Source organism: Maribacter sp. UH1, assembly GCF_056839145.1.
This window is the reverse complement of record NZ_CM166387.1, coordinates 3,141,003-3,198,673: the sequence shown is the minus strand read 5'-3', so window position 1 is coordinate 3,198,673 and position 57,671 is coordinate 3,141,003. Positions and strand designations below refer to the sequence as shown.

35 protein-coding genes and 1 tRNA gene (2 of these 36 cut by a window edge) are annotated in these 57,671 nt (G+C 35.2%); 15 read left to right on the top strand and 21 right to left on the bottom strand.

What is annotated here, in order from left to right; all coding sequences use genetic code 11:
• Positions 1 to 778 carry the 3' portion of a formyltetrahydrofolate deformylase gene (purU, locus tag UH1x_RS13875; RefSeq protein WP_482622352.1) on the top strand. 74 nt of this gene lie to the left of the window's left edge, so only the last 778 of its 852 coding nucleotides appear in the window; the start codon falls outside the window, past its left edge; it ends in the stop codon at positions 776 to 778.
• 31 nt (positions 779 to 809) lie between these two features.
• Positions 810 to 1,526 carry a DUF4197 domain-containing protein gene (locus UH1x_RS13870; RefSeq protein WP_396635197.1) on the top strand — a complete coding sequence of 239 codons (717 nt, stop codon included), beginning with the start codon at positions 810 to 812 and terminating at the stop codon, positions 1,524 to 1,526.
• A gap of 187 nt (positions 1,527 to 1,713) precedes the next feature.
• Here the strand turns inward: UH1x_RS13870 and UH1x_RS13865 are convergent, their stop codons facing one another.
• The gene (locus tag UH1x_RS13865; protein WP_482622350.1) at positions 1,714 to 2,496 is read right to left on the bottom strand and encodes an alpha/beta fold hydrolase; all 783 of its coding nucleotides are present in this window, start codon (positions 2,494 to 2,496) and stop codon (positions 1,714 to 1,716) included.
• A gap of 225 nt (positions 2,497 to 2,721) precedes the next feature.
• Between UH1x_RS13865 and UH1x_RS13860 the strand changes: the two genes are divergently transcribed.
• Positions 2,722 to 2,913, top strand: coding sequence for a hypothetical protein (locus UH1x_RS13860; protein ID WP_036152749.1), 192 nt, complete (start codon positions 2,722 to 2,724; stop codon positions 2,911 to 2,913).
• On the opposite strand, the gene pyrF is transcribed toward UH1x_RS13860, so the two are convergent.
• The 6 genes from pyrF to UH1x_RS13830 all read right to left on the bottom strand — a co-directional run bounded on the left by pyrF (position 2,905) and on the right by UH1x_RS13830 (position 9,917).
• Positions 2,905 to 3,726 (bottom strand): orotidine-5'-phosphate decarboxylase, encoded by an 822-nt coding sequence (gene pyrF / locus UH1x_RS13855; RefSeq protein WP_482622348.1) that lies wholly within the window; start codon positions 3,724 to 3,726, stop codon positions 2,905 to 2,907. The genes UH1x_RS13860 and pyrF overlap by 9 nt on opposite strands.
• A gap of 3 nt (positions 3,727 to 3,729) precedes the next feature.
• Positions 3,730 to 4,806, bottom strand: a complete 1,077-nt coding sequence (gene prfA, locus UH1x_RS13850) for a peptide chain release factor 1 (protein WP_036152745.1) — start codon at positions 4,804 to 4,806, stop codon at positions 3,730 to 3,732.
• An 86-nt stretch (positions 4,807 to 4,892) separates the two neighbouring features.
• A complete protein-coding gene (locus UH1x_RS13845) occupies positions 4,893 to 5,846 on the bottom strand; it encodes an FAD:protein FMN transferase (protein ID WP_482622347.1) in 954 nt (317 codons plus the stop codon).
• A gap of 115 nt (positions 5,847 to 5,961) precedes the next feature.
• Positions 5,962 to 6,405 (bottom strand): QcrA and Rieske domain-containing protein, encoded by a 444-nt coding sequence (locus UH1x_RS13840; RefSeq protein ID WP_482622345.1) that lies wholly within the window; start codon positions 6,403 to 6,405, stop codon positions 5,962 to 5,964.
• Between the two features lie 53 nt (positions 6,406 to 6,458).
• Positions 6,459 to 7,637 carry an AIR synthase related protein gene (locus tag UH1x_RS13835; protein ID WP_482622344.1) on the bottom strand — a complete coding sequence of 393 codons (1,179 nt, stop codon included), beginning with the start codon at positions 7,635 to 7,637 and terminating at the stop codon, positions 6,459 to 6,461.
• A gap of 93 nt (positions 7,638 to 7,730) precedes the next feature.
• On the bottom strand, positions 7,731 to 9,917 hold the full coding sequence (locus tag UH1x_RS13830; protein ID WP_482622343.1) for a glutamine synthetase III family protein: 2,187 nt from the start codon (positions 9,915 to 9,917) through the stop codon (positions 7,731 to 7,733).
• Between the two features lie 186 nt (positions 9,918 to 10,103).
• On the opposite strand from UH1x_RS13830, the gene UH1x_RS13825 reads away from it, so the two are divergent.
• The gene (locus UH1x_RS13825) at positions 10,104 to 11,126 is read left to right on the top strand and encodes a glutamine synthetase beta-grasp domain-containing protein (protein WP_036152737.1); all 1,023 of its coding nucleotides are present in this window, start codon (positions 10,104 to 10,106) and stop codon (positions 11,124 to 11,126) included.
• A gap of 64 nt (positions 11,127 to 11,190) precedes the next feature.
• Here the strand turns inward: UH1x_RS13825 and UH1x_RS13820 are convergent, their stop codons facing one another.
• Positions 11,191 to 12,837 (bottom strand): carboxypeptidase-like regulatory domain-containing protein, encoded by a 1,647-nt coding sequence (locus UH1x_RS13820; RefSeq protein ID WP_482622341.1) that lies wholly within the window; start codon positions 12,835 to 12,837, stop codon positions 11,191 to 11,193.
• The gene (locus UH1x_RS13815; RefSeq protein WP_482622339.1) at positions 12,838 to 13,776 is read right to left on the bottom strand and encodes a calcium/sodium antiporter; all 939 of its coding nucleotides are present in this window, start codon (positions 13,774 to 13,776) and stop codon (positions 12,838 to 12,840) included.
• 578 nt (positions 13,777 to 14,354) lie between these two features.
• On the opposite strand from UH1x_RS13815, the gene UH1x_RS13810 reads away from it, so the two are divergent.
• A complete protein-coding gene (locus UH1x_RS13810; RefSeq protein WP_482622337.1) occupies positions 14,355 to 14,507 on the top strand; it encodes an SsrA-binding protein in 153 nt (50 codons plus the stop codon).
• On the opposite strand, the gene UH1x_RS13805 is transcribed toward UH1x_RS13810, so the two are convergent.
• Positions 14,504 to 15,016: an adenine phosphoribosyltransferase gene (locus UH1x_RS13805; protein ID WP_482622335.1), complete on the bottom strand. Its 513-nt coding sequence runs from the start codon at positions 15,014 to 15,016 to the stop codon at positions 14,504 to 14,506. The genes UH1x_RS13810 and UH1x_RS13805 overlap by 4 nt on opposite strands.
• A 76-nt stretch (positions 15,017 to 15,092) precedes the next feature.
• Between UH1x_RS13805 and UH1x_RS13800 the strand changes: the two genes are divergently transcribed.
• The 10 genes from UH1x_RS13800 to UH1x_RS13755 all read left to right on the top strand — a co-directional run bounded on the left by UH1x_RS13800 (position 15,093) and on the right by UH1x_RS13755 (position 32,479).
• Positions 15,093 to 15,166 (top strand) — tRNA-Arg (locus UH1x_RS13800).
• A gap of 290 nt (positions 15,167 to 15,456) precedes the next feature.
• Entirely contained in the window at positions 15,457 to 18,213 is a 2,757-nt protein-coding gene (locus tag UH1x_RS13795; RefSeq protein ID WP_482622333.1) for a helix-turn-helix and ligand-binding sensor domain-containing protein, read from the top strand.
• A 263-nt stretch (positions 18,214 to 18,476) separates the two neighbouring features.
• Positions 18,477 to 21,515 carry a SusC/RagA family TonB-linked outer membrane protein gene (locus UH1x_RS13790; RefSeq protein ID WP_482622332.1) on the top strand — a complete coding sequence of 1,013 codons (3,039 nt, stop codon included), beginning with the start codon at positions 18,477 to 18,479 and terminating at the stop codon, positions 21,513 to 21,515.
• 10 nt (positions 21,516 to 21,525) lie between these two features.
• Positions 21,526 to 23,073, top strand: a complete 1,548-nt coding sequence (locus UH1x_RS13785) for a RagB/SusD family nutrient uptake outer membrane protein (protein ID WP_482622331.1) — start codon at positions 21,526 to 21,528, stop codon at positions 23,071 to 23,073.
• 12 nt (positions 23,074 to 23,085) lie between these two features.
• Positions 23,086 to 24,885 (top strand): LamG-like jellyroll fold domain-containing protein, encoded by a 1,800-nt coding sequence (locus tag UH1x_RS13780; RefSeq protein WP_482622330.1) that lies wholly within the window; start codon positions 23,086 to 23,088, stop codon positions 24,883 to 24,885.
• A 45-nt stretch (positions 24,886 to 24,930) separates the two neighbouring features.
• Positions 24,931 to 26,289 (top strand): glucoamylase family protein, encoded by a 1,359-nt coding sequence (locus tag UH1x_RS13775; RefSeq protein ID WP_482622329.1) that lies wholly within the window; start codon positions 24,931 to 24,933, stop codon positions 26,287 to 26,289.
• A complete protein-coding gene (locus tag UH1x_RS13770; protein WP_482622328.1) occupies positions 26,286 to 27,722 on the top strand; it encodes a glucoamylase family protein in 1,437 nt (478 codons plus the stop codon). Before UH1x_RS13775 ends, UH1x_RS13770 begins: the two co-directional genes overlap by 4 nt.
• On the top strand, positions 27,712 to 28,506 hold the full coding sequence (locus UH1x_RS13765) for a carboxylesterase family protein (protein ID WP_482622326.1): 795 nt from the start codon (positions 27,712 to 27,714) through the stop codon (positions 28,504 to 28,506). Before UH1x_RS13770 ends, UH1x_RS13765 begins: the two co-directional genes overlap by 11 nt.
• Before the next feature lie 21 nt (positions 28,507 to 28,527).
• On the top strand, positions 28,528 to 30,798 hold the full coding sequence (bglX, locus tag UH1x_RS13760; protein ID WP_482622325.1) for a beta-glucosidase BglX: 2,271 nt from the start codon (positions 28,528 to 28,530) through the stop codon (positions 30,796 to 30,798).
• 43 nt (positions 30,799 to 30,841) lie between these two features.
• Positions 30,842 to 32,479 (top strand): sulfatase family protein, encoded by a 1,638-nt coding sequence (locus UH1x_RS13755; protein WP_482622324.1) that lies wholly within the window; start codon positions 30,842 to 30,844, stop codon positions 32,477 to 32,479.
• Positions 32,480 to 33,465: 986 nt separating this feature from the next.
• On the opposite strand, the gene UH1x_RS13750 is transcribed toward UH1x_RS13755, so the two are convergent.
• The 11 genes from UH1x_RS13750 to UH1x_RS13700 all read right to left on the bottom strand — a co-directional run.
• Positions 33,466 to 35,043: a solute:sodium symporter family transporter gene (locus tag UH1x_RS13750; RefSeq protein ID WP_482622323.1), complete on the bottom strand. Its 1,578-nt coding sequence runs from the start codon at positions 35,041 to 35,043 to the stop codon at positions 33,466 to 33,468.
• A gap of 92 nt (positions 35,044 to 35,135) precedes the next feature.
• Positions 35,136 to 36,011 (bottom strand): inositol oxygenase family protein, encoded by an 876-nt coding sequence (locus UH1x_RS13745; protein ID WP_482622322.1) that lies wholly within the window; start codon positions 36,009 to 36,011, stop codon positions 35,136 to 35,138.
• A 142-nt stretch (positions 36,012 to 36,153) separates the two neighbouring features.
• Positions 36,154 to 40,185, bottom strand: a complete 4,032-nt coding sequence (locus UH1x_RS13740; protein ID WP_482622320.1) for a hybrid sensor histidine kinase/response regulator transcription factor — start codon at positions 40,183 to 40,185, stop codon at positions 36,154 to 36,156.
• Positions 40,186 to 40,246: 61 nt separating this feature from the next.
• Positions 40,247 to 42,142 carry a metallophosphoesterase gene (locus tag UH1x_RS13735; RefSeq protein WP_482622318.1) on the bottom strand — a complete coding sequence of 632 codons (1,896 nt, stop codon included), beginning with the start codon at positions 42,140 to 42,142 and terminating at the stop codon, positions 40,247 to 40,249.
• Positions 42,097 to 45,087, bottom strand: coding sequence for a glycosyl hydrolase 115 family protein (locus UH1x_RS13730; RefSeq protein ID WP_482622317.1), 2,991 nt, complete (start codon positions 45,085 to 45,087; stop codon positions 42,097 to 42,099). The genes UH1x_RS13735 and UH1x_RS13730 overlap by 46 nt, the downstream gene beginning before the upstream one ends.
• Positions 45,065 to 46,129 carry a phosphatidylinositol-specific phospholipase C1-like protein gene (locus UH1x_RS13725; RefSeq protein ID WP_482622316.1) on the bottom strand — a complete coding sequence of 355 codons (1,065 nt, stop codon included), beginning with the start codon at positions 46,127 to 46,129 and terminating at the stop codon, positions 45,065 to 45,067. The genes UH1x_RS13730 and UH1x_RS13725 overlap by 23 nt, the downstream gene beginning before the upstream one ends.
• 2 nt (positions 46,130 to 46,131) lie before the next feature.
• Complete coding sequence (locus tag UH1x_RS13720; RefSeq protein WP_482622314.1) at positions 46,132 to 48,687, bottom strand: glycoside hydrolase family 3 protein; 2,556 nt, start codon at positions 48,685 to 48,687, stop codon at positions 46,132 to 46,134.
• A 36-nt stretch (positions 48,688 to 48,723) separates the two neighbouring features.
• Positions 48,724 to 51,051, bottom strand: a complete 2,328-nt coding sequence (locus tag UH1x_RS13715) for a GH92 family glycosyl hydrolase (RefSeq protein ID WP_482622312.1) — start codon at positions 51,049 to 51,051, stop codon at positions 48,724 to 48,726.
• Between the two features lie 10 nt (positions 51,052 to 51,061).
• The gene (locus UH1x_RS13710) at positions 51,062 to 53,059 is read right to left on the bottom strand and encodes a glycosyl hydrolase 115 family protein (protein ID WP_482622310.1); all 1,998 of its coding nucleotides are present in this window, start codon (positions 53,057 to 53,059) and stop codon (positions 51,062 to 51,064) included.
• Positions 53,060 to 53,484: 425 nt separating this feature from the next.
• Complete coding sequence (locus UH1x_RS13705; RefSeq protein ID WP_482622308.1) at positions 53,485 to 55,131, bottom strand: RagB/SusD family nutrient uptake outer membrane protein; 1,647 nt, start codon at positions 55,129 to 55,131, stop codon at positions 53,485 to 53,487.
• A gap of 18 nt (positions 55,132 to 55,149) precedes the next feature.
• On the bottom strand, positions 55,150 to 57,671 hold the 3' portion of the coding sequence (locus UH1x_RS13700; RefSeq protein ID WP_482622306.1) for a SusC/RagA family TonB-linked outer membrane protein. 556 nt of this gene lie beyond the right edge of the window; 2,522 of the gene's 3,078 nt are visible here — the last part of the coding sequence; its start codon lies off the right edge, out of view; its stop codon occupies positions 55,150 to 55,152.

Sequence of the window (57,671 nt, the reverse complement as noted above, 5' to 3'; positions counted from 1 at the left end):
AAACAAAGGGAACATTGTTTATCTTGACCAGCATGTAGATAAACCCGCCAACGTATTTTTTATGCGTACAGTAGTAGAATTCGAACAAGACTTCCCTGATTTAGAACATTTCAAAACTCTTTTTGAAAAAGAGCTAGCTTCTACTTATAATATGGAGTGGAGTTTACATACAGATGACAAATTGCCAAAAATGGCCATTTTCGTTTCTAAATATAAACACTGTCTTTATGACCTATTAAGTAGGTATCGTTCTGGCGAACTAGCAGTTGAGATACCTTTTATATTAAGCAACCACAATGACCTTAAAGAAATAGCTGATCAATTCAATATTCCTTTCTTCCACATACCCTTTACTAAAGAGAATAGAATTGAAGCGGAAAAAGAACAATTGGCACTATTAGAAAAATATAATATTGACTTCATTGTTTTAGCTAGATATATGCAAATAGTTAGCGGAACTCTAATAAATAAATTCCCTAATAAGATTATTAATATTCATCATTCATTCTTACCTGCGTTTGCCGGAGCAAAACCTTATCATGCAGCTTTTAAGAGAGGTGTTAAAATTATAGGTGCTACTAGCCATTACGTAACAGAAGAATTAGATGCAGGACCTATTATTGAGCAAGATGTAACGACAGTAACCCACTCCCACTCCATTAAAGATTTTATTGCAAAAGGTAAAGATTTGGAAAAAATAGTGCTTGCCAGGGGCGTAAAGCTTCATATTGCACGTAAAACAATGGTGTACAACAATAAAACTGTAATATTCTCGTAAGTACAGTAGACCCTAAATAAATTTTAAAAAGATGATTAAAAAAATAAGCTTAGCCATCTGCGTGCTATTTATAGTTTCATGTGCAGAATTACAACAAGTAGTAAATCAATTACCAACATCTACAGAAGGTGTTTTAAGTAACGAAACAATTGCGAACGGACTAAAAGAGGCTCTTGACCTAGGTATTGAAAAACAAGTAAGTAAATTAACCGCAACCGATGGTTTCTATAAAAATGAATTGGTGAAAATTCTTTTACCAGAAGATTTACAAAAGGTAGATAAGACCTTACGTGATATAGGCTTGGGTAGCTTAGCAGATGAAGGACTAAAAGTTTTAAATCGTGCGGCCGAAGATGCGGTTGCCGAAGCAACACCTATTTTCGTTAATGCCGTCAAAGAAATGTCTTTTGCAGACGCTAAGAACATATTATTAGGTAGTAATGATGCCGCTACTACTTATTTGGAAACTAAAACCAATACAGAGTTGTACTCAAAGTTTAACCCTGTAATAAGCGAGTCATTTAAAAAAGTTGGAGCCGATAAAATATGGAGCTCTATTATTACAAAGTACAATTCTATACCACTTACAAATAATGTTAATCCTGATTTAACAGACTATGTTACAGAAGAAGCTTTATCAGGAGTATATAAAATGATAGCTGTAGAAGAAGAAGAAATTAGAACAAAATATTCATCTAGAACAACAGATGTACTGAAAAAAGTATTTGCTCTTCAAGATAAAAAGTAGATTTTCTAGAGCTCTTACAATAACTTAAAAAGTTATGCGTTAAAATTAAACAGAACAATATTAAAGCATTCATTTTCAATTTTTTGAGTTAGTTAGTTAGTTAAAAACCGGTGGGAGCACCGGTTTTTTTTGTTTTAATACTAAACCAAAAGCAATTTGCAGGCACTTACTATAAATTAATTTATCATTAATTCTTACCTAACAAATAAGCCACCACCTTCTCGTTAAAAAAATTAGGTTGTTCAACATTTACCACGTGACCACAGTCTTCAACTACTATCAATTGCGAATGTTGGTGAGATTTTGCTATTTTACGTATGCTTGGCAGAAACAAATAATCTTCCTCTCCCATAACATAAAGTGTAGGTATTTTAATATCTGCAGATCTAAAAAACTGCAGTAATGGATTTATCTCTGATGTAAGCTTAAACCATCTAATAAATTCTTTTTGATACAATTTCTTTGCTTCACGAACAAAGAGCAACCTAGACTCTCTATGGTTCTTATTAGGCATTATAATAAACGCAAAGAATTTATAGAGCCATAAATATGGTATTACGCTTTTAAAGATGATACCAAGCTTTATCAATATTTGAGAACGCAGGTTCAATTTCATGATAGCACCACCCATTACCATACTTTCTACCCGTTCAGGATGGTTTTCCGCTAAATTTCTAATGAGTATTGTTCCTAAGGAAATACCAACAAAATGCGATTTCTCAATCTTTTCATGATCAATCACCTCAACAATATCATTTGTAATGACATCAAACGTGTATTTCTCATCAAAAACATTCTTAAGACTAGGTTTTGAATTACCATGACCTCTTAGATCTAAAAGTAGTACATTAAAGTGTTTTTTAAACTCTCGTATCTGTTTATACCAAATAGAAGAACTACCACCTGCACCATGTACAAATGTAACCCACGTAATAGCAGTTTTATGTCGATACGTTATATAATGTAGCAAATGAAATTTTTATTTAAGACACGGTTGATTTACAATGTATTAATTCTTTTTGATATAACATTTAGGATAATGAAATTTCGCTCAAAATCAACGTCCTTTTAAGTTTTCATCCACATATATGTTAAAAAAAAGACATATTACCTATTAATTAGATGTACAGCCCAACATACCCACGTCCAAAACTTGATTCTGAACGTATATTTGTAAGAACATAAATATAGTATAATGAACAAGCAGTATTGCAAGGTAGGATCGGTAACACCAATGGAAGCAAATAATGATATTATTAGCTTATTAGAGTATCAATATCAGACATTTATAGAAAAAGCTTCACACATTCAGTCAAACACTCAATTGGGAGAATTTTTTGAATTAAAAGCACAAAGAATTAAAAAAACTTTAGAAGATTTAGTTTAATTTCTCTAGTTCCGTTTTCATTGCCTGCTGTAACTCTTTTGCCTTGGCTTTAGCAGCATCCGCAAAGTTCTCTTGATCAGATGCATAAATTATTCCACGGGAAGAATTTATAAGTAGTCCCACATTTTTAGACATACCGTACTTACAAACCTCTTCAAGACTTCCACCTTGTGCCCCTACTCCAGGCACTAGTAAGAAGCTATTTGGTACAATTTCACGTATTTCGGTAAGATATTCAGCTTTAGTAGCACCAACCACATACATAAGGTTCTCAGCTCCTTCATATGTTGTAGATACCGACAATACTTCTTTATACAGTTCTTTACCCTCTATCTTTTTAGTTTGCAAATCAAAAGCACCTTGATTAGAAGTTAACGCAAGTAAAATGGTGTGCTTATCCTTAAACGCTAAAAAAGGTTCAACGGAGTCTCTCCCCATATAAGGAGCTATAGTAATAGAATCAAAATTTAAATCTTCAAAAAATGCCTTGGCATATCTGGTAGAAGTGTTCCCTATATCTCCTCTTTTTGCATCTGCAATGGTAAATATTTCAGGATAGTTTTCATTTAAGTATTTGATAGTCTTACGTAATGCCGACCAGCCTTGAACTCCGTATGCTTCATAAAAAGCAATATTAGGCTTATAAGCTACGCACAAATCATGGGTTGCATCTATTATGGCTTTGTTGAACGCAAAAATAGGATCTTCATCTTCCAACAAATATGAAGGAATCTTTTCTAGATCCGTATCTAAACCAATACATAAAAAAGATTGTTTTTTATGTATTTGGGCAACTAACTCTTGAGTGGTCATAACTTAAAATATCTCAGAGGCTTCCCTCAATTTCTCTGTATTCTCTACAAAACTTAATTCGTCTATTATTCTTTGAATATCTCCATCTATAATATTAGACAAATCATATAACGTAAGACCAATACGGTGATCGGTAACCCTACCTTGAGGGTAGTTATACGTTCTAATCTTTGCAGAACGGTCACCACTACTAACTTGAGAGTTTCGTTTAGCGGCATCTTCTTCTTGCTTCTTAGCCAATTCTAAATCATACAATCTAGAACGAAGTACCCTAAATGCCTTATCCTTATTTTTATGTTGTGATTTTTGATCTTGACACTGCGCAATCAATCCGGTTGGTATGTGCGTTAAACGAACAGCAGAATATGTTGTGTTTACAGACTGACCACCAGGACCAGAAGAACAGAAGAAATCTATTCTCACATCTTTTGGATCTATTTGTACATCAAAATCTTCCGCTTCTGGCAGAACCATCACTGTAGCTGCACTAGTATGTACTCTACCTTGGGTTTCTGTTTGTGGCACACGTTGCACACGGTGAACACCAGCTTCAAACTTTAAAGTACCATAAACGTTAGCTCCAGAAACTTCAAATTGTATTTCTTTATAACCACCACTAGTGCCTTCACTAAGGTCAATCACGTTGGTTTTCCAGCCCTTGCCTTCACAATACTTGGTATACATTCTAAAGAGATCGCCCGCAAATATACTTGCTTCATCACCACCCGTTCCCGCTCTAATTTCAACAACTACATCTTTTGCATCTTCAGGATCTTTAGGGATCAACATCAACTTTATATCCTCTTCTAGCTTTGGCAAACCTGCTTTAGCTTCATCCATTTGCATTTTTGCCATTTCCAGCATTTCCGCATCACTTCCGTCAGCAATAATTTCCTCCGCTTCGGCAATATTATTGGTAAGCTCAAGATATTCCTCTCGCTTATCCATTAAATCTTTAAGATCCTTGTATTCTTTTGTGAGCTTTACATATTTACTCTGATCGGATATGATATCCGGCTGAATTATAAGGTCTGAAACCTCATCAAAACGTTGTTTTACTATGTTTAACTTGTCTATCATATGCTTACTTCACTTGTATGGCAAATTTACAATAAAATAATAGACACCCTAAGGGGATTATTACGGTAAGAATTAAAAATTGAAATCTAATTAAGTAAGACCCCGTTACTTTTGTGCATTTTATTGGCACTATCAACTATGATCACCTCGGTATCGCCCAATTGATTAATCAAAGCAAGCCCTGCATCAAGCCCCATGACAAATATAGAAGTAGCTAGGGCATCTGATGTTTCTGCACTTTTTGCAAAAACTGACACACTATTGATACCCGTAGCAGGATACCCCGTTCTAGGGTCTATAATGTGAGTGTATTTATTATTGCCTGACATTATAAAATTACCATCACCACCAGTGGTTGCTACAGAAGACTCTAAAATGGGAATCCATGAAGATATACCACCCTTTTGATCTGGGTTTACTACACCAATGAGCCATTTGTCTCCGGTTACTTTTGTACCCCAGGTAGTAATATCACCATCTATATTTATGATACCCGCTTTAACATCGTTAGAAACCAACAACGCCTTTGCCTTGTCAGCAGCAAAACCTTTACCGATGCCACCAAAGGAAATTTGCATTCCTCTTTTGTTCAAGAATACAGTTTGATCTTTACTATTTAATACGATGTTTTTATAACCGACTTTATTCTTTACCTCTCTAACTTCTGTTGAGGAAGGCACGGTTTCCATGGTACCGTCAAGGTTCCAAATCTTATTTAACGGTGTATAAGTGATATCAAAAGCACCATTGGTTATTTCTGACAATAAAATAGACCGTTCTATTAGCTTGTATAACTCCCAACTAACAGGAACAGGTTTTATGCCAGCGTTCTTATTGATTAAACTTGTTTCAGAGTCGGCATCCCAAGAAGAAATAAGCTTTTCTATTCTTTGCACCTCTGCCAATGCCTCTTGTATATAAATATACCCTAATTCTTCATCTTCAGAAATAACGGTAATATCAAATTCACCGCCCATTACCTCATAAGATTTTTTGACCGTTACATACCGTTTCTCTTGACCGTACATATAGCAGGTCATAAGGCATAATATTAAGGCAAAAATCTTTTTCACTTATTTCTCTAGTTGGGGGTAATTATGGTCATAAAGAATAATAAGTTAGGTTGGTGTAGTTTTATTGGTCTGTTCGCATTAATTATTCAAATACTCGCAATATAGAACCCTCTAAAGATGTATTGTAAATTTTTAATGCTTTTGATGTGCTGTTGGGAATCTCATTTAAAGGTGTACCGGTCTGTGAAAATTTAGACCCGTGTACATCACAATAAAATATACCTCCATCTTGATTTACGAAACGTACTTGATCATATTGCTCATGGCTACAAATTTGTGTAGCAGCAACAAATTCGCCCTCTAAATTTTTAACGACGACAACAAGGTTTTTAAGAATGAATCCGCCATTTTCCGAGAGATTGGAAGCTTCGTCAGAAGTAAGGTCTATTGTAAAATCAATATCTGTTGGCTGAGCAACGATATCACCTTCTACCTCGCTATCTTTTGAGCAACTTCCAAGACAAGGAAATGTTATTGCAAAGGCTGCACCTGCACCTAGTGTTCGTAAAAATTTTTTTCTTTCCATAGCAAGATAGGTTTATACAAAAAAGAACGATTTTTTTACGCTATTCGTATGTGCTAATACACAAAGGTGCCGTAGTTACTTGAAATTGTAAGTTTTTTTGAATTTGAAGCCTCTACTCTACCTATAATCTGAGCATTTACACCAAAACTTTTAGAAATTTCAATAATATCATTTGCTACATCTTCAGGAAGATAAAACTCTAATCGATGTCCACAATTAAAGACCTTATACATCTCTTTCCAATCGGTACCCGACTGCTCTTGAATCAGTTGAAAGAGCGGCGGAACATCAAATAAATTATCTTTTACCACATGCAATTCATCAATAAAATGAAGAATTTTAGTTTGTGCCCCTCCACTACAATGAATCATTCCGTGGATGTCTTCTGAACTATATTTAGAAAGTATTTTTTTAACTATAGGCGCATATGTACGTGTTGGTGACAACACCAATTTACCAGCATCTACAGGAGAATTCTCAACGGAATCCGTCAATTTTACATTACCCGAATAAACAAGGTCCTTAGGCACTTCAGCATCAAAACTCTCAGGAAATTTTTCTGCTAAATAATTTGAAAAAACATCATGTCTAGCAGAAGTTAATCCGTTACTCCCCATTCCGCCATTATATTCTTTCTCATAATTGGCCTGACCAAATGATTCTAGACCAACAATGACATCACCAGCCTTAATATTGGCATTGTCGATAACATCACTTCGTTTTAGCCTAGCCGTTACTGTAGAATCTACAATAATAGTCCTAACCAAATCTCCCACATCTGCTGTTTCACCACCAGTGGAATGAATGGTAATACCAAACTCACCCAAGTCATTTATTAATTCTTCGGTGCCGTTGATAATAGCCGAGAGTACTTCACCCGGAATCTTATTTTTATTTCTACCAATAGTGGAAGAAAGCATAATATTATCCGTTGCCCCAACACAAATTAAATCATCTATGTTCATAATCAATGCATCTTGCGCAATACCTTTCCAAACAGAAATATCTCCCGTTTCTTTCCAGTACATATAAGCTAAAGAAGATTTTGTACCTGCACCATCTGCATGCATTACCAAACAATACTCCTCATCTCCCGTCAAGTAATCAGGAACTATTTTACAAAACGCCTTTGGAAAAAGACCCTTGTCAATATTTTTAATAGCATTGTGTACATCTTCCTTTGATGCAGACACACCGCGTTGCTGATATCTTTCACTGCTTGATGTGGACATAATTTAAATTTGTGGCAAAAATAAGGGAATCATTAAAACTGTAACCGCTGAACAGCTTAATATTCCCTCAATTTCTTTAATTATTAAAAAAGACTACTCAATAAATAGCAATTCTCTGTACTTGGTCAATGGCCATAACTTGTTGTCCATTAGTTTTTCTAACTTATCGCTATGAGTTCTAATTTCCAAAAAATATGGTTTTACATTATGGCAATATGCATCTGCCTTCTTTTTGGTATCCTTTAAGGCATTAGCTTTTTTACGAGCATCTGCCATAGCGTCTACCATCTTTTTAATACTGACTACATGCTCGGCAATATCTTCAATCATAGTCAACTGCCCCTCTGAGAATTTTTTATGAGCTGCACCATAAATCTCTTTTAGCCCAGATACATTTTTAATCAGTTTGTTTTGATATTCTAAAGCTGCCGGCATAATATAACCATAGACCAATTCATTATATACCCTACCTTCAATTTGTAGGTGCATGATATAATTCTCTAAATCTACTTCTTGGCGTGCACTAACCTCTACTTGGCTCATCACATTCATTGACTCGAACAACGCAATGCTATCTTTAGACGTTAAGACTTCTAATGCCTCTGGTGTATTTTTATTATTACTTAATTTTCTTCTTTTGGCTTCATTTTCCCATTCCGTACTGTAACCGTCTCCATCAAAACGAATTCGTTTAGAAGTTTTTATATACTCGCGCAAGACATTAAAAATGGCTTCATCTTTCTTTAAGCTTTTCTTATCGATTAGAACATCAACTTCCTTTTTAAAATCCTTTAATTGTTTAGCAACAATAGTATTTAACACGGTCATTGGCTTGGCGCAATTCATTTTTGCACCAACGCCCCGCATTTCAAATTTATTACCGGTAAAAGCAAAAGGTGATGTTCTATTACGATCGGTATTGTCCATCAAAATCTCAGGAATCTTACCTACCACGTTCAGTTTTAGCTCCGTTTTTTCTTCAGGAGATAATTTTCCTTTGGAAACACCTTCCAGTTCATCTAACACATTACTTAATTGCGAACCAACAAAAATTGAAAAAATGGCTGGCGGAGCTTCATTTGCCCCTAAACGATGATCATTACCTGCAGATGCTATTGAAGAACGCAAAAGCTCTTCGTACGTATCTACCGCTTTAATAGTATTGATAAAGAAGGTTAAAAACTGAAGATTTTTCATTGGCGTAGAACCCGGACTCAATAAATTAACTCCTGTATCAGTTGCCAATGACCAATTGTTATGTTTACCAGAACCGTTTATACCTGCAAATGGTTTTTCGTGAAAAAGCACTTTAAAATGATGCTTGTCCGCAATCTTATCCATCACATCCATCAATAATAGATTATGATCAATAGCAAGATTAGCCTCCTCGAAAACAGGAGCTAATTCAAACTGATTAGGAGCTACTTCATTATGTCTCGTTTTAACAGGAATTCCTAATTTGGTACATTCCTTTTCTAAATCGCTCATAAAACTTAATACACGACTAGGAATAACGCCAAAATAATGATCGTCTAACTGTTGTCCTTTAGCTGGAGTTTCGCCCACCAAAGTACGACCTGTCATCATAATATCTGGTCTAGAATGAGCCAATGCTTTATCGATTAAAAAATATTCTTGTTCCCAACCCAAAGTAGCATTAACCTTCGTTACCGTTTTATCAAAATATTTGGCAACGGCAGTAGCAGCTTCATCAACAGCGCCTAAAGCTCTTAACAAAGGAGCTTTATTATCTAAGGCTTCACCAGTATATGAAACAAAAATTGTAGGAATACATAAAGTAGTACCATAAATAAAAGCTGGTGAAGAAGGATCCCATGCAGTATATCCCCTAGCTTCAAACGTATTTCTAATTCCACCACTAGGAAAACTGGAAGCATCAGGTTCTTGTTGCACCAATTGTCCGCCACCAAATTTTTCTAAAGCCGTACCATCAGGCAAAAGATCAAAAAATGCATCATGTTTCTCTGCAGTTGAACCTGTTAAAGGTTGAAACCAGTGGGTGTAATGTGTAGCACCCATGGTAATTGCCCATGCTTTGATAGCCTCTGCAACCTGATCAGCAATTTTCCTATCAATTTTAGAACCTGAATCCATTGCGCCTTTTAAACCTTCAAAAGCATCTTTGGTCAAGTATTGCAACATTTTTTTTTCATTGAACACGTTGACACCGAACAAATCAGAACGTCTTCCCTTCTCCTCAATAGCAATACTATTTCTTTTCTGACTTTCTGTTATAGCATTAAATCTTGATGACTTCATATGTAAATACATTGTTAATTTGACAAAATTACGTTCAATAAATATAAATATGATAAAATACCCGATAAAAAATAGGGGTAGACAACAATAAATTTAATTTTTACACATTAACACCCTCAAAAATTCATACAGATTGATAAAAAACATATTTTTGTTTGTCTTTTATTAAAAAATAACGAACATATTATGGCCAAAATTAAATTAGAATACATCTGGTTAGATGGATACTTTCCAACTCAAAACTTAAGGAGTAAAACTAAAGTAGAAGAACACGAAGATTTTAAAGGTACAATAGAAGAATTAGGCAACTGGTCTTTTGATGGATCTTCAACAAAACAAGCTGAAGGCGGGTCATCTGACTGTTTATTAGTTCCTGTAGCTATATACCCAGATCCTGCTAGAATTAACGGTTATTTAGTAATGACCGAAGTTATGAACGCTGACGGAACTCCGCATGTATCTAACGGTAGAGCTACCATTGAAGATGAGGATAATGATTTCTGGTTCGGTTTTGAGCAAGAGTATTTCATTATGGATACGAAAACACAATTACCATTAGGCTTCCCTATTGGTGGTTATCCTGCTCCACAAGGTATGTACTACTGTTCTGTAGGTGGTAAAAACACTCATGGTAGAGGTTTAGTTGAAGAACATGCAGATCTTTGTATAGATGCAGGTTTAAACTTTGAAGGGATCAACCAAGAGGTTGCTTCTGGACAATGGGAATTTCAACTGTTCGCTAAAGGCGCTAAAAAAGCAGGTGATGAAATCTGGATTGCAAGATATCTTCTTGATAGATTAACTGAAAAATACGGATACTATATAGACTACCACCCAAAACCATTAGGTAAGGACATGGACTGGAATGGATCTGGTATGCATGCAAACTTCTCTAACACAACATTAAGAACTTGTGGATCTAAAGAAACTTACGCAGCTATCTGTGAATCTTTCCGTCCGTTTGTTAAAGAACATATTGCTGTTTACGGTGAGTTTAACGATCAACGTTTAACAGGATTACACGAAACTGCAGCTATTACGGATTTCTCTTGGGGAGTTTCAGATAGAGGTGCATCAATACGTATTCCATTAATTGCTGTTGAAAAAGGATATAAAGGTTGGTTAGAAGATAGAAGACCAGCTTCTAACGGTGATCCATACAAAATTGCAGCTAGAATTATTAAGACAGTTAAAACTGCAAAAATCTAATACCAAATTAATTGTTGATTATACTAAAAACGCCTTGAACTTGTTCAGGGCGTTTTTTATTTATTTAATATTTAATGCTGTTTTGCAAAGGTGTGTTCATCCAGTAATCCTTACCATCATATGGACTACTTATAGATTGATTTTCAAAAATGGGTTTCTTTTTATCCATTAATAATTTTGAATCAATAAAACGAGGATTCAAATTATGGTCTTGAATAAAAAACTCTCTAAATTGGCTATAATATTTAGTTGTCCACAAACCAACTTTATTATCATCAATATCCCTCAATTCAGGTAAATTGAATTCAACCAAATCACGCATAAAATTTTCTTTTTCCGCATCAAATTCTTCAAAGAATTTTTTGAATTTAATTTTATTTAAAGCAGGATATAGAATCATTTGATTGCCAATAATGACGGCACTATTTATTTTTATTGATTGACCTTTAAACAGAATATCCTTTTTCCAAAAATTATAAGTTTTAATTCCATTGAGATCTTTATTAAATGTCAAAACAAAACTATTTCCATTAAATTCCACTTTTTCCTTTTCTACTCTTTCTGCATTGAAAATAAAATCCACAAATTCTACTTTAAATTTTGGTGGCACCATCACTCTAAATTGATTATTTAAGGATATAAAGCTCAAATACATTTTATCGCCACTTTTTCGGTACTCTGTAATGACTTCAAAAATTGGCTGCTTTTTTACCCCGTTTTTATCAGAAGAATTTAAGGCATTTTTAGTACTATTATCGTACAAAATATACTCTAATTTATAAATTGAAAAACTATTTTTATCAATATACAATTTACCAATAGCTGTATAATTTGATATTTTTTTTGAGAATTCAATAGTGTATAAATAAATACCATCTAAAAAAGTATCATCTATTTTTTTAAAAGAATGTTCACTTAATAAATCTGTCTCTAATGTGTAAATAAATGAATAGCTACTGATCTTATAATTTCTTATGGCATTATGTACACTTAGAATAACAAATTCATTACCGCCATAACTGTCCAAGTAAGCTTTATCAATTACTTTACCACCTTCCCTTAAATCATAGTCATATGGTTTTAAAGCAAAAGTATCTCTTCTAAAATCATCATTTTTTAAATAGTCATAAATAACAACCTTCGAAGTAGTTGAATCTACAGCCTTAAAACCTTGATCAATTACTTCTATTATTGCCTCATTTAGATTTATATATTCATTATTATCTTTTTGATAATCTCGATAATAACCAATTTGAAAATAAGGTTGAATAGGATAATTAGAGGTAATTAATGATATGGACTTTGACACGATTTCTTTTGGGGACAACTCAGCCTTCGAATTTCTAGATACAGAAACATCGACTTCTGTTAATTGAAATGTCGCGGGATGTAATTTAACAAGAACAATACTATCCTTTAAAAATTCGTCGATAATGCGTTCTTCACTTTCATAACCCATCGAAGAAAAAACTAAAATATCACCCAATTGCTTATAGTTTAATGGAATTCTAAAACCTCCATCAAAATTAGAGATGACACCCATCTCTCTATTTTTTAAGTGAATATTTGCAAAAATAATCGGCTCACCAGTTTCAACATCAACCACTTTGCCATATAAATATTCTAAGTCTTGAGAACTAACACCTTGAATGCTTACAAACAGCAACAATATTATACTAAGAACCTTTCTTTTTATTTGGCTTACATTCATTTAAGAGATGGTTACATAGACAAAAGTCAAGTAAATTCCTACAAGAATTATGCCATCTCTCCACCCTAATCTCAAACCTTTAGGTATAAATACTAGAGGAAGAATAAGGAAAGAGATACCTAGCATCCAAAAGATATCATTTGTCAAAAGACCTTCATCCATAACCGATATTGGTGTAATTATAGATGTAATTCCCAAAACGGCAAGAAGATTAAAAATATTTGACCCAATTAAGTTCCCTAAGGAGATTGCTTTTTCTTTTTTAATTACTGCTATAATAGATGCTGCCAATTCTGGAATACTTGTACCTACAGAAACAATAGTTATGGCTATTACACGCTCACTAACACCAAATATAGTCGCCATACCAACAGCTCCACTAATCAAGAGTTCAGAACCTCCCCAAAGTGCACCTCCACCTAGCCCTAAAAACAAAGCTGTTTTGTAAGTAGGCATCATAACATCTGGTTCATCTTCTTCATCTATAACAGCAGGTTTTTGAAAACGTAACAGATATATTAAAAATAGAAAAAGGAAAACTACCATGATTATACCTTCATATTGCACAAGCACACCATCAAAATATATAAAGAAGAAAAAGAGTAAAGAAGCCAACATCATTACAGGCCAATCCGTAGTATAGAAACTTTTACTAACATCAATAGGACTAAGCAAAATAGTTATTGCAAGCACCAAACCTAGATTAGCAATATTAGAACCTACTACGTTACCGAAAGCCAAATCTGGAAATCCGTCTAAAGCGGCGTTTATACTTACAATAAGCTCTGGTGCCGATGTAGCAAAAGACACCACCGTCATTCCAATTACGATTTTAGGAATTTTTAGTTTCAACGATAAATCTACCGCAGCTTTTAAGAGCCAGTTTCCACCTGCGATAAGCAACACCAACCCGCCAACAATAAATAAGAAATCTTGCATGAAAAGAATTTTGACAAATATAATTAGAAGATATGTGATGACACATGACAATTGATGTCATCTACAAACTAAAATCTTTACCAAGTAATCATTAAATGTATATGCTAATAATGCATAGCTTATTTACTCAAAGAAGAACGGAAAGGCACTTTTTAAGTAATAACTTTAAATTTTAGCTCTACGTTTTCTAAACATCATTAAAAAACGACCTTCAATTATTACAATTCAATACACATACGAATAATAATATTATATATTAAAACTCAATCGTAGACTAAAAGTTACTAATTATAACCTATTTGATTTCTACTCTTACACATTAGTATTCAAAATCATTATTTTAACGATTTTCATTTGTGGGAACACTACTACAATCATATCTTTCGAGAACAATCTAAAAATAATCCACCACTAAAACCTTAAAATATGATTACTGTAATAAAAGTTCTTGTTGTCTTCATCTTAAGTATAATCGTAGCCTTAGTATATCACTAAATACTTTATAAAAATATATACATAGCTACTTAACAACTTGATCAAGCGTTAAGTAATTTATGTATTTTTATAAAAATTTTAATTTGAAAAAGAAGCTCTACAAATTAATAGCCAAGCTAAACAAAGCTATCTTACCTTCTTACAGTAAACAACAATTAGATTTATCTAAAGCTAACAAGCTACAAATGGCTTTAATTGGCTGGCGTTATTTTATTACTAAAAAAGCGCTAGACTAGTATTTTACCAAAGATTTTACGGCATAGTCATCAATTCTAGAACCACCTTCTAAAAAAGTGAGTTCTATTAGAAAATTACATTGCACTATTTCTCCTCCCAATCTTTCTATTAAATTACACGTAGCTTTAGCCGTACCACCAGTTGCTAATACATCATCATGTATTAAGACTTTATCCCCTTTCTCAATACCATCAATATGAATTTCCAAGGTATCTGTACCATACTCTAAATCGTAAGTCTCGCTCAACGTGCTAGACGGTAGCTTACCAGGTTTACGTACGGGCACAAAGCCGGCATTTAACTTATGAGCTAACATAGGACCAAAAATAAAACCTCTGCTTTCCATGCCAACTACCTTGTCAATCTTTTGACCATTTAACAAATCAAACAATGCATTAGCTGTTTTATTGAGTGCTTTAGGGTTTTGAAGTAATAATGTTATGTCCTTAAATACTACTCCTTCTTTAGGAAAATTAGGCACATCTCTAATAAAGCTTTTAAAATCCATTTAATATTGTGTTCTTAATTTTGTGGTAAAAGTAAAAAGAAATATATTTGCACCCCGCTAAGGGAAAATTAAAAATGGCCTCGTGGCGCAACTGAATAGCGCACTTGATTACGGCTCAAGAGGTTACAGGTTTGAATCCTGTCGAGGTCACTAATAAAACCAGCACATTCCAAAGCTTTTTGGAATTGCTGGTTTTTTGTTTGCAGAAAATTCGGTTTAAATATAAAAAAACCCTCCAAGAATTAAATTTTAAATAAGTGAAATTAAATAAGAAAACTTTCAATATTAAATCACTATAAGTAATTCCAAACACCTTTTATTTTAAGTAGCGGCAAATTGTAAATAACGAATAGCTATGATTTAACTTACAATAAGTTTACATACCTAATGATTCTACTATCTTTATCTTATATAGATAATTACAATACCTCCTTAAATCAATGAACTTTAGATTACTTCTTTTCATAGCCTTGTACATTATACCTATATGGAGTATCGGTCAAAACTTGTCTCCCCCAATTCAGAATTACAGTAGCTATGAGTATAACGCTGCCAGTAAAAATTGGGGTTTGTCCATTGATGAGAACGGAGAATTGTATGTAGCTAATAACAACGGACTGCTACATTTTAATGGAGAAACCTGGACACTCAACAAATTACCCAACAAAACTATTATTCGGTCGGTAGCATATGTAAACGGTAAAATATTTACCGGGTCTTATGAAGAATTCGGGTTTTGGGAGATGAACGACTACGGTTTTTTAACATATACATCTTTAACGAATTTAATTAAGGACCATGAATTTACTAACGAAGAATTTTGGCAAATTATACAACTTGATGATGCTATCATTTTCCGATCTTTTTCTACCGTATACATTTACAAAAACAATAAAATCTCTGTTTTAGACGCTCCTTTTGTTGTTACTAATATTGCCAAGTACAAGAATCAAATAATTGTTGCCGGTGAACAGCGCAGATTATACTGGATTAAAAACAACACCCTTACTCCGTTAGATTCTCAAGAAATATTAGAAGGGAAGACTATTGTAGATATGGTCCCTTTTGGAGATAATTTAATTATTGGCACAAAACTAAACGGTTGTTTTTTACTTATAGACAGTCAAATAAAACTATTAGATGATACCATTAATAACGAACTTAAAGAACATCAACTTAACAAAGTGTTATCTCTAGACAATAACACCATAGCATTTGGCACTATAAAAAACGGAGTCTACACCTATAACATCAAGTCTAATACATTTCAAAATTTGAACAAGGCTCTAGGACTCCAAAACAATACAGTTTTGGCAATGCTACAGTTTAAAGACCAATTATGGCTAGGTCTTGATAACGGTATAGACAAAATTCAGTTGAAAAATCCCATTACCTATTATACAGACCACTCCGGTGTTTTGGGTACGGTTTATGACCTTGTAGATTATAAAGATGAACTCTACTTGGGCAGTAATACCGGTATTTATTATTTTAGGGATAACCAATTACAGTTTGTACCTAGATCTCAAGGTCATGTTTGGGACTTGGAAGTTATTGACGACGATCTCTTCTGCGGACATAATACCGGCACCTTCATTTTAAAAAATGGTAAACTCAACAAGGTATCTGATATTTCTGGAGGATACCAAATAGTCAAAGTTCCCGAAACCAAATCATCTTACATTCAAGGTACATACACCGGGTTGGCAAACTTCATAAAAGACGATAATGGAAATTGGCAAACTAGCCGCATAACCGGCATTGACTTTCCCGTAAAACAACTGTGCTTTGAAAATGCACACACCATTTGGGCCGCTCACCCCTATAAAGGACTTTTCAAAATAACAATGAACGACACTTACACCAAAGTACTGAAGTTCAGTGAAATTGAAACCGGAGTTATTCCTAATACCTATAATATCAAATTGTACAATATTAAGAATCAAATCATAATTTCAAGTGAAGGTAATTGGTTCAAATACGACCCTATATCGAATGTTATTTCTCAGTTTGAAGAGTTTCAAGATTATAAAAATATGGACTTGGTAAATTACAATTCAACCAGCTATTGGTTTTTTGACAATGATAACCAGAAGAAAATAATTCACACCGACCTTGGTAAAAACCAGTTTACTTTAGATGATGCCCAACTTAGAAAAAGATTGGCCATTGAAACAGAAACCATTGTTAATTATAATGATTCAACTTATTATTTTACTCTTACCGACGGATTTGGTAAACTAAACCTCAATAGCTTTGAAAAAGAATTAAAAAATTTTGAACTGCCTACACCAAGACTAAGTTCCTTTATTGATGACCAGGAAACTTACACCATACATCAAGATGTCAACAAAATACCTTTTAACAAATCAAAGAACATAAAAATAGCAGTTGCAGCTGGTAGCTTTAAACAATACACGTATTATTATCAACTTACCGGAACCATTGAGCAGGCAAGTTATTTTGACAATGGTGAGATTACCCTACAGAATTTACCATTTGGTTCATACACGTTGAAAATACATACCGTAAGCATAGGCAATGAGCTATCTGAACCTAAAATAATTGATTTTAAAATACTTCGTCCGTGGTATTTTTCAAATTGGAGCTTATTTGCTTACCTATTATTATTTATTGCTAGTATTCTTGTCGTTCGTTGGTACAACAAACAGAAATTAGCTAAGAAACATAACCTGCTAAAAATAGAGATGCAACGAGAGCAAGATGAACGCATGGCTCAAATAGAAAAAGAAAAACTTGAAAAAGAAATTAAAAGAAAACAAACAGAGCTTGCAAGAACAACAATGAGTGTTGCCAAGAAAAACGAACTTATAATTGAGCTAAAGGACCTTATTGCTTTAAACCAGGAATCATTTTCCAATAAGCAACGTTTTAGATCACTATCAAAGAAATTGGATAGCTCCATGAACGAAGATCAAGATTGGAAACATTTTGAAATAAGTTTTAAAGAATTACATGAAGATTTTTTTGATAATCTTTTAAAGAAATACCCAAAACTTACCCCAAAAGATCTCAGATTATGCGCTTATCTTAAAATGAATCATACTACAAAAGAGATTGCTCCTTTAATGGGTATTTCAATAAGAGGTGTTGAAATACATAGGTATCGTTTGCGTAAAAAATTGAACATAGACAGCTCTCAAAACCTATCAAACTATCTCATTAAATTTAAATAGAACAGGCTTTTTCCGTTTTTAATACTACTACACATATTAAGAATGCGTTAATTGTCTACATCATTACTACTTCATTACGTTAATTTTTACTTTTAAATTAACACATCTACTACTGCAAATACCCTTATTTAAGGGTTTTCACGCTACACATGTCATTGATGTACTTTTTATGTAGTTCAATAAAAAATAAGGGCTAGTTGTTTTGATAACTTGCTACTGAAATTAACAACTTGATAATTTTACAACTCAATTTTTAAACAATTATGAAAATAGGAATCAAATTTTTAACATTCTGCATTTTACTGAGCCATTTGACGGTTTTTGCGCAAAATGGAATTTCGGTTTCGGGAACTGTTACTGATGATAATGGGCAACCATTACCAGGCGCTAGTCTCATAGTAAAAGGTACTACAACAGGAACCCAAACTGATTTTGACGGTATATATGCATTAAACGATGTACCCAACAGTGGTACACTTGTAATTAGCTACATTGGTTACTCTACTCAAGAAACCGCTGTAAGCGGGCAAACAACTATAAATATATCTTTGTCTGAAGATTCACAAGCTTTAGACGAGGTTGTAGTTGTTGGTTATGGTACCCAGAAAAAAGCGGATCTTACTGGGTCTATTGCTACGATTAAAACTGAGGATATCACTAGAACCCCTACTAGTGCCGCCATGCAATCATTACAAGGTAAAGTAGCGGGACTCCAAGTAGTGAGTAGCGGTGCTCCGGGTACGGGACCAACAATTCGTGTTCGTGGTATCGGCTCTTATGTGGGCGGTGCCTCTAACCCACTATACGTAGTGGATGGTACTTTCTTCGATGATATCGATTTTTTAAATACGGAAGACATTGAAACTATCTCTGTACTTAAAGATGCGTCCGCTTCCGCAATTTACGGTGTTCGTGCCGCAAACGGTGTGGTACTGATAGAAACTAAATCTGGTAAAATAAATCAGAAACCAGAAATCACCTATAATGGTTACCAGGGTGTACAGATAGCACAAAACATTGTTAAACTATCTAATTCAGAACAGTTTGCAACTCTTGCAAGAGAATCTGGTTCTGATGCAGAGGCACAATCTATAGAAAATGCTATTCAGCGTTATGGTAGAAGCAGAATCAACCCTAATGTGCCTGATGTAAATACAGATTGGTATGATCTTATTTTGCGTCATGCATTACAACAAAATCATAGTATTGGTGTTGCCGGTGGTACAGAATCTGTAACGTATTCTCTCGGTTTAAACTACTTTGAGCAAGAAGGTATCTTGAATATGAAAAATGATTACGAGCGATTCAACATTCGATCTAAGATTAATGTTGATATTACCGATCGTTTAGATATTGGTATTTCTACTCTTTTTAGTAATGCAACAAGATACCGACCTGAAAGTACCGCGTTTGCATTGGCATATTATGCCACCCCTACAATGCCTGTTCTTGACCCTTCAAAAACAGATGCATATCCAAGACCTTATGCCAATGCGCAAGATCTAGGTTACAGAGGTACGCAGAATCCATTTCCAGTAATGGAAAACACAGAAAATAGAGACAAAATCAGAAATACGCTGACTACAGTTGATCTTAACTACCAGTTGGTGCCCGATAAATTGACTCTGAAAACTGCTTTTTATCACAACTTTGAAACTACCGAAACTAGAGAAGTGCGGTTACCTTACTTTTTTGGAAACGGTAACGCTTTTAGGGAAAATGCAGAATTGGTAAAAAGGAATGCTACATTTTCTGAGCAAACTTGGGACAACACCTTAACCTATGATGACAGCTATGGTAAACATAATCTAACAGCATTGGTAGGTACTTCATACAGGGATCGCTCTTATGAACAATTAGAAGCTAAAGGTCTTAATTTTCCTAACGGACCAGGAATTGGTGATGAATCTTATTTCTTGGACCTTGCAAATTCAATTGATGTAGATGGTGTTGGTGATGACGGTGTTAGACAATACTTCTTCTCTTATTTTGGTCGTATTGCTTATAATTTTGACAGTAAATACCTTCTTTACGGTACGTTTAGAGCTGATGGTACTAGTAAATACCAAGAAAAATGGGGTTATTTCCCAACTGTTGGTGTGGGCTGGGTAGTTTCTGAAGAATCTTTCTTAGAGAACAGCAACGTTATAGACTTTTTAAAGCTAAGAGCTAGCTGGGGTGAATTGGGTAACGCCAACGTTGACTCTAGTACTGGCGGAATTACATCTGATGCCGTTGATGGTGTATTTGGCGATGTTCGTTATCCTGGTCTTGTAACCAGTAGTGATTTTGAAGCCCTAAAATGGGAAGTAACCGCAGAAACCAACGTAGGTTTAACTGCTAGGTTATTTGATAATAAATTAACGATAGATTCTGACTACTATGTTCGAGAAACTCGTGACGCAGTAATACCGGTATCTAGATTATTGGTTCCTGGTGAAACTAGACAAAATGTTGGTGTTATTAGAAACTCCGGTTTTGAAATTGTAGCCAATTGGAATCAGAAAATATCCGATAATTTTAGCTTTAGTATAGGTGGCAATTTCTCTACTTTAGATAATGAGGTACTTGATTTAGCAGGGCAGGAAAATCTTACTTCCGGCGGTGACACTGCACAACGTACGGTTGTAGGTGGTACTATTAGTCCGTTCTTCGGATTAAAAGTTGACGGAGTATACCAAACTGATGAAGAAATTCAATCTGACCCTGCTGCACAAGCTGCCATTGCAGACGGACTGACCGTTGCCCCTGGCGATTTAAAGTTTGTAGATCAAAATGGGGATATGGTTATTGACGCCCAAGATAGAGTGGATCTCGGTTCTTACCTTCCCACCTATTCTTTCGGGTTTAACCTAGGAATGAATTATAAGGCGTGGGATTTTAATCTAAATGTAATTGGGCAAGGTGGAAATGTAATCGCAAACCAAAAGCGTTTTGCTATCCGTCAGACTCCAGATGCCAATATTGACAGGGATTTTGCAGTAAATAGATGGAACGGTGCCGGTAGCACCAATAGTTATCCATCGGCAAGGGGAATTAGAAATCCTTGGAGCAACCAATTTTTAAGTAGCTTTTTTGTAGAAAAAGGAGATTTTGTTAGACTACAGAACGTAACCTTAGGGTATACGTTACCTAAGTTAAACGGAAAATTCAATCCTGATATTAGGTTCTACATCACTGCAGAACGTCCGTTGACATTCTTCAACTACAACGGTTTTACTCCTGAGGTTTCCGATGGTAGAGATACCCAAACCTATCCAATACCAGGTGTGTACACATTTGGTGTAAATATTAAAATTTAAAAATACAGCTATGAAATATATAAAAGTTAACAAACTAACAGTGCTTTTAGCCTTTCTAGGTACTGTACTTATAGGTTGTTCAGACGATCTGGACCAACCTGAACTGAACAATAATTTTGCCGGAGGAACAGATTTTTCACAGACAGATGATATGATTTTGTCACTAATCGGGGTTTACCAATCCGTTGCAGATAGAGGTTGGGAACAGCCACTAGTAGTTACTACAAGAGGCGATGATGTGAATGCTGCGGGTGACCAACAAGGTCTAAAAAATCAAGATCGCTATGTATACGACAACTCCTTCTTTGGTTCTAGAACCTTATGGGAAACGTATTACGGAGATATCATTGGTGCCCATACGGGTATGGAACAGATAGAAAGATATATGGAGTTTGCAGATGATGAAGGTATCGCCTTGGGCAATCAATATATCGCAGAAGCAAAAGTGTTGAGAGCTGTGCTACTCTTTCAATTATCACAGGTATATGGTTCGGTATTTATTCCTACTTCATCAAATCTTAACGATTTTGCAGATGTAACATCGGTACCAAGTAAAAATGAAGTAATGCAACACATTTCTGATCAGATGGATGAAGCAATACCCTTCTTACTGGATCTAAGACCAAACGAACGTACAGATTTACCTGGCGGAGTAACTAAATACACTGCTTTGATGATAAAGGCAGAAGCTAATCAAGAACTGGAGAATTACCAAGCCGTTGCAGACGCTGCAGGTGAAATTATTGCTTCGGGTAAATTCACGTTGTTTCCTGATTATTATGAGCTATTTAAAACTCCAGGTAAACTTAGCGATGAAAACTTATTCGAATTTCAATATTCTGATTTCGGAAATGGTGAAGGCGACAGGGTTAGTCATTTATATGCTCCTTATGGTCCCAACTCATGGAATCCAGAAGTTGATGGCTCTAGTAACGGATGGGGATTTTTTGAGCCTAGCTTAAAATATGTTGAATTTATGCTTGACAGAGGTGAAACCGAGCGTTTAGAAACGTCTGTTTTCTTTAGCCAAAAGGGTATTGACAGCTTAATAGCTACAACTACCTACACTGCAGAAACTCTACCATCATTTGTTTCTCCAACTACAAGAGATGGTGATGAAAATACATCTACCGTCCGGTCTATATTTTCAAGCGGCAAGCACTATTTACCAACAAATCAACTAATACCTGGTCGTACCGAATATGGTAGTAATAAGAACAATATTGTCTTTCGTTACTCAGAAACTTTGTTGATGTACGCCGAAGCATTGGTGCAAGGAGCGAATAATTCGACTATGACTGCTGATGAGGCGGTTAATCTGGTACGTTCAAGGGCAAATATGGCGCCTTTAAGCGGAGTAACACTTGACCAGATCGTAGATGAAAAATATGCCGAGCTTTCAATGGAATGGGGTAAACGCTTTTTTGATATGGTTAGGTTAGGTAGATACGATGAATTAAGTTTTGATGGTAGAACATTTACCGAAGACAAGGCTTTTGTAACCTACCATCAAGATCAGATCGACGAGTTTCCAATATTGGGTGAAATAGCTAACTAAAAACGAACTACAATGAAACATTTTAAAAACATAATTACTTTTTTGTTGGCTACCTTTCTTTTGGTTGCCTGCGAAGATGGTATCGACTCACTTACCGAGGTTGACCCTGGTGCAGATGAAACGGCTCCTAGTATCACCATAACTTCACCTACAGAAGGTTTAGCGGTAAAAGTGAATGAAGAATTAGCTACCATTACCATAAAATTTGAAGCTCAAGATGATATTGAGTTGGCTTCGGTGAATGTTGCTTTAGATGGAAGTACTATCAAAAGCTATGCAGATTTTTTGGATTACAGAAGATTGGTAGTAGATGATTTGGTTTACGACCAACTTGCAGATGGTGAGCATGTACTTACCGTTACCGCAACTGACCTAGATGGTAAAACAACGAACGGTATGGTCAACTTTACAAAAGAACCTGCCTATGTTTCTAAATACCCAGGTGAAATTTTATACATGCCTTTTGATGGTGCGTATGTTGATTTGATCAGTTTTGAAGAAGCTGAAGAATTTGGAAGTCCGTCCATAAGCGAAGATAATATTGCAGGCGATGGTTCTTACCAAGGTGCTACGGATACGTATTTGACATTAGATTCCGAGCGTTTTAAAAATGCCGAGTTCAGTGCAATTTTCTGGATGAAAATTAACAACACACCAGACCGTGCCGGTGTATTGACCTTGAGTCCGCCATTAATTGACGGCGCAAACAATGACCTTTCTAAAGGATTTAGGTTTTTCCGTGAAAATGCAAACGGCATGCAACGCTTTAAGCTGAACGCGGGTACTGGTACAGATGGTACTTGGTTCGATGGTGGCGAGGCTGCAGATGTAGACCCTACTACTGGAGAATGGGTGAACTTCGCTTTTACCATTTCTGGTTCTGAAGCGGTAGTGTATATAGACGGACAAATTGCCAAAGAAGGAGCTTTCGCAGGTATTGACTGGACAGATGTTAACGTACTTTCCATCATGTCGGGCGCGCCTAATTTTACAGCATGGGGCCACTTGTCAGATGAAAGCTTAATGGACGAACTTCGTATTTTCAATAGAGCAATTTCTCAAGAAGAAGTTCAACAAATAATGGCTGACGATTCAGGTGAATTCGTTTCTTCCTACCCTCCTACTTTTGACGGTGAAATGTTTTATATGCCGTTTGATGGTAGTTACAACGAACGCTTTAGAGACATTGACGCTACCGTTGTAGGTATACCAGGTTATGCCGGTGAAAGTGTAGAAGGTGATAATGCCTATGCCGGTGCAGCAGATTCTTACCTAACATTTCCAACGAATGAATCCGGAGCGCTTACTACAGAGGAATTCAGTGCCACGCTATGGTATAAATTGAATGCAGACCCAACAAGAGGTTCCATCTTAGTTATGGGTCCTGAGGATGTGGATAATGCAGGATATCCTGATGTACAGAACAAACGTACCAACGGGTTCCGATTCTTTAGGGAAGGTGACGCCACACGACAGGTTTTCAAATTGAATGTGGGTAATGGCGAAGGTGAATCTTGGTTTGACGGTGGCGATGCAGCCGCGTTAGACCCTACTGCTACAGAATGGGTACACTTGGCATTTACCATCTCTGGCTCTGAATGTGTAGTCTATTTTGATGGTGAAGTTGTATCACAAGGCGATTTCACGGGAGTAGATTGGACAGGTTGTGATTTATTATCCATCGGTTCAGGTGCACCACGATTTACAGAATGGGGTCACGGTTTTGATTTAAGCTTTATAGATGAGCTTAGATTATACAATAAAGCATTGAGCCAACAAGAAATTCAAGATATAAGACAAGCAGGTCTTTAGGCACGATAATAGTTTAGTTTAATTCAGTTAATGTAGTAGATTTTTATGAGGTTATTTTTAATTTCAATGACCATTGCAACTTTGTTAGTGGGTTGTAATGGTCAATCCTCTAAGTCCAAACTTAGAGACCAAAGCGAGAGTGTAGAAAGAATTAAAATCACGGATGAACAATTGTTGGATTCCGTTCAAAAACAAACATTCAATTATTTCTGGGAAGGTGCCGAGCCTACTTCCGGACTGGCACGCGAAAGAATTCATTTAGATGATATTTACCCAACTCACCACAAAGATATTATCACTATTGGTGGTTCAGGTTTTGGTGTTATGGCAATTTTAGTAGGTATTGAAAGAGAATTCATAACACGTGAAATGGGTCTCGAACGACTTGAAAAAGCAGTAGATTTTCTTGACAATGCCGATCGATTTCATGGTGCTTGGCCACATTGGCTAACTCCTGATGGTAAAATGACGCCATTCAGCAAAAAAGATAATGGCGGTGATTTAGTAGAAACCGCATTTCTTATTGAAGGATTATTGACCGTTAAAGAATATTTCAAGGACGGGAATGATCGAGAGCAAACCCTAGCACAACATATACAAAAACTATGGGAAGAAGTAGATTGGGATTGGTACACGAAGGGCGAAAATGTACTGTATTGGCACTGGTCTCCAGAATATGAGTGGGATATGAACTTCCCAGTTGGTGGTTACAACGAAGCATTGATTATGTACATTCTTGCAGCGGCTTCTCCAACACATCCTATTTCCAAAGAAGTTTATGATCAAGGTTGGGCAAGAGATGGAGCAATTACAAAAGATACTACTTTTTATGGGCTACCAACTGTTTTGGATCATTATGAAAGTGATGCTTCTCCCGTTGGCCCGATGTTCTGGGCACACTACTCTTTTACAGGATTAAATCCTAAAGGATTAAAAGATCAGTATGCAGATTATTGGGAGCTGAACCAAAACCATACTATGATCCAATACAAGTATGCCGTTGACAATCCTAAGAAATTCAAAGGATATGGTAAAGACCTTTGGGGGCTTACATCTAGTTATTCTATTAAAGGATATGATGGGCACCGACCAGATAGGGATATTAGCGTTATTTCTCCTACGGCAGCACTTTCTTCTATGCCATATGCACCAAAAGAGAGTATGGATTTCTTAAGAAATATGTACATCAATCATGATACCCTTATTGGTAAATACGGACCATATGATGCTTTTAGCTTAGAAAAAAACTGGGTATTACCTAGGTATTTAGCTATTGACCAAGGTCCTATTCCCGTAATGATTGAAAACCATAGAAGCGGATTGTTTTGGATGCTTTTTATGACCAATAAAGATGTAGTTAAAGGATTGGATAAACTAGAATTTTCAGTAGCATCACCAAAATGAAGGGCAAAAACCGATATAAGCACAAAAAGCAAATACTCCAAAAGACGCTCCTTGTTTTCTTGGGAATCTTAACGGTATCCCTAATGTCATGTTCATCTTCTGAACCAGATGCACCAACGGGCGAATCTGAACTTCCGGAAACTCCTACCGAACCAGAATCGGAACCTGAAGTACCAGAAATTTCAGACGAAAAACTTTTGGATTTAACCCAGCAAGAAACCTTCAAATATTTTTGGGATTACGCTGAGGCAAACTCTGGTGCAGCTCGTGAACGTTTTCATCCTAACGAACCTTCTAACGATCCAAATACGGTAAGTATAGGTGGCACAGGTTTTGGTTTAATGGCGCTCTTGGTTGGTGTGGAAAGGGGCTTTATTACACGTAATGAATCCGTAGAACGAATTGATCAGATTTTAAGTTTTTTAGAATCTTCAGATCGTTTTCACGGTGCTTGGCCTCATTGGTTAGATGGCACTAACGGCAACGTTAGGCCATTTAGCGAAAAAGACAATGGTGGCGACTTGGTAGAAACCGCTTTTTTGGCACAAGGCTTGATCTGCATTAAAGAGTATTTTAAAAATGGCGACGATACAGAAAAATCTTTAGCCGATAAGGCAGATGCATTATGGAAAGGTGTTGAATGGAACTGGTATACGCAAGACCAAAATAGCCTGTATTGGCATTGGAGTCCGAACTATGGTTTCGACATCAATCTAGAATTGAAAGGGTATAATGAAGTGATGATTACTTATGTAATGGCTGCCGCTTCACCAGATTTTTCTATTGAGAAAGAGGTATATACCAATGGTTGGGCATCAAATGGGTCTATAACAGACGCCACAAGTGCATATAATATTCCGCTGGTGGTGGATCATGCAGGAAATTCCCCAAAGGGCGGACCTTTATTTTTTTCGCACTATTCTTTTTTAGGTCTTAACCCGAACAATTTAAGTGACGGATTCGTCAATTATTGGGATGCTGCCGTAAATCATTCAAAAATCAACTATTTATACTGCGTTGAGAACCCTAAAAACTACATCGATTATGGTGAAAATTGCTGGGGATTAACGGCAAGCTACTCTAGAAATAACGATGGTACTTTAGGTTACAATGCGCATAGCCCAAGCAATGACATAGGTCTGGTTTCGCCAACGGCAGCCATAAGTTCTATACCGTACACTCCCGAAGAATCGCTAAAAGCATTGCGCTATTTTTATCAGAATAAAGATGAATTATTAGGTCCTGCAGGGTTTTATGATGCTTTTAGTCCGCAGAACAATTTTTGGGTGGCAGAAGCATATTTGGCTATAGATCAAGGTCCTGAAATTGTAATGATAGAAAATTACAGAAGTGGTCTACTTTGGAATCTTTTTATGCAAAACGAAGACGTACAAAGCGGTCTTGATAAACTCGGTTTTACTTATGAAAAATAAACACTTTCTTTTTCTCTTTTTATTGGTTATTTGCAACACTATAACTTCTGCGCAAGATGTAAATCTATTCGAAAAGGAAGAATTGATAGTTGCAGAAGACACGTTGCGATATAGAATTCTATATCCAGAAAACTTTGATGTAAAAAAAACATATCCGCTAGTACTATTTTTACATGGTGCAGGTGAACGAGGTAATGATAACGAAAAACAACTAACACACGGCAGCGCTCTTTTTCTAGATCAGAATAACAGAACGAAATACCCTGCGATCGTAATTATGCCACAATGTGCTATAGATGATTATTGGGCACAGGTAGAAGTTGATCGTAGCAACTATCCCGTACAGTTAGATTTTCAATTTGAAAAAGGCCCTACCAAAGCAATGGGTTTAGTGTTGCGTCTATTGAATGATTTTCAAAAAGAAAAATTCGTCAATGAAAATCAAATCTATGCCATGGGTCTCTCAATGGGCGGCATGGGTACCTATGAATTATTAGCAAGAAACCCAGACCGTTTTGCCGCTGCGATTGCAATTTGCGGTGCAGGTGATCCTAAATACGTAGCTAACTACGCGAAAAAAATACCTGTTTGGGCGTTTCACGGTGCAAAAGATAATGTTGTAGATCCATTACGTTCTATGGAAATAGTTACGGCACTACTGAATGAGGAAGCTTTCCCCCGGCTTACCTTATATGATTTTGCAAACCATAATAGTTGGGACCCTGCATTTGCAGAACCAGAATTATTACCATGGCTTTTCTCGAATACTTTGAATAAAGAGTAAAAGCCGCTAAAACTGACATCTATGATTAAAATATATAAAATACTCCCCTTACTTTTATTGACTTTAACAGGCCTTAATAGTGTTGCACAAGAAAAAATTCCTGAGGTCGAAGCACTATTGAGCAAAATGACCTTAGATGAGAAAATAGGGCAGTTAAACTTACTGACTCCCGGTGGTGGTATTGCTACTGGCTCCGTTGTTAGCGAAAATGTAGAAGCAAAAATTAAAGCTGGTCAAGTAGGCGGACTATTTGGTGTATCCGGACCTGAAAAAGTTAGACAGGCACAAGAAATCGCCATTAAGAATTCTAGATTAAAAATTCCTTTATTAATAGGTTCCGATATTATTCACGGGTATAAAACCACCTATCCTATTCCATTGGGTGTAGCTTCTAGTTGGAATATGAAATTGATTGAAAGCGCTGCAAAAATGGCTGCAAAAGAAGCTACCGCAGATGGTATCAACTGGAACTTCTCACCTATGGTAGATATATCTCGCGATGCCAGATGGGGAAGAATCTCTGAAGGTTCGGGCGAAGATCCTTACTTAGGTTCAGCTATTGCAACGGCAATGGTAAAAGGGTATCAAGGAAAAGATTTAAGTGATGCCTATACTATGATGGCTACGGTAAAACATTTGGCGCTTTATGGTGCCGTGGAAGCTGGACGTGATTATAATTCGGTTGACATGAGCAAGGTAAAAATGTACAATCAGTACCTTCCACCATACCAAGCAGCAGTTGATGCAGGTATTGGTAGTGCCATGACCTCTTTTAATGATATTGACGGTATACCGGCTACAGGAAACAAATGGCTGATTACAGATTTATTGAGAAAGCAATGGGGATTTACAGGATTTGTAGTTTCCGATTACACCTCTGTTAATGAAATGACCGCTCATGGCTTGGGAGATTTGCAAGCAGTATCAGCACAAGCGCTCAATGCAGGATTGGACATGGATATGGTAGGCGAAGGATTTTTGACCACGTTAAAAAAATCTGTTGAAGAAGGTAAAGTAACCGAGGAAGCAATTACTATTGCATGTAGAAGAATTTTGACCGCAAAACATCAATTGGGACTGTTTGATGATCCCTATAAATATTCGGATACTTCAAGACCTAAAAAAGACATCTTAACTGCAGAAAACAGAACGGCTGCAAGAAAAATTGCAACGCAATCTTTTGTACTGCTAAAGAACGAAAACAATGTGCTTCCGTTAAAAAAGGATGCTAAAATTGCATTGGTGGGACCATTGGCGAACGACAAAAACAATATGTTGGGTACATGGGCTCCTACGGGCGACCCGCAACTATCAATACCAGTATTGGAAGGATTAAAAAATGTTGCTCCAAAAGTTAAAATCAGTTATGCCAAAGGCGCAAATATTACTAATGACACCGAGCTTGCCAAGCGTGCCAATGTGTTCGGTTTAAGGGTAGACATCGATAAAAGAACTCCTGAAGCTATGTTATCGGAAGCTTTAAAAAATAGTAAAGATGCAGATGTAATCGTAGCTGTTGTAGGCGAAGCTTCAGAATTTGCCGGGGAAGCCGCAAGCAGAACCGAAATATCGATACCTCAAAGTCAGAAAAAATTAATTAATGCTTTAGTTGACACCGGTAAACCGGTAGTATTGGTTTTATTTAGCGGTAGACCATTGACCATTTCCGATGAATTTAATTTGCCTGTTAGTATTCTACAAGTATGGAATCCGGGTGTTGAAGCCGGTAATGCCATTGCAGATGTACTTTTTGGAGATTACAATCCGTCTGGGAAACTTACCGCAAATTGGCCTAGAAATGTAGGTCAGATTCCTATTTATCATAGTATGAAAAATACAGGTAGACCAGCGCCCACACATCAATTCGAAAAATTTAAATCTAATTATCTCGATAGTGAAATTTCGCCATTATTTCCTTTTGGTTTTGGTTTGAGCTATACCTCTTTTGAATTCAGTGAGATTACAGTTGATAAGAATAAAATAAATCAAGAGGAATCAATAAAGGTCTCCATAACCGTAAAAAATACGGGAGACTACGATGGAGAAGAAGTGGTACAACTATATTTAAAAGATGAGATTCGTAGCATTACCCCACCCGTAAAACAACTAAAGGGATTTAAAAAAGTATTTCTTAAAAAAGGCGAGACGAAAACAGTGACTATAACCCTTTCTGCAGATGATTTAAAATTCTACAACAGCGAATTAAAATTTGTAGCGGAGCCAGGAAAATTCAAGGTGTTCGTTGGTGGCAATTCAGATGCAGAAATGTCTGCCGAATTTGAATTGGAATAATCCCTTAACTAACCATTATTTACAATTAAAAATTAAATTGACTATGCGCATAGTTATACTCATGCTGGTAATTGGATTGTCACATATCAGCTGTAATACAAAAGCAAAAACTGTAACAAAAACTGATCAGAAGCCAAATATTGTTTTCATTATGGCCGATGATCATGCCATACAGGCAATTAGTGCCTATGGGCATCCGATCAGTAAATTAGCGAGTACTCCTAATATTGATAGACTAGCTAAAAATGGTGTACTATTCAACAATAGTTTCGTTACCAATTCCATCTGCGGCCCCAGTAGAGCAGTTATCTTAACAGGAAAGCATAGTCATATAAACGGATTTAGGCAAAACGGAGATCATTTTAATGGCAGTCAGCCGACACTACCAAAAATGCTGCAGCAATCTGGTTACGAAACCGCCGTATTTGGCAAATGGCATTTACACGGCTATCCTGAAGGGTTTGATCACTGGAAAATCATTGTTGACCAGGGAAACTATTATAATCCAGATTTTATCGACAATGGCGATACCACCCGTATTGAAGGTTATGCCACCGATATTATTACTGAAGATGCACTACAATGGTTACAGCAAAACCGAACAGATTCCCTTCCGTTCTTTTTAATGGTTCAACATAAAGCACCACATAGAAATTGGATGCCAGCACTACGACATACAAACCTTTACGATTCGGTGCAGTTTCCGCTTCCGGATAGTTATTTCCCTAAATTCAACAAGCAATGGGCTGCTAAAGAACAATTACAGACCATTTTCAACGACATGTACGAAGGTCATGATCTAAAAATGACAACGGCATATGGTAGCACCCAACTTTTGAACAACCCTTGGACAACCGATTTTGATAGAATGACCCCAAACCAACGTAAGGTATGGGAAACCTCATATTTAGCGAAAAACAATGCTTTTCACAAAGCCAATTTAACCGGAAAGGATTTAGCTATTTGGAAAGGGCAACGTTACATTCAAGATTATATGGCAACCATTGCCGCAGTAGATGAGGGAGTAGGCAAAATTCTAGATTATCTAGAAGAAAGCGGGCTAGATGAAAATACGTTGGTCGTTTATACTTCCGACCAAGGTTTCTGGATGGGTGAAAACGGTTGGTTCGATAAGCGCTTTATGTACGAGGAATCTTTTAAAACACCTCTATTAATGCAATTACCTAGTACCATAAAACCAGGAACCAAAGTTGATGTCATGGTCCAAAATTTAGATTTTGCTCCGACCTTTTTAGCCCTTACCGGGTTAGCCAATCTTAGCAAGGATATGCAAGGTGAATCTTTTATGGGATTATTAAACGGTACCGAAAATGAAGAAGATTTCAGAGATGTTGTGTACTACCATTATTATGATTACCCAGCTTTTCATATGGTAAAAAAACACTATGGAATACGAACAAAACGCTATAAGCTAATTCATTTTTATGATGATATTGATTCTTGGGAATTATATGATTTAGAAAAGGATTCTAAAGAAAAAACAAATCTGATCATGAATACTGAATATGCCGATGTATTAAATGAAATGCATATTAAATTAGACAGTGTTCAATTACACTACAAAATTACTGAGTCAGAATTCAAAACAGCATCTAAATCAGAAGTGGAGAAGGCTTTTAAACAATTTAAAAGATTAAGAGGTAAACCTTCATTTAACTAATTCGTTCTTAACATACCTCAAAGTTTAATTGGGTACATACCCGCATCTTCTTTTTACGTGTATCTGAAAGTACAAAAATCTTATAGCTCATAACATACTAATTTCGGCAAATAAGTTTCTTGCAGAATATTTGCAGAAAAATATAGATATTAAACTAATAACAGATATTAACTAACAGCAAAATATATAAGCTAAATAGCTACATAACAGAGTATTTATATAAAATAGAGGTAGTAGAAATATGATAGTATTATTGATTACGGCTCAAGAGGTTACAGGTTTGAATCCTGTCGAGGTCACAACAGAAAGCTCCATATTCGTATGGGGCTTTTTTTATGCTTACTGTTTTCTAACCTTATCATCAATTCTAAAAATAGACGTCTGCGTAAATTATTAACACATCCATCTCATCGTTTTTTGGTCAATTGGCCGTACTATGTTTAAAATAAAAGTGGCTTTTATTTCAGGCGATAAAATATATGCATTGTTCTTTAAATAATCTAACTACATAATCTTGTTCATGATAAAAATCCAATTCAACCAATGCAGATGATATAATGCTAACAGCAGAAACATCTTTTAGCGCATTTAGTATTTCTGGGTCATTAAATCCCAATACCTTAGACTATCTACAATTTCAATGTAACAAGGAGCTTATCTAGAGGCGCTTTATATAAATACTTCTTTATACTTTTCACTAGCGGTAAACTTGTACCCTTCACCAAAGCTACAGTATATTTTAAAACCCATAATATAAGAACACCCCATTAGAAGCTACTTAAAATAGTTTCTTAGTATCCTTAGCTCACTTTTCTTGGATACGATAATAAATCTACTTCATAATACAAAAACTCAAGATAGCAGGTATAGAATGAGAGTCTACGGGAACTTTATTTATACTAGAAGATATATTCTTTACATCTTTATAAAAACTAGAAATAAAAGAAATTAACCGTTAATTACATTTTTAAACATAGACATCAGTTTTAATTAGTGCCAAGCAACACATATATCACAACTGTAATTATACATAATATAATTGCCATTGGCTTTGTATACTTCCATTCTTTCATTTCCACATAGTCATCTACTTCTTCTTTGATAGTTTTCTTGTTCGGGTAGAAGTAAGAAACTATAAACATTACCAACATGTTCAACACAAATTCTATTCCCCATATATGCACAAAATGAATGTCTACTTTAAATATAAATGTTGTTAAAATATAGAACAACAAGCCTACTAGCAAGGCTATTTTAGCTGCTGTAGCCGATATCTTTTTTAAGAAAAACCCAGCCAGCATTATAGATGCTATGGGTATAAAGAAAATACCATTAAGCTGTTGTAAAAGTTGGTAAAGACCGTCTGGTGCATTGGCTACCATTGGCGCTACCAAAATGGCAAATACCGCAAGTATAGTTGACGTCAATTTGCCCACTCTTACCAACTTTTTATCACTTGCATTTTTACCAACATGTCTTTTAAAGACATCTATACTAAATATAGTAGCCGCACTATTTAAAACACTATTAAACGTACTTAGTACAGCACCCATAATTATTGCTGCAAAAACACCAACAAAACCAATTGGCAACACCTTTTTAACAAGCTCAGGATAAATCATGTCTTGATTGTCATAAAGCGAATCACCAAAGTAATAAAAGGCAATTACACCTGGAAGTATAATAATTATAGGTACTAAAATTTTTAAAACTCCCGTAAAGAGAAGCCCCTTTTGAGCCTCTACCAAATTCTTGGCGCCAAGTGCTCGTTGAATAATGGTTTGATTCATACTCCAGAAATATAATTGATTAATGATCAAACCCGTAAAAAGCACTTCAAATGGCAAAACAGAATCCTTAGCTCCAATGACATTAAATTTTTCTGGACTATGGTTAAACACTGTAGACAAACCTTTTAAAGGATTGCCATCACCAATACCTACCAGTGCAATTATAGGAATTGCCAAACCACCGATCAATAATCCATACCCGTTAATCGTATCTGAAATAGCCACAGCTTTTAGACCTCCAAATATGGCATAAATAGACCCTAAAACCCCTATACAAACTATTGTCACCCAAAGTCCTTCTTCTTTGGTTACATCTAGAACTTCAGAAATATTAAATATACTCTCAATATTTATGGCTCCGGTATACAGAACAATTGGTAATAATGTGACAACAAATGATACCATTAAAAATAACGCCACCAATGTTCTGGTAGTACTGTCAAACCTTTTTTCTAAATACTCAGGTATTGTAGTCAGACCCATTTTTAAATACTTTGGCACAAAATAGATAGCCGCAACTACCAATGCCAAAGCGGAAGTAACTTCCCAGGCAATAATGATAAATCCGTTTTTGTAAGACGAGCCGTTCATACCTATTAAATGTTCGGTAGAAATGTTCGTTAACAACATTGACCCCGCAATAACAACGCCTGTTAAACTTCTGCCTCCAAGAAAATAACCGTCTTTTGAATCTAGTTTTTCTTTTCTAAGTTTATACCATGAGTAGATTGCCACAAAAGCGGTAAAAGCAATAAATGTAATAGCTGTATACATATAGTTAGTTGGTTTAATAAATAAAATGAAGGCAAAAAAAATGCTCTAGTAGCATATTCTAGAGCATTACTAAACTCAAATAATTAAAACAACTAAAAATTTAATTTCTCAGGTAAATACTTTGCCACCAACTCTTTGTAATAAGGCAGTAATTCTTTTGCATCTGGTGGAACAGGCGCTTTTGAATATAGATCATATGGGTTAAATTTCTTTACCCACTCAAACATCTTAATATCTTTTGCCGTCATTAAATGTTCATAATCATTTTCTCTATGTTGCGAGTAAAAAGAATGATAACGAATCATGTACAATGCCGGTTCTGGCAAATAATCTTTCATGATTTGATATAGATACTCATCATGCCCCCAACTCATTTTTACATTGTCCAATCCACAATTTGGTTCGTAGACTCCATATTTTGTATTATATTTTTCGTTCGTAGCATCTGGGTTTGCGCTAAAAAATTCTGGATATACAATCTTATCGGAATACGCACATCCAACAGGGAAAGTATCACCCACTACCGCCCATTGAGGTTCTCCAAAAAGGCAAAGTATTTTACCTAGGTCATGAATAAAACCAGTAAGCACAAACCAGTCTGGATGCCCATCTGCCCTAATTGCTTCTGAAGTCTGTAATAAATGCTGTAATTGATCTAAATCTATATCTGGATCACTATCATCTACCAACGTATTTAGAAAGTCAACGGCTTCCCAAATAGACATTTCTCTCTTATTGAATTGTAGAAATTCCTTTTCCTTTTCAACTACAAAGTCATACGTTTGAAATTCATGATTTATTTTATAAAATTCTTTGACCGTATCTAACCTTTCTGAGTCTACGTAGTTTCTAAACTCTTCTTTTTCTTTTGTTGTTTCTTCTGGATTAGGGTATCTATCTAACAAATTATCTTCCCAATCGTCAATATTATCCATGGGATTGTTCTGTTTATTGAAGGTATTTTCCATAAAGTTGTAATTAGTTTTTGAGTAAGTTGATGTGATATCCTAAAAATATCTACATGCAATCTATATCAATTAAGCTAAGACAAGATGGATAATATTGTCATAAATATGGATAATTTAAAAAAACACAAACATATAAAAATTTCTATTTCAGCAACTTACTAGGTGGAAAGCCAAATTGTTTTTTAAAGCATCTGCTAAAATATAATGGATCATTAAAGCCTATTAAATCTGTTACTTCTGAAACGTTGTATTTTTTAGTCTTCAACAGTTGTGCTGATTTCTTTAATCTAATGGTTCTAATAAATTCGTTTGGTGCCAAATCTGTTAGCTCTTTTATCTTACGGTATAGTTTTGAGGAACTCATCCCTAATTCCTGGCAAAGGTAGTTGGTAGTTAAATCAACATCATCAATATGCTCTTCTATGATATTGGTGACTTGATCCATTAATTCTTTGTCAATCGGCGAATGAGTAAGCAGACCAACTTCACTTTCCATCTCATTAGAAAATTTTGCTTTGAGTTCTAGTCGTGTTTTAATAGTATTTACGATCACCGATTTTAATAGCGAAGGGTCAAAAGGCTTCACCAAATAAGAATCTGCACCAACATCATATCCTTTAACCTTGTCCTCATTTTCAGAAAGCGCCGTGAGAAGAATTACGGGTATATGACTTATAAATTCGTCGTTCTTTAATTCATTACAAAATTCTAAACCGTCCATAACCGGCATCATAACATCTGCTACACATAACATGGGTTTAATTTTTCTACAAAGTTGTAAACCTTCTTTTCCATTTTCTGCCTCATAAACCTTATAGTAGGCAGACAAGTAGTCAATAAGATATTTTCTTAGTTCTATATTATCTTCAATGACCAAAACTTTATCCTTGATCTCTGTATTTGTAGTCTTTCTTTTTGCAGGAACAAATATTTCTGGCTCATCTACCTCTTTATTTGAAATAAATTCAAATACTTCTTTCTTAGTATAGCTTTCTCGGTCAATAGGAATTTCAACTGTAAACGTACTACCCTCATTAGGTTTACTTATAACGACAATAGTACCTTTATGTAATTCAACCAAAGATTTTACAAGTGACAGACCAATACCAGAACCTGTATTGTTTTCTTTACTATTTGTAGCTTGATAAAACCTGGTAAAAATCTTTTCTTGACTTTTAAGGGGTATACCGATACCATCATCACTTACTTCAATAACCAACGTATTTTTATCATTTTCCTTAAGCTTGACAAAAAGATCCACGTGACCATATTTGTTGGTAAACTTAATGGCATTAGACAGTAAATTATATAATATCTTATCGAACTTATCTCGGTCTATCCAACCAAATAAATTTTCTACTTCACTGATAATATTTAAATCAATTTGCTTGTTAAAGGCAAACTCCTTGAAGGAATCAAAAGTATTGGTCGTGAACAATAAGATATCTGTTTTGGACACCTTTAGCTTAAGTTCCCCGGTTTGTGCCTTCCTAAAATCTAAAACTTGATTTACCAAATTTAAAAGTCTACTGGCATTTTGATGAATTAAATTAAACCTGCTTTTCTGATAATCGCTACTGTTATCATTACTTTCCTCCAAAAGCTGTTTTGCCGGTCCCAAGATCAATGTCAAAGGCGTTCTCAACTCATGTGATATATTGGTAAAAAAGCGAAGTTTTTCATTATTTAGTTTTATATCACGCTCTCTATTTACTTTTTCAGTAACCAATTCTTGCTTCAACCTAAGTCTATTCTTCATTTCTTTTCTAATGAAGTATAAAATCAAAATTAAAAGGGCAAGAAATAAGAATAATGCTTGATAGGTTAACCAAAAAGGAGGTTTTATAGTAATATAATAAGCATTTACATCGCTCCAAAAACCGTCGCTATTACTTGATTTTATTTTAAAGGTATAATCACCAGGAAATAAATTGGTGTACTGTACCGTTCGTGAATTACTGGTTGTTGAAATCCAATCTTCATCAAAACCCTCTAACATATACTCAAATCTATTCAGCTTTTCCTTTACATAAGAAGGAGCTGAGAACTGAAGCGAAAAATTTCTGTTTTTATATTCTAAAGTGATATCCTTAATATCATTTATATCTTTTATTAATGGGATTTGACCGTTAATCTCAACCCCTGGTTCAATTTCCTCATTCTGAATTTTAAACTCAGTAATCATGGGAGTTTTAGCAATTTTATTTTCGCTAATGGCGTGAGGCGAAAAATATATAATACCGTTTTTACCCCCTAAAAATATATTTGAATCATTGAAATTGTAAAAACCACTGGAACTAAAAACATCTAATCTATTGCCACTTTCAACGTCGTAAACATTATGATTTTTTAAGTCGGATTTTAACCTGGCAACATTGTTACTGTTCATATTAAACCAGATATCACCATTAGTGTAGGTAAGCATATCTGTTATCCACTTATCACTAAGTTCTGCTGGTTCCAGCAGAGGTTTAAACCTTTTAGTATCGAAATCAAATAGACTAAGACCTTTTCTTGTTGCAGCCCATAAACGCCCCTCATTATCAAACATGATATCGCTTACATTATCATGAGGTAGTCCAATATCTGGTGTAGAAGTAGATGAGTAGTATTCAAAAACATTTTTATCCTTAAGATAATTTACCAAACCTGTCTCTGTAGCAAACCAAATACTAGAATCATTTTGCTTTACAATTTCATTTATTTGGTAACCTTTTAAAAACTGATCTGTTTCAGTTTCATTCTTAAGGCTTGTTGTATTTAAAATCACCACCCCTTCACCAAAAGATCCTATTAAAAGTTGATTTTCTGAAAAGGTTTCAAAAGCAAAAATTGGTGACTGTTCAAATCCCACAGAAATTACTTTAGAGGAATTTTCCCTATAATTATACACCAGTAGTTTACCATTCCATAAACCACAATAAAATGTAACGCCATCTATAGAATAAATACTGGCAATATCTTTTTGGTTGTTATACAGTGGTGAAAAAGCATCTTCGTTTGATATAAAAAGTCCGTTGTGCCTAGTAGCTACAATAACTTTATCATCATAGGTTTTACTAAAACCTCTAATTCTAGGCACTTGATTATCTATATGTAAAGAGATATCCTTATTACTATTAAATTGATTCTCAAATGGATCGTACTTATCCAAACCATCTTCAGTACCGATCCACAACACACCAGAAGAATCAAAGAACAATGCTGACACCTGGTTATCTACTAAAGAGGTATCATCTGTTAGTACTGAATAATACCACTTATAATCACCCTTTTGTATATCTTCTAATTGATTGCAAACCAAAAGACCGCCTAAAGTACCAACCCAATACTTGCCATCATCTACTTGGGTAACCGATAGAAAATAAGGCCCTAGACCATCCTTAATTTCTGTATCCTCTATTTCTAGATTTAAAAATTCATTAGAAGTTTTGTTCAGCTTATACAAGCCCTCTCTAGTACCTATAAAAATATCGGATTTTGCATCTTCGTAGATAAAATTTAAATACGGATTCTTTTCAGTAGAATTAGGTATTGAAAGCGTATAAATTAGTTTTTGGGAGATTTCACCTTCAGCATCAAGAATTAATTTGGCAACACCGCCAGATTCGTAACTACCAATCCATAAATCACCATTCTTATCTTCAACAATAGCTTTTATATAGTTGAAATTTTCAATTTCAACCTTTTTAAAGTTGCCGCTTTCTACGTTTAATATATAAAGCCCACTATTCTTTGTACCTACCCAAACTCTCTTAAACTTATCTACAAAAACAGACCTTATTTCCCCTTCCGGAAGACTTTGTTTATTATTCTCATCTGGCAAATAGGTGTTGAAAGTGTGCGTATCAGTATTGTATAATGAAAGTCCGTCTCTTGTACCTATCCAAAGATTATTTAAATCTTCATCCAAAATTAACGCAGTAATATCATCATTATGTAAATTAGTTGTGTCGTTTGAACTTAAATAAGATTTAAATTCATAGCCATCAAACCTATTTAAACCGGCGAAGGTGCCTAGCCATAAAAACCCGTGTTTATCTTGTACTATATGCCTAACGGCATTATGAGATAAACCACTATCATCATTATAATGCTCAAATTTTATGTCTTGTGCAGTTAAGCTAGCTACAAAAAATATGGTACTAAAAAATATGCCAAAAAGATTTCGCATGTGTTGTTTGAGTCGTTGAGTTAAGTTGACTATAAATGTACAAAAGCTTAAAGTAAAAGAATTAAGGTGATTTTCTGTTTATTTCACCTAGCTCCAAATCAATTACAAAATGATTTGAAGGTTCTCCCTTCCTACTTTTTTCAAATATTTCTGCCCATTCTTTTAAATATGAATCATCTATTATTTTTAATTGACTACAGACCATTTCATATTGCTTTAAACGAATTTCACCAATGTCGTCAAATGCCAATTCATCTGCGCTTCTTAATCTATAAAAATCATAAATCATATGAAACCCTGTCCATGTTCTAAAATCTTCAAGATTTAGATGAGCAGATACTAATTCTGTCACAAGACTATCATTATTCTTTGTGGTTGATAATAGTAATTCTGCCCCTGTTTTATTTAAAAATTTTTCAGAGAAATCAACAGGAAAATCATTTGGCAAAAATCGTAATCGCACCAATTCTTTTAAATGCCAAGCAGTAAATTCTTTATAGTTCTTGGTAGACAAAATTTCTTTGTCCCAAATAGTAGAAGCGTCTATTTCTTTTAAATATTCATATTCTTTATTATATAAAGGAAACAAGTTATTAAAACCTTTTACAGATTTCAACACTACAGTTTCTACTTGAAATTTCGTGTTAGATTTTATGGTCAACACCTTATAAGCTGGTGCATAAGCAGCTAACGACGGTGTTTGTATATTGAATAATGTATTGCCATTATTATTTTTTCGTACACCTGTATCATTAATATGCATATGACCACCAAAGTGTATTTGTATACCGGCATTTGCAAATGTTTCTGCAACTTCTTCATTTGGTACTCGATGCAATTGCATTTTACCTTCTCCAAAAAAATGTTTCATTTCTTTTGAAGCATCATCATTAAAATCTATCATTGGGTAATGACTAAAAGCTATCAACACCTTGTCTTTCTCTTTTGCTTGCTCTGCAACCTTTTTTACCCAAGTAATTAAATGTCTTTTTTGTAATAAAACATTGTTATAGCCAATACTTGCACCTGAAAAATCTTTGGCGTTTTCAGAAATCGCAGAGAGTTCTTTATTTGGCATATAAACATTCGCATCTATTGCCAAAAGCCAAATACCCCCTTTTAGCTCTACTAAATAACTGGCATCTGGATGTTTATTAAACTCATCAATCTTATAGGTTCTATTTTCTAAAGCTGAGGCATTTGTTGCTTTTTCAAATGAATAGTTTTCGTAATTGTATTTAGAAAAAGGAGTTTCCCAATACACGTATTCTTTTTGCGGATTAAACCCAAAGGCTGACATTTCGTTTAAAATATCTTTATAACCCCATTTTTTTATTTCAGTCGTTATAATTGGAGTGAGTTGCCCAGCTACAGTATCCTTAATATTTTCAACAGTACTAGTTATAATTTGTTCTTTACCCCCCGCTCCCAGAAAATCTGTTTTACCAGATTCTTGTGTAAATGGTTTAACAGGATCATGATTACCTGTGGTGGCAAAAAATAAGATTCCGTGGTTTTTAGAGTACTTGTTCAAAATCTTCCGTAAACCTTTAACGTGAACGGGTTGACCGTCATCACTAAAATCACCGGGTAATGCTACGTATTTTATTCCTCTGACAACAATATCATCTAAGGCTTCAATAAATGCAAAGTAATTTTCATTAAATATTCTGGTAGATTGCAATTGCGCATTCATAGTTCGAATATTCACAAAGTCGCCCGTTTCTGGGTTTTTGATTCCTTTGTAATCGGCATCTTCAAAATGTGCATAAATATCTTGAAAATGTGCATCTGCAATGAACGCAATTTTCACTTCTACAAATTCCTTTTCCTTTTTATTGCCACAAGAAAGCATCAAACATAGCAGAACAACACATAGAAATCTATACTGCTGTTTTATACTAAATTGATTTATTTTTTGACCGTTTCTTTCGGAAACGCATAGCTCTTTTTCCATCCTCCTAAATCTATCAACACTTGATCTATCATTACTCCAGGGTCTACCATCCATATTTTTAATGTGTGTTTCCCTGCTTTATTTACAATTTGCTTTGCAGATTTTACCGATGCGTTTTTAAGCACATTCTCTTTCCATTCATCACTGCGACCTACAGTTTCAAAATCTACAAAAACCGGTGTAGCATCATCAATAGAAACTGCACAACGTACACCAATTCCATTATATGGAGCATGAGTGGGCACTGCCTGTAAATTCACCTCAACTTCACCAAAATTAAAAGTATAAAAATCATATTCTAAAACCGGACTATTCGCTTTAATTTCTTCCATGTCCACTAAAGGCGTTGCAGTTCTAGGTAGTGCGGTAATTACTTTATTGGTATACCCCATACCTTCAAACAACGTCCAATTTGCTTCTTTACCATCCTTTTTTCGGGTATAATTCTCTGCATTTATAGAGACATAACCTTTATCTTCTACAAAACCATTATAGTTATTTAATGCTTCAAATTTAGGATTGTAGGCTGATACCCCAATGGTGGTAGTTTTCCCCTCTGATTTAAAATCGATAGCGCTATTCACCTTGAAACTTGGCGGAATCAATTGAAAATCGTGCCCTAAAGGAGCTTCTTTTTTATTCTCCCCTTGCGGAATTTTACTCCAATCGATACTTACCCAAATTCGTTTTTCTAAACTATCAGTATTTAAGATTCCTTTACTTTCTGATAGCAGAATCCAATCTGCCTTTGGTTTTGCTTCCCAATTAACTGTACCCTTTCCATTTGCAAAAAGATCAATAAAATAAGTACTGTTCGTGTAGCTATTAAAAACAGGAAGCACATCTGCATAGCTATTAATGACCTTATCGTTAACCTCCATTTGATAGCCTTCTAAAGCTAAACCAAGACTAGCTTTTTCACTATTAGTAACATTTGATGTTGCCGGTTGCGCAAAAACCGGTAGAAAACGCGGGGCCATCGTCATTATATGGTTCCATTTCCCAATTTTAAGCGCTGTATTATAGTAATCTGTTTCTTTGGCAATACGATCATAGGCTTCTTCTGATAATGTTCCAAATGCATTAGCACTCTGCCTACCTTGCTTAGCTGCAAACTTATTCTTAAAACTATACAACCATTTCTGATTTAATTTCGATGCACCAATTACTGGGTAATACACTAATTGATAAAAAGCATCTTTTCTAAATACTGGTATTTCATTATATATATTTTCAGTAGCATCAATTATTTTTTGATAGCTTTCTATACGTCCCGAAACTTCATCACCATAATGGTACTGGGTCAATTCCGTTTCCCCTTCTTTTGTAACAGGTTCAACTTGGCTCCATGCCATAAACTCAGGTCTTCTTATATATGCCAGTCGGTTATTCTCAAATAGAACATCTGTAATTTTAGATGCAGATGCCTCTCCAAATTCGCGCGATGCCCAATTCTTTGTATGATTTTTTATCGACGAACTTTCTTTAAAGTCATCTATATTCCAAGCCATATCTAAAAACAGTTCAATATTATATTCGTGTGGTTTAATATCACCACAGTTCAAGATCCATATATCACGAGATTGAAACTCGTATGCTTTTGACATTTCTTCCCACATTAAAACTGGGTTGGTTGAATTTAACCAGAGATAATCATGTGGTCTTCCCCAATAAGAAGTGTGATAATATACCCCAGCACCACCAGACCTTTTTTGTTCTTTTGGATTGCTTAATTGACGTATATATCCATAATTATCATCGGTCCAAACAAGGCTTATATCTTCAGGTAATTTCAGTCCGCTTTGGTAGTAGTTCAGCACCTCTTTATAAGGCACAAAAGCTTGCGGAATATTCTTTGGTTCTTTCTTCGTTTCCTTTTTTAAGATGGCACGCTGATCGGTTATAACACGTTCTAATAAACTAACCTGTGCATCCGTATCATCTTCGCCAACGATCATTGGTGAGTCATGCTCACCACGCATACCTGTGGTATATATACCTTCCAATTTTGCGGTCTCTTTTACTCTTTTAGTAAATAAGCTCTTAATGGTTTCTGAATTGGTATCATATCGATATTCTCCCATATCGTCATGTTTCCATTCAGTATTTATATTGCTAAGCATAGGCTCGGCATGCGATGTACCGATTACTATAGCATAATCATCTGCAACGAATTTGTTCTCTGGGTAAGAATAAAAAGGTTTGGTACTTGAATGCATGGCAGGCCAAATAGTATTTGCTCTTAACCGTAATAACAATTCAAAAACCTTTGCATATGTTTTAGGACCTATATCACCAATTTCTGGCTCATAATTTAAAGCTGCCCAACGTTGTAATCCCCAATCTTCGTCATTTAAAAAAACTCCTCTATATTTTACGGAAGGAGATTTTGATACTTCTTTTTCTAAAGTAAGAGAAAGTGACTCTTTTTTTTCTGGTGTAACATCTGCCCACCATTCCCATGGAGAAATACCTATTTTTCTTGAAAGTTCTAGTATACCATAGGCAGTACCTCTTCTATCACTACCTACAACAACCAAAGCCTTCTTAATAGTTGATGTTGGGTTTTCAACTATTTGAACACTATAACGTTCCCATTGATTCTCTATCTTAGAAACATCAATTTTACCTATAGCAATCATATCATCAATCCACTTATTTTTACCAATAGTACCGGCAATAATTGTAGGTGTAGATTGATTACTTTTAGTAGAAATTATAGGTTTTTTACCAGTAATTTTTTCAACATCATTGGCAAAAATATCTGACGCTATCGTGACTACTTTTGCATCATTTTTATCTATTAAAATAGATGTTACGGTATTCTCTGCAACAACTGTAAAATTGGAAGTTGTTTGTTTTTGTGCTATTAACAATGACACTTGAAAGCAAAAGAGCAATACAGCTACATTTTTAATTAGGTTATTCTTTCTTAACTTTTTCATAGGTTCCATCTTCAAAAATCACTTTATAATCAGAATCAAATAATGTTGAAGGCAAATAGTAATCTGTAGAAATTATTTGCGCTCCCGATGCCTTTGCTTTTTCAAACTTTTCATAATCATTTGTTCTTGCTTCTTTAGTACTGGCATCTGCCCTTGTACGAACCATATATCCTTTAGAAACCAGTTCTTTTATATACGTTAACTCTTTAATAGGATTGTTTACAATTCTAAATGCCGCTTCTGGATTGCCTTCTTTACTATTCACAAAAAGTACTCTCCCTTTTAGCGATTCATGACCTAATAAGTAGTTATTAATTCTCTCCTCCTTTTCGTCCAGAACAAATAAAAACTTTCCTTTTACGCTGTTTAAGCTTGGCCATCCTTTAGTCAAAATAGCTTTTTCAAGAGAGTTAAAATCCCCCCTAACATCATCAGGAGTGAGTAATCTACTTCCAGAAAAAACACTTTTTATTTCGCTGTCAAGCGCATCTAAAGCATTCTTATCAAACAGTAATGGCTCTCTTGTTTGCGGTACTTTTTGATCTTTAGTATTAACAAGGATGATTACGGGTGTGTGATTTGAATTATTATCTGACCAGTTTCTCAACGCCAATAATCCGTCTTTAAATAAAAGGTAGTGACTTCTAAAGTCAATATCTTGAACATGAAACATTTTTAGTCCGGGTTGTTTTAGCTTTTCTTCCACGTCATAAGCTAAAGGCTCTTGACCAAGAGCTTTTACTATCTCTAACCCTTTTGGCCTAGAAAAATGCCCACCTTTTGGGTCATAAAAAACATCTAATTCTAAATTACGTAAACCTAAATTCAATTGTTGCTCTAAAGAAATATGAGTGTATTGCAAGCTTTGCATTTTCTTTGGCTCAATGGTATGCAAATAGTCATACAAAGGCCCCTCTAAAGCTATTTTATATGAATTATGACTACCTATTATTTGAATATCGCTTAGTTTTACCTCGTTACTTTTACAGCCTACAAATACAAAAACTAAAAGCATTATAAATAAAGTAGCGAGCTGTTTCATTATTATAAGGTTTTTGATGTTTGAAGTCGAATATCTTTAGAAGACGCCCCTATCATAAACTGATACTCTCCCTTTTCAAATGTCCATTGTTTAGAATTTTCATCCCAATACTGCAGGTCATTTTCAGACACTTTAAATTGCACAGTCGTAGATTCGCTTACAGCTACTTGAGTTCTTTCAAACCCTATCAATTTTTTTATCGGTCTTTTTACAGTAGAATTATTTACGGTATAATATAATTGCACCACCTCATCGCCATTATAATTTCCAATATTTTTAATTGTTGCGGAAATTAAAATACTATCATTTGTAGTCTTCACTTTTAGTTTATCATATGTAAACTTGGTATAACTTAACCCATAACCAAAGGGATACAATACATCTCCTTTAAAATACATATACGTTCTACCATTAGACACCTCATAATCATCCATATCAGGTAAATCTGAAACCGACTTATAAAAGGTAAAAGGTAATCTACCCGCAGGGTTATAATCGCCGAATAACACATCTGCAATTGCAGTACCACCCGCTTCACCAGGGTACCATGCATCTACAATTGCAGGGACATTTTCATCCATCCAATTAATAGCCAAAGAACTACCTGCAACCAAAACAACAATTAAATTCTTATTCTCAGCATAAATCTCTTTTAAGTAATTAACCTGATCTTCTGGCAATTCTAATGAAGTTCTATCGCGACCTTCTTTTTCTATAGATTTATTAATACCCATTACGGCAATGACATAATCGCTCTCTTTGGCTACTTGTTTGTCTTCTTTATATAAATCGTCAGTTGTTGTAGGCACTTCCCAAAGCAATTGACAAATAGCGTCGCCTCCATTATCAAAGTACTCTAGTTTTATGGCGTATTTTTCTCCCGCCTTCATATCAATTTCGACCTGATCGGTAGTCATACCACGATTGTGCCATTCATCTACCACCAATTCGCCATTCAACCACATTCTAACACCATCATCAGAATTTACTCCGATTTTATACACTCCTGAGAAGTTAGGAGTTATATATCCGGACCAGCGCATAGATTTATGCCGGAAGTTGGTATAAGGATCTGGTGGGTTATTAACCGGGTCAAAATTCACTACTTTGTCTACACGTGTTTGTGGTGTACCCTCTAAGAATTTATCATCATAATATTCGCCGTACAAACCAGATTCACCAGTTTGGTCATTCACCAAATTTTCGGCTTCAATTAAATTTAGATTTCTAGCAGCCGTTTTCCATTTTACGTACGTAACCTCAGCATTATCGCCAACTTTATTTCTTATACCTTCTAAAGGAGATATGGGTTTAATTACCGGAAGACCACTATAGTCACCAAAAACAACCTGATTAGCATTAAAACCGACAACCGCAATTTTTTTAATATCATTTACATTTAAAGGCAAAATGTCATTTTGATTCTTCAACAAAACCATAGATTGTCTTGAAGTTTCCAATGCCAGTTCTTGATGCTTTTTAGAACCAATAACATCAGGAGAAATTTTGGTATAAGGGTTATTATCAACACTATCAAAAATTCCTAACTTAAAGCGAGCGGTTAAAACCCTTCTCACTGCCTTATCTATGTTTTCTTGAGAAACCAGCCCTTTTTCATATGCCTGCAGCAAGTAATCAGCATAAATATCATCTCCGCATTCCAAATCTAGCCCTCCTTCCAAAGCTACTTTAGCAGCCTGTTCTTTGGTCGTAACATACTTGTGCGATTTCTGAATATAAGTTGGCGCACCACAATCGCTCACAACATAACCCTCAAAACCCCATTCATCTCTTAGAACTGTATTTAAGAGCCAATTATTTGCTGTACTAGGCACACCGTTTAAAGCATTATAGGCGCTCATAATAGATTGTGCGTTTCCTTCTTGCACCGCTACTTTATAAGCAGGAAAATAATATTCTCGTAAAGATTTTTCTGAAATATTGGCATTGTAGGCAAACCTATTTTCTTCTTGGTTATTGGCTACAAAATGTTTTGGTGTTGATACTACCTTTAAATACGTATCATCATCGCCCTGTAATCCCTTGACAAAAGAAACTCCTATTCTACTTGTTAGATATGGGTCTTCACCATAAGTTTCTGGTGTTCTTCCCCAGCGTGGATCTCTAGCCATATTTATTGTGGGGGACCAAAATGTCAATAAATCGCTGTACACATTCTTTTGATCCTTGCCTTGGTTATAGAAATTCCATTTACCTCTAGCTTCATCTGAAATAGCCGTTGAAACTTGATGAATTAAATTTGGATTCCATGTTGATGCCAATGCCACAGCTTGTGGAAAAACAGTAAATCGGCCGCCTTTTACTACACCGTGCAAGGCTTCATTACCATGGTAATAATTCTCTACTTCTAATCTTGGAATTGCCTCTGCCGTAGATATCATCATAGATATCTTTTCTTCAATTGTTAGTCTCTTTATTAAATCGTTCACCCTTGTTTCTACAGGTAAATTTTGATTTTGAAACTCCCATTTATCTTGACTTTGACTTAAAACAGGCAATAAGCAAACAATTATCAAATACAAAAATCTCCTCTTCATTAATCTAGTTCTATGTTACACTCTGATTATTTTGATCTAGTTTATAGGCTTTGCTACCATATTCAAATTCAGCTCACCACTTTTTACAATATCTTCATGCCTTAAACTATTAGCTTCTAATAAAGCCCCATTAAACTCAGCTTCTGATACATAAAAATTAGCCTCACTATTATTGTTCGCTTTAATGGTGAACATGCCACCATTATAATAATCAGCATTCAATTTAATACGAACTTCGTCAAAGATGGGGCTTCCAATTTGGTATTCTGGGTTAGCCTCTGTACCACCGTTCATTTGAAAAAGACCGATCTTCATCAGTACAGCAAGACTGCCCATTAACCCTTGATCTTCATCACCGTTATAACCGGTGGATGGAGATAAGCCGCCAAAAACTGTTTTTGCCACTTTTCTTGACCACAGTTGGGTTAAATCTGGTCTATTTAATTGACTAAAAATAAAAGCAGTCTGTATAGAAGGTTGATTACCAAAATTGATTGGAATTCTGCTATACTCTGGATGCAACTCTACCGAATGCGAGGTACCGGCCGTAAAACCTAAAGTTTCAGCAGTTTCAAACTGTATATTCAACTTTTCAATTGCGGCATCTTGACCTCCCATTAAATTGGCTAAGCCTTTGATATCATGCGGAACAAACCATGTAGATTGCGCACCGTTAGATTCTATAAACCCATTTTCTGCTTGGTATGGATCATAATCCTTTTTCCATTTACCATCAACATCTTTTGGTCGCATCCACCCTATTTGAGTATCGAAAACATTTTTATAATTCTTAGACCTTTTCATGAAATAATCATAATCGTCTGTATGCCCCAATCTTTTTGCCAACTGAGCTAAAGTCCAATCTTGATACGCATATTCCATTGTTAAACTTGCCCCATCTTGATGGCTACCAAATTTACCTTCGGGAATAGGGTACGGAACATAACCTTGATTTATATAATATTTTAAACCACCGCCAACATTGGTTTCGTGCTCATAACCAGATTTCCCCATAATTCCGCTAGGCATATGATTCTTCTTTAAAGCTTTATAAACACCTTCTAAATCATCATTTAAAATGCCTTTTTGAATTGCCGATACCAGAAAAGGTGTAGTGCTTGCCCCTGTCATTACATATGTATAATTACCACCTGACGGTCCCCTTGGCACCAAACCACCATCTTTATAATACTGAAGTAAGGAATTTGAAAATTCATCCATAATTTCAGGATACACCAATCCCCAAAGTGTATTTAATGTCCATTGTGCACCCCAGAACGAATCTGAGTTATAATGATTAAATTTAGGGACACCCTTAGCATCTAATGGCAATTGCCCAACCCTTAACTTATCTCCTGTATTATCAGGATAAGCACCATTAATATCACTTATAATTCTACGTCCTTGCAACGCGTGCCATAAGTCTGTATAAAATCTTCTTTGATCTTGCTCAGAACCACCTTTTACATCTATTCTGCTTAACAGATTATTCCACTCTTTCTTTGCATCGCTTCTCGTTTCATTAAAGTCCCAATCGGGTAATTCAGATGCTATATTGATTGAAGCGTTGGTAACAGAGGTATAAGAAATACCAACTTTCATTAGCACATCGTTTTTATTTCGATCTAAACTAATTAAATAATTACCCGTTCGCTCATCTTTATCTAACGAAGATATTTCAGTGTTTAGTTCCACCTTAAAATAAGCGGTCATTGGTTTGGGTCTTCTATGTGTAGACTCCATAATTATATAACCGGACAGTTCATTTTCAGAAATTTGCTCTAAAAATCCATCTATGTTTTTACTTGGTCCTAAAAGTGTATTCAAATTAAAAAGAAGTCCTTTCTCCTCTTCGTTATCCGGATAAGAATAGTGATGAAAACCTACTCTTTTAGTACTGGTAAGCTGCGCTTTTATTTGATACCTCTCTAATTCAACCTTATGATAACCTGGTATCACTACTTCTGTTTCATGATTAAATTTTGAATAAAAATCATTAAAAATATCTTTTTTAGTTGTGTCATTAATGGTCACTGGCATAACCGAAATACCCGACATTTGCCAAGCATGAATATGACTAAAACCTTTAATCGTATCTGTCTTATATCGGTAACCACTACCCCAGGCACCTCCTATTTGCGTGTCTGGACTTAAATTGACCATACCAAACGGACGACTAGCAGAAGTGAAGTAAAACCACCTTGAATTCTCTGAATCTAATAATGGATAGACCTTAGCAGCATAATCAGTTCCTTCAACAACAACCTTTTTAGTTGTGCTAGGCTGCTCTTTACAAGAAACTAGAAACAAAAGCGAAATAGCCAGAAACGAAATGCTGTTTTTATATGTTTGAATAAATGTCATTAATTTCAATTTACAGGGTCATTTTAGTAAGATTAGCCTCTATTGCAGCTAACATATCATAAGTAGGAAAACCATTATTCTGCCTTCTATTAGCTATAGCGTACCAGTTTTTCCATTTGGTATCGATATCGCCAGAGCTTCTACGGTCAAAAACGATTTTAAGTTTGCTTTTTGCTGTTGGCAACAATGCAATTGCCTCATTCAGATACTTTTTATCTTTAGTAGTCTCATATTGTTTCTTCAATAGAGACATTTTATGAAGTTCAGTTTCAAAAGCTATTAAATCTGAGTATAACTGTGCAGGTAGTAGAATATATGATTGATAGAAGTTAGCGTCTCCATTTATTTTATCATACCCTAATTGTGCCTCTGAAAGTGATTTCTTTAAAACTTCTTTTACTTTTTTGGTATTCTCTATATCGCCAATTACACGATTATAATCATATGGAATTGGAGATTTACCTGGCCGCACTATCGGTGCATTAGAAAGATAAGATACAGCCTCCCTAATTTCCCATAAGTGTTCTACATAGCCTTTTCTACCTTCTTGCGCCTCATGCAATAATTTCATTGATGACACAGCATGTTTAGCAGCTTCGGTAGAAAAATACCGCTGTGTCCATGTGGTATAAAAATTGTCAGCATTAAAGTCTTTGGGGTTATAACACACTTGGCTATATGCCTCTAGATTCAATAGAAATGGTCTATAATTTTGTCCATTTACAAGACAATATTTATCGGCACCGTATTGCTGAAACATATCTTTCATAACCGACTCTACCTTTTCAGGATATGGATTATGTACGGTATGATTCAACCAATAACCTGCATGCATGTAAGTACCAAATTCATAGCTTTTGGTATCTTTTAATTCATGATCAAAAGTGCCAAAACCATGATCAGACCATACTACGGTCCAATCTTTTGGAGGGTTAAAGCCCTCATTAAACATCTCCATACCGTCACTATAACAAATGGCTACTTTAATAGCATCTTCGTTATATTTATCAACCAAGAGACCAAACTCTTTGTAAACTTCGTTGAAAACTTCAATTTTACTTTCTCCACAAGAGCTTTTATATTCCCAATCCCAAACTTGGTTTCTAGGTCTGAGAACAAAAATATCGGTCTTACTTAATGGTGTTTCTTCTAAATAATATTTCCAAGCCGTGAGCCAGTCTTCTCTATATTTAGACCAACAATCTGCCTTGTTCTCATCCATAGGATGTATTTGATAACCTAACTCAAAATCTACTTGAATTTTCATTCCTTTTGATTTGGCGTAGTCGATCATTTTATCCAAATATTCAATATCGATCTGGTAATTAGGGTTCAATTTTTTATACTCAGGTCTTACATAAAATTCTGGTCTACCTAGCATATCAAAAAATTGGATGGCGTTGTAACGTAGGCGTACCAAAGAATTGATCATCTCAGTATAACTTTCCCAATCGTACTCTAAAAGCTTACCCCTATAATTAGCAAGTTCATCGACATCATTTTCAAAATAAGCCAAGATCGGCACCTTTGGTGGTGCAATGGTTTTTGGGGTAAAATTGAAAACATCGACCAAAGTCTTTTTGCTCGGTAGTTTCCCCGTCCAATACTCTAATGGGTCAACTCCTAAAACTTCTTTGCTGTAATCGTAAACCGCATATTGTAGCCCTTCAACATCTGAACCGGCCAATACAATAACCTTTGTATTATTGGCATATGATTTCTTAGACCAAATACCACCACGTGGACCAGGATTTATGTTAGACAATTCCAAGCTATTCTTGGTTACCAATTCTGTAAGTATCGTATTTGAGTCTAGTGTTCCTAACACAAAAACAACTGTATTTTCAGGTATTATAGTTCCCTCTTTTACTATCTGGATTTCTTCTTCCAACACCTTTTCAAGGTCTGTTTTTAAGTCCTTAATTGTAGAAATCTCTACATCTGTAGCATTTTTACCTTGAATTAAGTAAATAGACGATTGCTGTTCTGCATCATTATTACAAGACATGCAGAACATAAGTAATAAGAGAAATGGTATTATTATATTTTTTTTAATCATTTGTTCAGGTCTTTCTATTACTAGAAATTTTGGGCATTTTTTATAAACACAGGTTGACAGCTATTCAGGTCTACAAATTAAATTATGATGATTAGGATATTCTTAGCCATTGGAATATGATAGCAAAGACTTTTAGATTAATGCTATAAAATCTGAATATTGCATGACACAGTTTTGTACCACAGTAAATCAACTTTATACATTGAAATAAAATCAATTATTGAGCTGAGTTCATTTCAGATAAACCAAATGAACTACATTTTAAAAAGTTTGCACTTATTGCACTTGATGTTAAATACAGGCAGGTTTATCACCCGCCTGTATCAACTTCAATTAAAACTAACTACTCAAATATTTAAAGCTTATTATACTATTTAGTACCCAGGGTTTTGAACTAAAGAACCATCTGATAATTGTAATTCATTAGCAGGTATAGGTCTTAATAAATGAATACTACTATCGAAAGCTCCGTGGTCTATTACTTGAGGGTTGTATAAATCTATACGTTCTTCTAACTTACCTGTTCTTTTAAGTACCGCCCATCTGTTTTCCTCGCCGGCAAGCTCAATAGCTCTTTCGTTTAAGATATCATCAATGGTAATTGAAGTATATTCATTTGCCACACCAGTAGCCCTTTCACGTACAATATTGATATGCGATAAAGCTGCCGCTGTATTGCTGGCACCTAAATAAGCTTCTGCAGCAAGCAGATGTGTACCAGCTACCCTAAAAACAAATGTATCTCTGGCACCATCTGTGTCTTCATTGAAATCTTGATCATCGAACTTTTTGAAAATCGGAAAATTAGTACGCTCAATGTTCAACGAGTATAAATAGTTAACTCCTGGCACATCATCTGGCAAACCAAAAAGATATTGATCTGGTTGATATACCCAATAACGATCTAAACGCTCTGCAAGCTCATCAGCATCTAATGCATTTTTTGGATAGTAAACGATAGTATCTCCTGCAACAATATTATCAGGACCATCTGGCTCATCACTATCAGCGATAATAGCGCGGTGAATAGTTGCATCTTCTCTTGTATCATTATCTGCGAACAGAGAATAAAAGAAAGGTGTAGGCATAGCATTAAAACCACTTACCCCATAAGGTGTTGTTGTTCTATTTACACCTGGATAGTTAAAAACCTGGTTCATAAATAATGAATGCTTGTTATTACTCTTATCCGCTGTAAGCCCACTAGTGCCATATTGTATGGCAAACAAGATCTCATCATTTTCTTGGTTATCATAATCAAACACCTCTCCAAAAGATTGGCTACGTATATCGTAACTACCAATTGCCTCTTCTGCAAGTGTAGCAGCAGTATTAAAATCCTCAGAACTACCTGCAGCGGTATATGCTCTTGTTAAATAAACTTGCGCCAATAAATGTTGTGCCGCTCTTTTAGAGAACCTTCCTGTACCAGGATCATCTAACAAAACTGGTATGGCCGCTTCCAAGTCCGTAATGATCTGTGCGTAAGTTTCTGCTTCGCTAGATCTTGCATAATCTGTACGTATGGTCTGTACTTCTTCTAACTCAATTACAACACCACCATATTGTTGAACCAAATTAAAGAAGGCCAAAGCCCTTAATGCCTGTGCTTGTGCAATACCATAATCTCTTTGACCCAAATTGGCATCACTCCAACTAATTTGTTCGGTATATCTACTAATTACGGTATTCGCCTTACTTATAACATTATAGTTATTAGACCATACAGACAAACCTTCACCTGAGTTAAGGTTGAAATAATCATTTGTTGCATTAAAGGCAAAGACCTCACTTTTACTTGCAAAAATATCAGTACCAAAGAATTGATAGGTATAATCACGATACACATCACGCAAACTACTGTATACCCCAACAACTAATTGATCAGCATTATTTTGGTCTATAAAATTCTCTGATGTAATATCAGAAAAAATATCTTCTTCTAAATAATCGTTACAGGCGTACGTTAGTGAGAGGGTAAGTGCCACTGCAACAACCTTTATGTTTTTATATAGTTTCATCTTTATTTTTTTTTAGTGTTAATACGCCAATTTTAACCCGAACAAAACTGTTTTAACCGAATACCCCATATTATAGGAATTCTGTAATCCTGTTTCTGGATCTGGACCCGCAAAATCTGTAAATGTAAACGGATTCTGTACATCTAATGAAAGACGTAGATTAGACATCTTAAATTTATCCAAAAGCTCTTGAGGGAACGAATACGCCAACCCTATATTCCCAATTCTCACATAAGACATATCTTCATAAAACCATGGGTAAGCAGATTCTCCATACTCTGGAGATGGGTACTTGGCATCTGGATTATTTGGTGTCCAATAATCTTGTTTTAAGCTATTGAATACAGCTTTATCTCCATTAAATGTGGCAAAATTTTGATGAAATTCTGAGTGTCCAAAAACACCTTGTCTTGTGTTTACCTGAACATTCATTTCAAAATTTTTGTAATTAAAAGTGTTGGTCATACCCGCAATCCAATCTGGAGATTGTGAACCAAGTACTCTTTTATCATCTTGATTAATTACACCATCGTCATTTTGATCAACATACTTATACTGACCTGGTAATAGACCAAAAGATTCTGCTTCTGCCGCTTCATCTATTTGCCAAATACCATCTACCTCATAATCAAAAGTAGCATCGATTGGTGCACCAACTTGTAATACCCCGTTCAATCTAGAATCAGTACCTACCAAAATTTGTTCAATACCATCAAAAAGTTCTATAATCTCATTATCGTTCTTAGTAAAGTTAAAATTGGTACGCCATGAAAAATTATCTGTTCTTACGTTTACCGTATTCAAGGTAATTTCCACACCTTTATTTCTAACGGATCCAAAATTACCTATCGTTCCAGAATCACCGAATCCGGTTACAAAAGATAATTGGCGGGCAAGAATACTACCTTCTGTTTCCTTGTTGTAATATTCAAAACCAAAATTAATTCTGTTATTAAATACCGAAAGATCAAGACCAAAGTTATACTCCTTTGAAACTTCCCAAGTCAAATCTGCATTTGAAAGACCTGCTACAGATTTACCAATGCTAAATTCATCTCCAAATAAATAACTCTCTTGAGATAGGAATGCTAATGAGCTGTAAGGGTTTACCGTTTTATCATTACCTGACTCCCCATAACTTAAACGTAATTTTAAGTTGCTTAACCAATCTACATCCTTTAAAAAGGTTTCTTCACTTGCCTTCCAAGCAAAAGCTGCTGATGGAAAAAATGCCCATTTATTACCTTCAGATAGTTTTGAAGACCCATCATACCTACCAGTAAATGTAAATAGGTACTTATCTTGTATATTATAATTTAAACGACCGGCGAAAGAAGCCAATGTTTCTTTTTCATAGAAACTACCATAATCATTTGGCACATCTGATCCCGCCTGTGTATTAAAAAACAAGTAAGCATCCGTATCAAAATCCCTAACCTGAATATTACTTCCCTCAGGGTTTGAGTAGTATAAAGAATTAATTAAGGTTGTTTTAAGGTTGTGCCCTTCCGCAATATCAAAATTAAAATCTACAATATTATCCCATGTGTAAGAAGTATCAAAACCAGATTCATAGTAAGAACGTATTCTTGATGGATCGTTTCTAGATGATTTTGTCAATAAACCACGGTATTCACCAAAACGTTGAGAACTAATATTTGGAGAAAATTGTGTCTTAAAATTGATCCAATCATTTGGCTTATAGTTAAAGAAAACATTTGCAATAACATCTAAAGACCTATTGTTAACTCTCCAAGCTCCTTCTGCATCATAAATTGGATTTACAAACCTTAAATCTTGATCATCCGGAAAAAGAATAGGCTCACCATTTTCATCAAACGGATTTACAGTTGGCGCTAAACGTAATGTACTTCTAAACAATTCTCTACTGCCTTGCTCTCTTTCTGATAGTGCCAAATATGTTTTAATACCAACGGTAACTTTATCAGATACTTTTTTGGATAACGAAGCGCTAATATTATACCTTTCAAATTCCTCAATGCCCATTACCCCTTCATCATGCAAATAACCAATAGAGCCATTGTACACTAAACCATTACTACCACCTGACATACCTACGGTATGGCTGGTCTGCAATCCAGATTTTCTAAAAAGATCCATCCAATCCGTATATCTACCATTAGCAACATTAGATGCTTCTTCGTTAGATGATTGAATTTCTGTAGATCTATCTACCGCTATATTATTATAAGATGCAACAGTTCTATCTGTCCCTTGCCACTCACGTGCTCTTAGTACATCATCAACAAACGCAACATATTCAGAACCTGAGTACAGTTCTGGTACATTGGTTGCCGATCTAAGACCAAAAGAAGAATCATAGGTAAAAACAGTTTTGCCTTCAATACCACTTTTAGTAGTAATTATAACAACTCCGTTTGCTCCTCTAGAACCATAGATCGCAGTTGCAGAAGCATCTTTCAAGATATCCATCTGCTCAATATCGGCAGGGTTAAGAACACTTATATCATCAAAAAATATACCGTCTACAACAAATAACGGTTTAGAAGGATCGTCTT

What these genes read in the sequence shown, in the direction of transcription:
- UH1x_RS13815 (WP_482622339.1), bottom strand. Translation starts at nt 13,776, where the DNA reads ATGCAAGATTTCTTATTTATTGTTGGCGGGTTGGTGTTGCTTATCGCA.
- UH1x_RS13830 (WP_482622343.1), bottom strand. Translation starts at nt 9,917, where the DNA reads ATGAAGTCATCAAGATTTAATGCTATAACAGAAAGTCAGAAAAGAAAT.
- UH1x_RS13715 (WP_482622312.1), bottom strand. Translation starts at nt 51,051, where the DNA reads ATGACATTTATTCAAACATATAAAAACAGCATTTCGTTTCTGGCTATT.
- UH1x_RS13740 (WP_482622320.1), bottom strand. Translation starts at nt 40,185, where the DNA reads ATGCGAAATCTTTTTGGCATATTTTTTAGTACCATATTTTTTGTAGCT.
- bglX (WP_482622325.1), top strand. Translation starts at nt 28,528, where the DNA reads ATGATTAAAATATATAAAATACTCCCCTTACTTTTATTGACTTTAACA.
- UH1x_RS13755 (WP_482622324.1), top strand. Translation starts at nt 30,842, where the DNA reads ATGCGCATAGTTATACTCATGCTGGTAATTGGATTGTCACATATCAGC.
- UH1x_RS13835 (WP_482622344.1), bottom strand. Translation starts at nt 7,637, where the DNA reads ATGTCCACATCAAGCAGTGAAAGATATCAGCAACGCGGTGTGTCTGCA.
- UH1x_RS13795 (WP_482622333.1), top strand. Translation starts at nt 15,457, where the DNA reads ATGAACTTTAGATTACTTCTTTTCATAGCCTTGTACATTATACCTATA.
- UH1x_RS13725 (WP_482622316.1), bottom strand. Translation starts at nt 46,129, where the DNA reads ATGAAACAGCTCGCTACTTTATTTATAATGCTTTTAGTTTTTGTATTT.
- UH1x_RS13825 (WP_036152737.1), top strand. Translation starts at nt 10,104, where the DNA reads ATGGCCAAAATTAAATTAGAATACATCTGGTTAGATGGATACTTTCCA.
- UH1x_RS13720 (WP_482622314.1), bottom strand. Translation starts at nt 48,687, where the DNA reads ATGAAGAGGAGATTTTTGTATTTGATAATTGTTTGCTTATTGCCTGTT.
- UH1x_RS13745 (WP_482622322.1), bottom strand. Translation starts at nt 36,011, where the DNA reads ATGGAAAATACCTTCAATAAACAGAACAATCCCATGGATAATATTGAC.
- UH1x_RS13785 (WP_482622331.1), top strand. Translation starts at nt 21,526, where the DNA reads ATGAAATATATAAAAGTTAACAAACTAACAGTGCTTTTAGCCTTTCTA.
- UH1x_RS13730 (WP_482622317.1), bottom strand. Translation starts at nt 45,087, where the DNA reads ATGAAAAAGTTAAGAAAGAATAACCTAATTAAAAATGTAGCTGTATTG.
- UH1x_RS13860 (WP_036152749.1), top strand. Translation starts at nt 2,722, where the DNA reads ATGAACAAGCAGTATTGCAAGGTAGGATCGGTAACACCAATGGAAGCA.
- UH1x_RS13705 (WP_482622308.1), bottom strand. Translation starts at nt 55,131, where the DNA reads ATGAAACTATATAAAAACATAAAGGTTGTTGCAGTGGCACTTACCCTC.
- UH1x_RS13710 (WP_482622310.1), bottom strand. Translation starts at nt 53,059, where the DNA reads ATGTCTTGTAATAATGATGCAGAACAGCAATCGTCTATTTACTTAATT.
- UH1x_RS13820 (WP_482622341.1), bottom strand. Translation starts at nt 12,837, where the DNA reads ATGAATGTAAGCCAAATAAAAAGAAAGGTTCTTAGTATAATATTGTTG.
- UH1x_RS13750 (WP_482622323.1), bottom strand. Translation starts at nt 35,043, where the DNA reads ATGTATACAGCTATTACATTTATTGCTTTTACCGCTTTTGTGGCAATC.
- UH1x_RS13770 (WP_482622328.1), top strand. Translation starts at nt 26,286, where the DNA reads ATGAAGGGCAAAAACCGATATAAGCACAAAAAGCAAATACTCCAAAAG.
- UH1x_RS13845 (WP_482622347.1), bottom strand. Translation starts at nt 5,846, where the DNA reads ATGACCTGCTATATGTACGGTCAAGAGAAACGGTATGTAACGGTCAAA.
- prfA (WP_036152745.1), bottom strand. Translation starts at nt 4,806, where the DNA reads ATGATAGACAAGTTAAACATAGTAAAACAACGTTTTGATGAGGTTTCA.
- UH1x_RS13775 (WP_482622329.1), top strand. Translation starts at nt 24,931, where the DNA reads ATGAGGTTATTTTTAATTTCAATGACCATTGCAACTTTGTTAGTGGGT.
- UH1x_RS13840 (WP_482622345.1), bottom strand. Translation starts at nt 6,405, where the DNA reads ATGGAAAGAAAAAAATTTTTACGAACACTAGGTGCAGGTGCAGCCTTT.
- UH1x_RS13780 (WP_482622330.1), top strand. Translation starts at nt 23,086, where the DNA reads ATGAAACATTTTAAAAACATAATTACTTTTTTGTTGGCTACCTTTCTT.
- UH1x_RS13805 (WP_482622335.1), bottom strand. Translation starts at nt 15,016, where the DNA reads ATGGATTTTAAAAGCTTTATTAGAGATGTGCCTAATTTTCCTAAAGAA.
- UH1x_RS13765 (WP_482622326.1), top strand. Translation starts at nt 27,712, where the DNA reads ATGAAAAATAAACACTTTCTTTTTCTCTTTTTATTGGTTATTTGCAAC.
- UH1x_RS13735 (WP_482622318.1), bottom strand. Translation starts at nt 42,142, where the DNA reads ATGGAAAAAGAGCTATGCGTTTCCGAAAGAAACGGTCAAAAAATAAAT.
- pyrF (WP_482622348.1), bottom strand. Translation starts at nt 3,726, where the DNA reads ATGACCACTCAAGAGTTAGTTGCCCAAATACATAAAAAACAATCTTTT.
- UH1x_RS13870 (WP_396635197.1), top strand. Translation starts at nt 810, where the DNA reads ATGATTAAAAAAATAAGCTTAGCCATCTGCGTGCTATTTATAGTTTCA.
- UH1x_RS13790 (WP_482622332.1), top strand. Translation starts at nt 18,477, where the DNA reads ATGAAAATAGGAATCAAATTTTTAACATTCTGCATTTTACTGAGCCAT.